The organism is Planococcus donghaensis MPA1U2, assembly GCF_000189395.1.
In the GTDB taxonomy this organism is placed as follows: domain Bacteria; phylum Bacillota; class Bacilli; order Bacillales_A; family Planococcaceae; genus Planococcus; species Planococcus donghaensis_B.
The window spans coordinates 1-48,110 of sequence record NZ_AEPB01000037.1 but is presented as its reverse complement, the minus strand read 5'-3'; the positions used below and the strand labels follow the sequence as shown (position 1 = coordinate 48,110).

At 38.6% G+C, this 48,110-nt stretch carries 43 protein-coding genes and 1 pseudogene; 13 read left to right on the top strand and 31 right to left on the bottom strand.

Features of this window, described 5'->3' with window-relative positions:
* From GPDM_RS11030 to GPDM_RS11020, 3 genes are all read right to left on the bottom strand, one after another.
* A partial coding sequence (locus GPDM_RS11030; RefSeq protein WP_008431407.1) for an ATP-dependent Clp protease ATP-binding subunit occupies positions 1-2,152 on the bottom strand: 2,152 nt, incomplete at its 3' end.
* Positions 2,153-2,323: 171 nt separating this feature from the next.
* Entirely contained in the window at positions 2,324-2,632 is a 309-nt protein-coding gene (locus GPDM_RS11025) for a metal-sulfur cluster assembly factor (protein ID WP_008431406.1), read from the bottom strand.
* 67 nt (positions 2,633-2,699) lie between these two features.
* Positions 2,700-3,467, bottom strand: coding sequence for a prolyl oligopeptidase family serine peptidase (locus GPDM_RS11020; RefSeq protein ID WP_008431401.1), 768 nt, complete (start codon positions 3,465-3,467; stop codon positions 2,700-2,702).
* A 161-nt stretch (positions 3,468-3,628) separates the two neighbouring features.
* On the opposite strand from GPDM_RS11020, the gene GPDM_RS11015 reads away from it, so the two are divergent.
* The 3 genes from GPDM_RS11015 to GPDM_RS11005 are packed head-to-tail and all read left to right on the top strand — an operon-like array spanning position 3,629 to position 6,660.
* Positions 3,629-4,435, top strand: coding sequence for a Cof-type HAD-IIB family hydrolase (locus tag GPDM_RS11015; protein WP_008431398.1), 807 nt, complete (start codon positions 3,629-3,631; stop codon positions 4,433-4,435).
* 21 nt (positions 4,436-4,456) lie between these two features.
* Positions 4,457-5,308: a DegV family protein gene (locus GPDM_RS11010; RefSeq protein ID WP_008431397.1), complete on the top strand. Its 852-nt coding sequence runs from the start codon at positions 4,457-4,459 to the stop codon at positions 5,306-5,308.
* 14 nt (positions 5,309-5,322) lie between these two features.
* On the top strand, positions 5,323-6,660 hold the full coding sequence (locus GPDM_RS11005) for a CoA-disulfide reductase (RefSeq protein ID WP_008431396.1): 1,338 nt from the start codon (positions 5,323-5,325) through the stop codon (positions 6,658-6,660).
* Positions 6,661-6,699: 39 nt separating this feature from the next.
* Here GPDM_RS11005 and GPDM_RS11000 read toward each other — a convergent pair whose 3' ends face one another.
* The 7 genes from GPDM_RS11000 to GPDM_RS10970 form a co-directional block, all read right to left on the bottom strand.
* Entirely contained in the window at positions 6,700-8,160 is a 1,461-nt protein-coding gene (locus GPDM_RS11000) for an alpha-amylase family glycosyl hydrolase (protein ID WP_008431395.1), read from the bottom strand.
* A gap of 175 nt (positions 8,161-8,335) precedes the next feature.
* Positions 8,336-8,707: a YisL family protein gene (locus GPDM_RS10995; RefSeq protein WP_008431394.1), complete on the bottom strand. Its 372-nt coding sequence runs from the start codon at positions 8,705-8,707 to the stop codon at positions 8,336-8,338.
* Between the two features lie 68 nt (positions 8,708-8,775).
* A complete protein-coding gene (locus tag GPDM_RS10990) occupies positions 8,776-9,675 on the bottom strand; it encodes a fumarylacetoacetate hydrolase family protein (RefSeq protein WP_008431393.1) in 900 nt (299 codons plus the stop codon).
* 43 nt (positions 9,676-9,718) lie between these two features.
* On the bottom strand, positions 9,719-10,897 hold the full coding sequence (locus tag GPDM_RS10985; protein WP_008431392.1) for a DUF418 domain-containing protein: 1,179 nt from the start codon (positions 10,895-10,897) through the stop codon (positions 9,719-9,721).
* 10 nt (positions 10,898-10,907) lie between these two features.
* Positions 10,908-14,516, bottom strand: a complete 3,609-nt coding sequence (gene addA / locus GPDM_RS10980; RefSeq protein ID WP_008431390.1) for a helicase-exonuclease AddAB subunit AddA — start codon at positions 14,514-14,516, stop codon at positions 10,908-10,910.
* Positions 14,494-17,970, bottom strand: coding sequence for a helicase-exonuclease AddAB subunit AddB (gene addB / locus GPDM_RS10975; RefSeq protein WP_008431385.1), 3,477 nt, complete (start codon positions 17,968-17,970; stop codon positions 14,494-14,496). The genes addA and addB overlap by 23 nt, the downstream gene beginning before the upstream one ends.
* Before the next feature lie 73 nt (positions 17,971-18,043).
* Positions 18,044-18,673 (bottom strand): TVP38/TMEM64 family protein, encoded by a 630-nt coding sequence (locus tag GPDM_RS10970; RefSeq protein WP_039863332.1) that lies wholly within the window; start codon positions 18,671-18,673, stop codon positions 18,044-18,046.
* A 139-nt stretch (positions 18,674-18,812) separates the two neighbouring features.
* Here GPDM_RS10970 and GPDM_RS10965 point away from each other — a divergent pair, with 139 nt between their 5' ends.
* Positions 18,813-19,508: an AzlC family ABC transporter permease gene (locus GPDM_RS10965; protein ID WP_008431383.1), complete on the top strand. Its 696-nt coding sequence runs from the start codon at positions 18,813-18,815 to the stop codon at positions 19,506-19,508.
* The gene (locus tag GPDM_RS10960) at positions 19,505-19,810 is read left to right on the top strand and encodes an AzlD domain-containing protein (RefSeq protein ID WP_008431378.1); all 306 of its coding nucleotides are present in this window, start codon (positions 19,505-19,507) and stop codon (positions 19,808-19,810) included. Before GPDM_RS10965 ends, GPDM_RS10960 begins: the two co-directional genes overlap by 4 nt.
* Before the next feature lie 21 nt (positions 19,811-19,831).
* Here the strand turns inward: GPDM_RS10960 and GPDM_RS10955 are convergent, their stop codons facing one another.
* The 11 genes from GPDM_RS10955 to hpf all read right to left on the bottom strand — a co-directional run bounded on the left by GPDM_RS10955 (position 19,832) and on the right by hpf (position 30,976).
* On the bottom strand, positions 19,832-20,089 hold the full coding sequence (locus tag GPDM_RS10955) for a CsbA family protein (protein WP_008431376.1): 258 nt from the start codon (positions 20,087-20,089) through the stop codon (positions 19,832-19,834).
* Between the two features lie 12 nt (positions 20,090-20,101).
* Positions 20,102-21,220: a PDZ domain-containing protein gene (locus tag GPDM_RS10950; RefSeq protein WP_237704155.1), complete on the bottom strand. Its 1,119-nt coding sequence runs from the start codon at positions 21,218-21,220 to the stop codon at positions 20,102-20,104.
* Positions 21,221-21,343: 123 nt separating this feature from the next.
* Positions 21,344-22,450: a trans-sulfuration enzyme family protein gene (locus tag GPDM_RS10945; RefSeq protein WP_008431373.1), complete on the bottom strand. Its 1,107-nt coding sequence runs from the start codon at positions 22,448-22,450 to the stop codon at positions 21,344-21,346.
* An 11-nt stretch (positions 22,451-22,461) separates the two neighbouring features.
* Positions 22,462-23,040, bottom strand: a complete 579-nt coding sequence (locus GPDM_RS10940) for a peroxiredoxin family protein (RefSeq protein ID WP_008431372.1) — start codon at positions 23,038-23,040, stop codon at positions 22,462-22,464.
* A gap of 142 nt (positions 23,041-23,182) precedes the next feature.
* Complete coding sequence (gene ftsX, locus GPDM_RS10935) at positions 23,183-24,067, bottom strand: permease-like cell division protein FtsX (protein WP_008431370.1); 885 nt, start codon at positions 24,065-24,067, stop codon at positions 23,183-23,185.
* Positions 24,057-24,743 carry a cell division ATP-binding protein FtsE gene (gene ftsE, locus GPDM_RS10930; protein ID WP_008431369.1) on the bottom strand — a complete coding sequence of 229 codons (687 nt, stop codon included), beginning with the start codon at positions 24,741-24,743 and terminating at the stop codon, positions 24,057-24,059. Before ftsE ends, ftsX begins: the two co-directional genes overlap by 11 nt.
* A gap of 265 nt (positions 24,744-25,008) precedes the next feature.
* Positions 25,009-25,347 carry a cytochrome c551 gene (gene cccB / locus GPDM_RS10925; RefSeq protein WP_008431367.1) on the bottom strand — a complete coding sequence of 113 codons (339 nt, stop codon included), beginning with the start codon at positions 25,345-25,347 and terminating at the stop codon, positions 25,009-25,011.
* Between the two features lie 51 nt (positions 25,348-25,398).
* Complete coding sequence (locus GPDM_RS10920) at positions 25,399-26,229, bottom strand: YitT family protein (RefSeq protein ID WP_407918607.1); 831 nt, start codon at positions 26,227-26,229, stop codon at positions 25,399-25,401.
* 201 nt (positions 26,230-26,430) lie between these two features.
* Positions 26,431-27,532, bottom strand: a protein-coding gene (prfB, locus tag GPDM_RS10915) for a peptide chain release factor 2 (RefSeq protein WP_100069894.1) whose coding sequence is annotated in 2 segments (ribosomal slippage) — positions 26,431-27,459 and positions 27,461-27,532 — 1,101 coding nt in all. Because the reading frame shifts where the segments join, the coding sequence is not laid out codon by codon here.
* 61 nt (positions 27,533-27,593) lie between these two features.
* The gene (secA, locus tag GPDM_RS10910) at positions 27,594-30,110 is read right to left on the bottom strand and encodes a preprotein translocase subunit SecA (RefSeq protein ID WP_008431360.1); all 2,517 of its coding nucleotides are present in this window, start codon (positions 30,108-30,110) and stop codon (positions 27,594-27,596) included.
* Positions 30,111-30,406: 296 nt separating this feature from the next.
* Complete coding sequence (gene hpf, locus GPDM_RS10905; RefSeq protein ID WP_008431359.1) at positions 30,407-30,976, bottom strand: ribosome hibernation-promoting factor, HPF/YfiA family; 570 nt, start codon at positions 30,974-30,976, stop codon at positions 30,407-30,409.
* Positions 30,977-31,102: 126 nt separating this feature from the next.
* Here hpf and GPDM_RS10900 point away from each other — a divergent pair, with 126 nt between their 5' ends.
* On the top strand, positions 31,103-31,810 hold the full coding sequence (locus GPDM_RS10900) for an SDR family NAD(P)-dependent oxidoreductase (protein WP_008431357.1): 708 nt from the start codon (positions 31,103-31,105) through the stop codon (positions 31,808-31,810).
* Positions 31,811-32,419: 609 nt separating this feature from the next.
* Here the strand turns inward: GPDM_RS10900 and GPDM_RS10890 are convergent.
* From GPDM_RS10890 to GPDM_RS10870, 5 genes are all read right to left on the bottom strand, one after another.
* A complete protein-coding gene (locus GPDM_RS10890; RefSeq protein ID WP_008431354.1) occupies positions 32,420-32,767 on the bottom strand; it encodes a PilZ domain-containing protein in 348 nt (115 codons plus the stop codon).
* A gap of 38 nt (positions 32,768-32,805) precedes the next feature.
* Positions 32,806-33,462, bottom strand: coding sequence for a ComF family protein (locus GPDM_RS16880; protein WP_237704154.1), 657 nt, complete (start codon positions 33,460-33,462; stop codon positions 32,806-32,808).
* A gap of 1 nt (position 33,463) precedes the next feature.
* The gene (locus tag GPDM_RS10880) at positions 33,464-34,786 is read right to left on the bottom strand and encodes an ATP-dependent helicase ComFA (RefSeq protein WP_008431352.1); all 1,323 of its coding nucleotides are present in this window, start codon (positions 34,784-34,786) and stop codon (positions 33,464-33,466) included.
* A 40-nt stretch (positions 34,787-34,826) separates the two neighbouring features.
* Positions 34,827-35,660: a DegV family protein gene (locus tag GPDM_RS10875; RefSeq protein ID WP_008431351.1), complete on the bottom strand. Its 834-nt coding sequence runs from the start codon at positions 35,658-35,660 to the stop codon at positions 34,827-34,829.
* A 102-nt stretch (positions 35,661-35,762) separates the two neighbouring features.
* The gene (locus GPDM_RS10870; RefSeq protein WP_008431350.1) at positions 35,763-36,338 is read right to left on the bottom strand and encodes a nuclear transport factor 2 family protein; all 576 of its coding nucleotides are present in this window, start codon (positions 36,336-36,338) and stop codon (positions 35,763-35,765) included.
* A 133-nt stretch (positions 36,339-36,471) separates the two neighbouring features.
* Between GPDM_RS10870 and GPDM_RS10865 the strand changes: the two genes are divergently transcribed.
* Positions 36,472-37,080 (top strand): 3'-5' exonuclease, encoded by a 609-nt coding sequence (locus GPDM_RS10865; protein ID WP_008431349.1) that lies wholly within the window; start codon positions 36,472-36,474, stop codon positions 37,078-37,080.
* A 189-nt stretch (positions 37,081-37,269) separates the two neighbouring features.
* Here the strand turns inward: GPDM_RS10865 and GPDM_RS10860 are convergent, their stop codons facing one another.
* Together GPDM_RS10860 and GPDM_RS10855 are read right to left on the bottom strand one after the other, a co-directional pair.
* On the bottom strand, positions 37,270-37,944 hold the full coding sequence (locus GPDM_RS10860; protein WP_008431348.1) for a response regulator transcription factor: 675 nt from the start codon (positions 37,942-37,944) through the stop codon (positions 37,270-37,272).
* Positions 37,945-37,971: 27 nt separating this feature from the next.
* Positions 37,972-39,117: a sensor histidine kinase gene (locus GPDM_RS10855; protein WP_008431347.1), complete on the bottom strand. Its 1,146-nt coding sequence runs from the start codon at positions 39,115-39,117 to the stop codon at positions 37,972-37,974.
* Positions 39,118-39,272: 155 nt separating this feature from the next.
* On the opposite strand from GPDM_RS10855, the gene GPDM_RS10850 reads away from it, so the two are divergent.
* Positions 39,273-39,908: a YigZ family protein gene (locus GPDM_RS10850; protein ID WP_008431346.1), complete on the top strand. Its 636-nt coding sequence runs from the start codon at positions 39,273-39,275 to the stop codon at positions 39,906-39,908.
* 170 nt (positions 39,909-40,078) lie between these two features.
* Complete coding sequence (locus tag GPDM_RS10845; RefSeq protein ID WP_008431345.1) at positions 40,079-41,116, top strand: LCP family protein; 1,038 nt, start codon at positions 40,079-40,081, stop codon at positions 41,114-41,116.
* Between the two features lie 106 nt (positions 41,117-41,222).
* Here the strand turns inward: GPDM_RS10845 and GPDM_RS10840 are convergent.
* A pseudogene (locus tag GPDM_RS10840) lies at positions 41,223-42,300 on the bottom strand (glycosyltransferase family 4 protein).
* Positions 42,301-42,661: 361 nt separating this feature from the next.
* Here GPDM_RS10840 and GPDM_RS10835 point away from each other — a divergent pair.
* The 3 genes from GPDM_RS10835 (at position 42,662) to brnQ (ending at position 44,657) form a co-directional block, all read left to right on the top strand.
* Positions 42,662-42,955, top strand: coding sequence for a hypothetical protein (locus tag GPDM_RS10835; RefSeq protein WP_008431344.1), 294 nt, complete (start codon positions 42,662-42,664; stop codon positions 42,953-42,955).
* Positions 42,956-43,029: 74 nt separating this feature from the next.
* Entirely contained in the window at positions 43,030-43,215 is a 186-nt protein-coding gene (locus GPDM_RS10830) for a CsbD family protein (protein ID WP_008431343.1), read from the top strand.
* A 116-nt stretch (positions 43,216-43,331) separates the two neighbouring features.
* Positions 43,332-44,657, top strand: a complete 1,326-nt coding sequence (brnQ, locus tag GPDM_RS10825; RefSeq protein WP_008431342.1) for a branched-chain amino acid transport system II carrier protein — start codon at positions 43,332-43,334, stop codon at positions 44,655-44,657.
* Positions 44,658-44,696: 39 nt separating this feature from the next.
* On the opposite strand, the gene GPDM_RS10820 is transcribed toward brnQ, so the two are convergent.
* On the bottom strand, positions 44,697-45,542 hold the full coding sequence (locus tag GPDM_RS10820) for a general stress protein (RefSeq protein ID WP_008431340.1): 846 nt from the start codon (positions 45,540-45,542) through the stop codon (positions 44,697-44,699).
* A gap of 108 nt (positions 45,543-45,650) precedes the next feature.
* Positions 45,651-46,244, bottom strand: coding sequence for a YflT domain-containing protein (locus tag GPDM_RS10815; RefSeq protein ID WP_008431338.1), 594 nt, complete (start codon positions 46,242-46,244; stop codon positions 45,651-45,653).
* A 474-nt stretch (positions 46,245-46,718) separates the two neighbouring features.
* On the opposite strand from GPDM_RS10815, the gene GPDM_RS10810 reads away from it, so the two are divergent.
* Positions 46,719-48,014 carry a helix-turn-helix domain-containing protein gene (locus GPDM_RS10810; protein WP_008431336.1) on the top strand — a complete coding sequence of 432 codons (1,296 nt, stop codon included), beginning with the start codon at positions 46,719-46,721 and terminating at the stop codon, positions 48,012-48,014.
* Positions 48,015-48,110 lie beyond the last annotated feature (96 nt).

Sequence of the window (48,110 nt, the reverse complement as noted above, 5' to 3'; positions counted from 1 at the left end):
CGACGACGTACGTCGTCTCTTTTTTATTGATCTTAATTTGATTATTGTCACCCATCGTTAATGCTAGTTCTGTGTTAGCTACAATATCACCTTTGATTAATTCGCGCGCAATATCAGTTTCGATTCTTCGCTGAATAAATCGTTTTAATGGACGTGCACCGAATACTGGATCGGTTCCAGCTTCAACAATATAGTTAATCACCGAATCATCGACAGACAATTTGATATGCTGTTGATTCATACGCGCTGCTAATTCCCCAATCATCTTTTTAGCAATACCATAAAAATGGTCGTTTGTTAATGCATGGAAGATGACAATATCGTCAATACGGTTTAACAGCTCTGGTTTAAAGTGTTTGCGCAATTCGCCCATGACAATGTCTTCTACATCATGTTCGCTGCTCGTTTCGTTAATATGAGCAGAGCCAATATTAGAAGTCATAATGACAACTGTATTTGAGAAGTTAATGAGGCGACCTTGACTATCCGTAATACGCCCATCATCTAAAATTTGCAATAAAATATTGGCAACGTCTGGATGTGCTTTTTCGATTTCATCGAGTAAGACAACAGAGTATGGGTTGCGACGTACTGCTTCTGTTAATTGTCCGCCTTCCTCGTAGCCAATATATCCGGGAGGTGCTCCGACTAGACGTGATACACTATGCTTTTCCATGTACTCGGACATATCGATTCGGATAAAATGATCTTCCGAGTCAAACAAATTGGCAGCAAGTGATTTCGCTAATTCTGTTTTCCCTACCCCCGTTGGCCCAAGGAAAATGAATGAACCAATCGGCTTTCTTTCATCTTTAATACCCGCTCGTGCTCTCCATACAGCTTCGGTGACAAGCTCTACCGCTTTATCTTGACCAATGACGCGTTCTTTTAAAGTTTCACCTAGACGCAATAGTTTTTCACGTTCACCTTCTACTAATTTAGTTACGGGAATCCCTGTCCAACGTGCGACAATTCCTGCAATTTCTTCTTCGGTTACTTCTTCACGCAGCAATCTTTCAGCACCTTCATTTTCCAAGCTTGCTTCTAACGCAATCAACTCTTTTTCGAGCGCTGGAATTTTGCCATGTTGCAACACAGCGGCTGCGTTCAAGTCGTACTTGTTTTCCGCATCTTCTAATTGTCTACGGAACTGATCTAGTTGCTCACGTTTTTGTTGAATTTTTTTCAATGATTCTTTTTCTTCTGTCCATTGATTTTTCATGTCCGCTGAAGACTCACGCAGTTCTTTTATTTCTTTTTGCAAAGTTTCTAATCGGATTTTACTCGCTTCGTCTTTTTCTTTCATCAACGCTTGTTCTTCAATCTCTAATTGTAATAAGCGACGCGTTACTTCATCAAGTTCTTGTGGCATCGAATCAATTTCAGTACGAATCATCGCACATGCTTCATCTATTAAGTCAATTGCTTTATCCGGCAAAAAGCGCTCTGTGATATAGCGATCTGACATAGCTGCGGCTGCTACAATCGCACGGTCATGAATACGAACAGCATGATGCAACTCAAAACGCTCTTTCAAGCCACGTAAAATCGAAACGGTATCTTCTACCGAAGGTTCTCGCACCATAACTTGTTGGAATCGACGTTCTAAAGCAGGATCTTTTTCAATATGCATGCGGTACTCATCTAATGTAGTTGCACCGATACAATACAGTTCTCCGCGAGCAAGCATTGGCTTCAGCATATTCCCTGCATCCATAGCTCCTTCTGTTTTACCTGCTCCAACAATGGTGTGGATTTCATCAATAAATAAGATGATTTGACCTTCGCTATCTTTTACTTGTTTTAACACAGCTTTTAGACGTTCTTCAAATTCCCCACGGTATTTTGCGCCTGCAATTAACGCACTCATGTCGAGTTCGTATATTGTCCGGTTTTTCAACCCTTCGGGAACGTCATTACGAACAATACGTTGCGCTAGACCTTCGACAATTGCTGTTTTACCAACACCTGGTTCTCCGATTAAAACCGGATTGTTTTTTGTTTTTCGTGATAAAATTCGAATGACGTTTCGAATTTCTTGATCACGACCAATGACAGGATCCATTTTCCCTGATTGTGCTTGTTCGACCATATTGCGACCAAACTGCTCTAATGGGGATTTTTGTTCTGTGTTTCCCTGTGGTTGAACCATAATAACCTCTCCTTTTTAAAAAGTTTGACTATCTTTGACTAATTAAATTATAGTCATTTTTTTTAGATTAAGCAATTATTATGGCTCTCTATTTTATCCTATTTGTAATGAGCTAATTAGACAAAAAAATCTCACTGGAATAAATTCCAGTGAGATTTTTAGTAATATTGCTTATCGAACGCCAAGTGCCATTTTTGCGTAGCGTGACATATGTTCTTTGCCCCATACTGGTTGCCATACGATTTTTACATCGACTTCTTCCACTTCTGGTAGCTCATATAATGCTGTTTTTACCATTTGCACGATTTGAGGTCCCATTGGGCACCCCATTGATGTTAATGTCATCGTAACTACTGCAAAACCGTCTTCTGACAACATTACATCATAAATAAGCCCTAAATTGACAATGTCAATTCCTAATTCGGGATCGATTACAGTTTCTAATGCACCCATCATGCTATCTTTCATATCTTGATCCATTCAAAATCCCTCCCTTTACTATTACAACCATCTTAACAAATTTCATCTGAAAATGGAATTGACACGATTATTCAGCTAAATGCTTAACAAACCACTCGGTTGCCTCAAGCATACCAGCTCGACTTACTGCGTGTCCTGCTTCTCGTTCGCGACGAAAGACAATTTTTTCCGGCACCTCTTCGTATTGCTTTTTAAGTGACTTAAACAAGCGATATGTCGGCTCAAATGGTACCGTAACATCTTGTTCGCCATGCCAAAAATAAATTGGGCGTTTTTGATAATTCTCCTGATGTTCGACACTATCGAACATCGCTAAAGTTGCTAGCATTTTTTCTCTTTCTTCTTCACTAATCGGCAATTGGAATCCTCTCGATTCGTATTGCGTCATTTGCGCTTGAGCCAATTCCACGTAATTTCCAGCACCCATCATCACTGCAGCTGCTTGAATCCACGGATAAACCGTCATAGCTCCCATTGTGGTGATACCGCCCATTGATGTACCACCAACACCTATTTCACCGACAACCATGTTTTGCTTATGTAACTCTTCATGTAAAAAGGCCAATTCTTCGATTGAAGTTAGGACGATTTCCCAGAATCGTAAACTAATTTGCACATGATCTAATCCTTCACTTCGTTCTCCATGAAGATGAGCATCTGGCAATATCACTCGAAGTCCTTTTTCGGCTAATTGATAGGCATAATGCAAATTATGCTCTTTTGCACTCATATGCCCATGAAAAAACACCACTGTTGGTAATGCAGATTGTTCATCATTGTCTGGAGTTATATGAAGTAACGGAATATGACCCCAAATTTGTCTTTGTACTTTCAATTTGACTCACTTCCTTCTCTATCTAATCGTACCAATCTTCCAGTTATCCAGCAAACCTCACTTCTTGACCTTTAAATAACCGCCAAAATTACCAATTTTTTTGACGTACCCCTTGCACTATCGCTACACTAGTAAGAGATAGAAAGGAGACGACTATTTATATGAAGAAACATTTAATCGTTCTAGATTTAGATGGAACGTTATTAACAGATGAAAAAGTCATTTCACCTAAAACAAAACTCACTTTAAATAAAGCAATGGAAGCGGGACACGAGGTTATGATTGCTACTGGCCGGCCATATCGCTCAAGTGAAACTTACTACAATGAATTGGGATTAACAACGCCAATCGTTAACTTTAACGGTGCGTTTGTCCATCACCCTACTGACCAACACTGGGGTATGCATCACACACCAATTGATTTGGGGGTTGTCCATGAAGTAGTTGAATCTATGTACAATTATAACTTTCACAATATTGTTGCCGAAGTGTTGGATGATGTGTATGTCCACCAACATGACGAACAACTTATGGACATCTTCAGGTTTGGAGACCCAACCATTACAACAGGTGATTTGCGAAACTACTTAAAAACAGACCCCACCTCTATTTTAATCCACGCGCCGTATGAACGCGTACAGGAGATTCACGACCACTTGTCTTCGGTTCATGCTGAAGTTATTGATCACCGTCGCTGGGGAGCTCCTTGGCATGTTATCGAAATTGTAAAAAGTGGTATGAGTAAAGCTGTTGGGTTAGACCGTGTTTCAAAATCTCTTGGCATTAGCAGAGAAAACATAATCGCTTTTGGCGATGAAGACAATGATTTAGAAATGATTGACTTTGCGGGTGTTGGTGTCGCTATGGGGAACGCCATTTCGCCTTTAAAAAATATTGCTAACGAAATCACTTTAAATAATAATGAAGATGGCATTGCTGAATTATTAATCGACCGGTTGAAGCTGTAATTATTAAGAGGAGGAGTGGTTATGAGGTTATTCGCTGATAGCGCATCTGATTTACCAAAAGGTTTTTTTGAAAACGAAGACGTAGTTTTATTCCCATTGCGCGTACATATCGGAGAGCAGGATTATGAAGATATACGCGGCATTCATTCCATTAAAGTATTTGATGCAATTCGTGCTGGCAATCACCCTAAAACGTCGCAAGTGTCTCCTGAAGAAATGCTAAAAGCTTTTGAACAGCTAGCCATCGCAGATGAAGAAGGTTTTTATCTTGCATTTTCTTCTGAGCTATCGGGTACTTATAGCACGGCGGTAATGGTAGCAGACCAAGTACGTGAAGATTACCCCGATTTAAAACTGACCATACTCGATTCTAAAGCTGCTTCACTTGGATACGGTTTGTTAGTAAAAGAAGCTGTGAAATTGCGTGCTGATGGTCAATCTCTTGAAACGATTCTAAAGAGAATTCGTTTTATGGTAGACCATTTAGAAAGTCTCTTTACTGTAGAAGATTTGGATTATATGGCTAAAGGCGGCCGCATTTCCAAAGGCAGCGCATTTGTTGGTGGATTATTAAATATCAAACCACTACTTCATGTAGAAAACGGGAAATTGGTACCAATTGAAAAATTGCGCGGACGTAAAAAAGTTATTAAGCGCATGATTGAATTGATGCAAGAACGCGGTAGCCAATTAAACCAACAAACCATTGCCATCAGTCATGGCGATGACGAAGAGTTTGCTTTAATTTTAAAGCAGGAAATCGAACAACATTTTAACCCTAAAGAAGTTGAAGTTCATATGATTGGTTCTGTTATTGCTGCACATACTGGACCGGGCACATTGGCTTTATTTTTCCTTAATAAGATCGAATAGGAGCTGATTAAACGGTGAAAAAAATAGTCATTGTAGGTGCTGTTGGCGGAGGCGCTACAGCTGCAGGTCAACTTCGATTTTACAATCCGGATGTCCAAATAGTTGTTTTTGACAGAGATTTAACGATGTCTTATGCAGCATGTGGAACACCTTATGTTATCGGAGATGTAATCGAAGACGAACAGTCAATCGTTTTAACAAATCCAGAGAAATTTAAGAAAAAACGCGATATCGATGTAAAGCTCGGACATGAAGTAAAAGAAATTGATAGAGCCGCTAAGAAAGTTCTTGTGCAAAACTTGGAAACCGGTAATCAATTTGAAGAGTCTTACGATGCGTTAATTTTGGCACCAGGTGGTTCTGCAATACTGCCAAAAATTGAAGGACTTGATTCTTCTCAAGTTTTTACATTGCGCAATTTTCAAGACATGCAACGGATTGATCGCTTTATCAAAAACGAAAAACCTACAAGTTGTGTAGTATCGGGTGGTGGGTTTATCGGTCTTGAAATGGCTGAAAACCTAAAAAATCTCGGATTGGATGTATCGCTCGTTCATCGATCGCCTGCCATTATGTCTATTTTGGATACCGATATTTCGTTGATGATCGAAAAAGAGTTGGCTGTTCAAGGAGTAAAATTACTTACTGGCACAGAAATAGTAAAAACTGAAGAGAAAACAATTAAGTTATCAAATGGCATTGAATTACAAGCTGACTTTATCATTATGAGTGTCGGTTTAAGACCTAATACCGGATTGGCTGTAAAAGCTGGGTTGAAAATTGGGGAAACCGGTGGCATACAAACCAACGAATTCATGCAAACAGATGATCCTTCGATTTATGCAATTGGCGATGCTTCTGAAAACTTTGATATGGTGACGGGAGATCCAAAAAGAGTACCCCTCGCCTCTCCGGCCCATCGACAAGCATTTATCGCGGCACGTCATATCTTAGGAGATAAAATAGCGAAAAAAGGATTACTTGGAACTTCTGTCTTAAAGATTTTTTCTTTAACTGCTGCTATGACTGGGTTGAATGAAAAAGCCATCAAAGATAAAAATTTAGAATCTGCTACAGTGACGCATAACGGCATCTCAAATGCTGGCTATTATCCTGACCATTCTAAAATCACATTAAAAGTTCATTATGATCCAAAAACGAGAAAGATTTTGGGCGCTCAATGTATCGGTGGAAAAGGCGTCGATAAACGAATCGATGTCATCGTTACAGCTATATACGGTGGCTTAACGATTGATGATTTGCAGGCGTTAGAGCTTTGCTATGCACCTCCTTATTCATCACCAAAAGACCCAATAAATATGGTCGGCTATAAAGCCGTTAATGATCAATAAAAAACAGGAAGAAAAAGCAAATTGCTTTTTCTTCCTGTTTTATGTTCGGTCAGTTGTTTTTTGTTTTGCAGCATCTGCCTTACGTTGTTTTCCTTTTCGCCATACAAACCATAAGAATAACATAAACACGATATACATAATAACTAGTGTTGCGATATAAGCCGTATTTAGTTTAGTTTCTTCTGTGACATGGAAAACTTCCGCAATTTCACGGTCTTGTGTCAGACGATAATCTCCTCCGTCTTCTTGACGGACAATATCACTTTCAAACAAGCCCCGTAGCTCTTGATTTTCTCCAATTACATCAGCTGACAAATTAAGAGTTTTGGTTGATGAGGAATTGTTAATAGCGATAACCCATGCTTCGTCGTCATTTGAACGCTTATAAACGAGCCAGCCATCTTCATCATGCAAAACTTCTACTTTTCCCGTGCGTAAAGCTTCTGATGAATTGCGCAATGAGGTCAAATTCGTAATGTGATCAACTAATTCTTTGTCTACTGCCATATCCAAAATTTGATGAGATTCAGATGGCGTTACGCCGTTCATTGCTGATTCTGACCCGTATTGAACTACTGGAATTCCTGGCATTGTTAGTAATTGTGTTAATAACAATTTCCAACGCGTAGGTGGAAATCCCTTTTCATCAACAATGTCTGACGTAAACCGAGAACCTAATAATGAATCTACTTGGATTAGCTGATTTTCACTTTGCTTCATAATGGTCTTTATCCCAGTCAAATCTTGGTCGAAATTCTTATAAGCTGATCGTAAAGCTTCTTCAACACCCGGAATAACGACTGCGTCAAATCCAGCTGTTTCTTCCATTTCACGATCACTTAAAATATAACTCGGACGAATGTCTTTCATTGCCTTAGAAAAATCACGTAAAAATTGTGGGTTTACTTGATCTGCATCTTGCAGTCGGAAACCATCCACTTGATAAGTTTCATTAAATTCTGTAAAGGTAGTGATGAATGCTTTTTGAACTTCTGAATTAGAAGTGTCTAGTGCTAAACTGCCATCCTCATTTTCTGTAAACCACTGAGGATTTTCCACTGCCCATACATGGTTAGCACTTACTTGTTGAGTTGGGATATCCACAATCACTTTCATGTTGTGTTCATGAATTTCTTCTACCAATGTTTGAAATTCTTCTTTTGTCCCAAAGTGGCGCTCAAACTCTGTATAGTCCAACACTTTTTTTCCATCATACGTTTCTGTTGAAAATACAGGTCCTATCGAAAGAGCCGTAAAGCCCATGTCTTTCACAAATAAAAGTTCACTGGCCATTCCATCAAAATCGCCCCCATTAAAAGCTGTAGGGTCTAGTGCATTTACTTCATAATCGTTATCGATTTTTTTGTTAAAGTAACGATCAACTAGTACATCATAAATAAGTTCTTCTTTTAATTCATATTCTTTTTCAGCATATGCAGGTTGGACAAATGCCAACAGCAATATTGCTGTGATCATACCCGAAATCCATTTTGCTTTCAATTTGATATCCTCCTTCAATGAGGTCGTCATTGCGTTCTACCCGGTTCATTTTATCAAACTCCCGCTTTTACTGCTATGTAAAGTTAAGGTTTTCCCAGCATCTCTTTTGAGTTTCGTCTAAACTGTGAAAATTGACAAAGAAAAAGACAGGTGCGCGGTGCACCTGTCTACTTGCTTAAAAGAAATCCATCCCAACCGGTAACATGAATCCGATAAACATTGTTGCAAATAAGAAGACTGCAAACAATGCCCAGAACATCGTAACCGATTTTTGTTTTTTCGAACGAACTAATACCATTTCCATCATCCCGATTGTCAAAATGCCCAATAGGAATTTGATGCCGTAAAGCATAGGGTCAGCAGAAGACCATTCGATAAATAACGTTAAGCCAGTAATGATGATTAAGACGTAAAACAATCTTAATACCATATGCATAATCTTACGCGCTTTGCTATCGCGTTGCATAAATGCTGCAACTAAGAACAAAATGATAGCAACAACCCATGTCGTAATGTGTAGATGTGTAGTGTCTGTTAAAATACTCAAAATCTCACCTCTTCTAATAATGTCCTCTCTAGTTTAGCATAACTAGGACACAGGCAAGAGCAATTATCCTATGACAAATGTGTGACGAGCGTGCCGATTGACTCAATCGATACTTTTACCGTATCGCCTGCTTTTAAAAACTTCGGTGGAGTGAAACCTTTGCCCACTCCAGCAGGTGTACCTGTAAGCAAAATATCGCCCGGCTCTAACGCTACATATTTTGATACTTCTGCAATCAGTTCATCCACGCGGCGAATCATTTTTTCAGTATTGCCATTTTGACGAATCTCATCATTTACTTTAGTTACAATCGACAAATTTTGTGATTGCGGAATTTCATCTTTTGTAACGATATATGGTCCAATTGGACACGAACCTGGCAAGCTTTTCCCAAGAAAATACTGTTGATGTTTTGCTTGTATATCGCGTGCTGTTAGATCATTTGCGATCGTATAACCAAACACGTAGTCATAAGCCATTTGTTTTGGTATTTTATGACCTGCTTTTCCGATAACAACAGCTAACTCACCTTCGTAGTCATACGAATCTGTTACGTCGCTATGAACCGAAACGGTTTCACCGTCTGCTGAGATGCTAGTAGACGCTTTAGTGAAAACCACTAAATCTGCAGGTGCTTCTCCGCCCATTTCTTTGGCGTGATCTGCATAATTTTTGCCAATCGCAATAATATTTTTCGGTGTTTTTGAAATCGGAGCTAACCATTCAATTTCTGCGTATGAGTGTTTGAATTCTTCAGAGCGGTCAGATTGGACAGCGGCTTCCGTCAATTTACGAATTTGTTCGACAAACTCCATTCCTTGTGGAATTCCTTCTATCAATTGTGCAGGAAATGCAGGCAAGACTTCTAATTGCTGTTGAATCGCAACTAAATCCCATACAGCATCTTCCTTTTTAACTTTTGGTCCAAATCCTTCTTTTCCTTCGTAGCGAAATGATAACAGCTTCATTCGTCAAACACTCCTTTTCTGTGGTTGAATTCATTATACACATTCAGCGTTTTGAATTGTTAGTTTTTTCGAAATTATTTCCGTAAGTCCATTTTCTCCAAAGAATTTCGAGCGGGCCTCGTGAAAATTTTTCAAACCAAAGTTCTGCAAAAATTAGTTGGACAACGAAGATACCGAAGGCAATCAATGTTCCCGTTAGCAAGTCAACTTTTCCATACAGCCCCAACCCGTAAGAATAAAATATCAGTGTGGCTAAGACCGATTGTGTTATATAAGTCGTTAATGACATGCTACCTACTTTGGCTATAGGTGAGAATAGCTTTTGCAAGCTTTGTTTTTGAGCCATTAAAGCTATCAACGTAGCATAACCGATAGATACAAGGGGTCCCCCAAATAGATCTTGTAAATAGACAAAAGCATAATTTGAGTCAAATATATATGGGCTGCTTTTCAAAGCTAAGCCTATTAATAGTGGCACAATCGCTAAAAATAACCATAGCTTCCGCTTTTCCTGCGTCCGTTCAATCAACCGCCATTTTGCTGCAGCTGCTCCAAACATAAGAAAAGGCAAAATGGTAAACACTAAAAACACAAAGCCTATTCCATTATTTCTGTAGCTCCAGTCAGCCAATCGTTGGCTAAAAATCTCTGCAAAACTACCTGATTGGTAGGATTGAATCGAATTTTCAATTTCCATATATCCTACGTAAGTATTCGGATCTGCAGTAGCCGCGATAAACAGAATTACAAGCATTAGTAGGTGAGGCACTGCATAAATAACTGCACCAAAGCTCATAAGCCAACTAGAAGGTAATCGTATCAAGCCAATTAATAAAAAGCCCATAATAGCATAGGTAATTAAAATATCGCCATACCAGATTAGAAACGCATGAACAACGCCAAAGAGCAAAAGTACGGTAAGCCGTTTGAGCGCAAGCGGCGTAAAGGGTTGTCCTATAGCCTCTGCACGCATATATTGCATAGCTAAGCCATAACCAAATAACATAGCGAATAATGGATAAAAACTAGCTTGGATGAAAATATCAATCACCAAATAGATTCCTTCATTCACACTCCCGTTAAACCATTTGTAAGGGTCTATATAGGATAAGGGTGAGTGAAAAGCCAGCATATTAATAAGTAGAATACCTAAAAGCGCAAATCCTCTCATCAAGTCAATCGCTTTTATTCGTTCATTGGTGGAAACCGGCTGTAAATTCAAAATAATCCTCCTAAATATTCACTTCTTGGTTAGCTGAAAACAAGTAGAGTAAGCGTTCTTGAACCGGTATTTTCAATATTGATTCAATTGCTTCTTGATAGACAGTTAACTGAACGCCATATCGTTCTGATATTTCATTTTGTATATTGGTAATCTGTGTTACACGATCCGTTTTGTAATCTAGCAACACCCAGCCGTCTTGTTCTTCAAACAAACAATCGACAATCCCTTGGATAATTTGATGGTCCCCGTCTGCATCTTTTTTTGCATAAGTAAAAGGCACTTCTCTTTTAATGTTTGTGGCAGCTCTAAGACGTGCAGCTGTTTTACTTGCATAAAAACGTTCAAGTTCTTCCACTTTAACCGCTTTGCCCTCATCTGGTGACAAAATCTCCATCCCAACTAATGTTTCGATAAACTCTATTATTTCGTTGCGATTCAAGGTACGATCCAACGGAATATGCTGCATCACTGCATGGACCGCCGTTCCAATATCAGCTCCGGATAAACGTTTGTCCATCATGAAATTCGGACGGTGTAGCAACATTTTCCGTTCGGGCGTAACTTTCTGAATAAAGGACTCTGGCTCATCAAGACGTTGCAACATTTGCAATCGCTTCATTTCAGTTACAGACTGCTTTGATCGTTTATCAACCGCTAGCTGGTGTGGGTATTGAAAGTTAAAGCGCTCATTAACCTGCTGTTGATAATCTCCCGAAAATTCTTCGTCTTTCAGCAATTCTTCGATGTTTCCAACTGCTGGCAGCAATGATTGCGATTCAATAATTTCAATATGAAACCGAGACGAATGATTAAGGAAATTCCCTGTCATGTTCAATTGTGCTTCTGCATCGGGGTGTCTTGCTACAGCTGGTCCGATCCAATCCAAATATCCTTTAGCACGAGACCGCATAAAGTCTGGCAGGCGCACCTCGTTTGTCGACACCTTCCATTTTTCAAAGAGTTTATCAATGTCTTTAACAGAAGCTGTCATGTATAGGCTTTCTTTTGCTCGCGTCATTGCTACATATAAAACCCGCATCTCTTCTGCTTTCATTTGCAATTGCTTCATTTCCCGAACAGCTAAAAATGGCAAGGAGGTGTATTCGATTCGCGTATCCGGATTTACGGCTTTAACTGCCAATCCGTAATCTTGGTCAAACAAATAAGATTTTTTAAAATCCATTTCATTAAAAGCTCGCCCTGTACCTGCAAAAAAGACTACTGGAAACTCAAGTCCTTTTGACTTGTGAACGGTCATTAGACGAACGACGTTTTCTTTTTCACTAAGTGATTTAGCTGTGCCTAAGTCATCGCCGCGTTCTCGCATCCGATCGATAAAGCGAAGAAAACGGAACAATCCACGAAAAGATGTTTTTTCATATTCGAGTGCACGGTCATGCAACGCTCGTAAATTCGCTTTTCGTTGTTTGCCATTGGTCATAGCCCCAACCATCTCATAATAATTGGTATCCAAATAAACTTGCCAAATCAGTTCTGCAAGTGAACCTCGACGCGCCAAATTCCGCCAGCCTTCTAATTGCAGCATAAAACGGCGCAATTTCTCAGCCGCAGCGGGATCGATTCCTGTACCTGCACGCATAAAGGTTTTTACCGCTTCATAAAAAGATGCTTGAGGTGCTGCTAAACGTATTTCGGCCAATTCATTTTCCTTCAAGCCGATAAACGGCGCACGTAAAACAGAAACGAGCGGGATGTCTTGGTAAGGGTTATCAATGACGCGTAATGTATTCAGCATAATCATCACTTCAAGCGCTTCAAAATAGCCGCCTGTCAATTCTGCATATAATGGAACTCCAGCCATTTTAAATTCATCTACAAAGTCACCTGACCATGTCATTGAACGCATTAAGACAACGATATCTCGGTATTCTAGCGGTCGCTGTTTTTGTGTCCACGGATCATTAACCATTTTTTCACTATTCATCAATTCGTTAATTTTTTTGGCGATAAATCGTGCTTCCCATTGCGATTTTGCTAAATCTTCATCTTCTAATTCTTCTTCAGTCTCAGGTTCATGTATTAAAGTCAATTCAATGGGAGATAGCTGTTCAGAATAAGGCGCTTTCGCTTTTAACGCAGCCGCTTCATCATAGTCAATTTCACCAACGCGTTCCCCCATAATTTGCGAGAAGATATAATTGGTGCCATCTAGAATTTCTTTGCGACTTCTGAAATTCGCATTTAAATCAATACGTAACCCAGTGTTTTCAGCATCGTGTCTAAACCGTGAATATTTCCCTAGAAATAACATAGGTTCAGCAAGGCGGAAACGATAAATCGATTGTTTCACATCACCCACCATAAATAGATTGCCGTTTTGTTCATCGCCTGATTTTACTAAGTTAAGGATGGTCTCTTGCAAAAGGTTGGTATCTTGATATTCATCCACTAACACTTCTTTAAAGTGATCTTGATATTCTTTTGCAATAGCGGAAGGTTCGCCTTCTTCCATTAAAATCTCCAATGCATAATGTTCTAAGTCAGAAAAATCGACTAATGCTCGATCAATTTTCAAGGCTTTGTATTGATCAGCGAAAAGCTGTGTCAACTCGACTAAAGTTTTCATCAATGGAGCCATCTCGCGCATTTCCTCTAATAAGCGCTTTGGAGATCGAGTAAAATAAGCGTCAAATAGACCGCTGACAATTTTCTTCACATCATTCCGCCGCGCTTTTGCTTCTTCAGCTAAAGCAGGATCGCAAGAATCTTTGCGGATACTTGCTGCTTTTTCCCATTTAAATGATTTTGAAAAAGCATATAAGCTCTCCCATGAATTTTCTAATGCACCAATTGCTGTTTGAATCACTTCAGCATCTGTTCTGAACGTACTTTCTAATACAGCAGGTCCATCCGGCTCATATGCTATTTGAAGGCCTTGATCCGCCAATTGCAACGCTTCTTCTAAAGCATGACGTATCGTTAGTTTTAAATCTCCGATAAATGGCAATTCGTCGATTGTCGCATCCGCAGGTACATTATACAGATTAGGTACTTGTTGCAACCATTCTTGTGGATTCGGGTGCACGCGCGAATAATCATAAAGCTTGCTTAATAATACTTCCATCGCTTGATCACTGCGATCTGATGTGAAGCTATCCGCTAGTCTGTAAACAGCGTCCGCTCCTTCACCTTCATATGCAGATTCAAGTACTGCTTCTAGAACATCATCTCGCAAAAGAGCAGCTTCTGTTTCTCCTGCAATTCGAAAACCCGGATCAATTTCAAGTAAATACGCATATTGTTTTACGACCTGCAAACAAAATGAATGTAGCGTAGAAATTTGAGCTTTGTTGATCAAGCGCAATTGTTTTCGTAAATGACTCGAGTCCGGATTTTCTGCAACCGCTTTTTCCAATGCCTTTGACATCCGGTGCCTCATTTCAGCAGCTGAAGCATTGGTAAACGTGACAACTAAAAGTTCATCGACAGATATCGGATCGTCTTCGGCTAATACTTTTTCAATCATGCGATTGATTAGTACAGCCGTTTTGCCCGATCCAGCCGCTGCTGATACCAACATATCTTGTCCTTTTGCCCATATAGCCATCCATTGTTCATCGGTCCAAGTAGCATCAATTGGTTTTTTCGGAATCATCTGCAGCGGTCTCCTTTCTAATCAATTCCACTGCTTTATCAGGAGATAAAGCAGTCAATTTTCGGTAGCTTTGGTCGGGGTCTGCCGGATCAAATTGGCAAACCGAACGATAAGAACAAAATTGACATGGTGTATCTTCTTTCATTTTATATGGTGTAATACTCGTGTCGCCTTCTAATATGCCATTGCCTGCATTTTGATGCTTGTTACGTACAAAACGGCGGACGGCTTGCATATCATCTTTCATCACCGTTTTGGATTGAGATGCAGACACCGCTCCACTTTTGTTAAGTCTTACTGGAATTACATTAGAATAACCATCAATTTGGTTATCCATTGCTTCAATTACCTCGGGATCTTCGACGACTAAACCATTCATCTTAAAGGATTTGGCCATTTCTTCATCTAACTCTTCAGCTGTCAGTAATTTCGTCAGCTTTAACATGGGATTGTGCATATGAAAATACAGCACACCAGCTGGTTCTGCTTCTTCTCCAAGCCAACGTTCAGAATGTGTTAACGCCACATCTAAATACGTGAATGTTTGCAAAGAAAGACCGTGATAAACATTGCTAAGATCAAGACCTTGTTTAGAAGATTTGTAATCGACAATACGCAAATAAGGTTTGCCATGAATGTCTGTTGAATCAATGCGGTCAATACGGCCACGCACATTCATCTTGCGTCCTCGATCTAAAGAAATTTCTAGAGGCGGAATCGTCTCTTTTGGTCCAAATCCAACTTCTAATGCAATCGGTACAAACCCTGAAACTTTAGCATGCTTACTAAGCATATAAGCTGTTTGGCGAATAATGCCTTCTAGTTTATGTTGTATATAGCGATAACGATGGGAACTTATCAAGATATGATTAACAAAATAAGGAGAAAGCTGTTCGATCGCTTCTTTCGCCAGGTTTTGACATTGTTTTTGTGTCAGTGATGACCACGAAATGCCTAACCGTAATACTTCATCGGATATCCACTTTATCGCCGCATGGAAAAGGTCACCCATTGCGGGAGCTGCTAATTTATATTGACTTCTTTCTTCAAGACGTAACCCATAAGCCACATAATGTGCAAATGGACAGCCATAATACGTTTCTACCCTAGATACACTTGAAGAAATAGGTGTTCCATACAATGGTTCTGCAATAGCCTCACGAAGAGGGTCTGCTTTATTTGGTTTGATTGGCGATAAAATACGATTAATAATAGAAGACCAAAATGGATCCTCCTCATAATAGTGATAAACCGCACGCCACTCTGCTGATAATTCACCGCTCCGGAGTTGTGAAGTTAAATACGCTAAACTCGCTCGTGGATGCGAGATGTATTCCATAGGTGATACATCTACAAGTTCTTCCGGGTCAATAACTGCAGGAACTGTATCAATTGACAACATATCCTTTAATTTTTGAATGTAAAGAGAAGGCAATAAGGCTTTTCCTTCTTCATCCGCGATGGGAAATGAAACGGTCAATAAATCAGACGCTGATGTAAAGGCACGATATACCATATAAGTTTCATCCATTAAACGCATTTTCGAAGTAGGAGCAAGCTCAAAGCCAATTTGAGCAAACCACTCCCGGTCTGTATCTGTTAACAACCCATCTTGTTCGATACGCTTTGGTAAAACACCGTCATTGGCTCCGACAACAAAGACCGACTTAATATCCATTAAACGAGCCAAGTCGATTTTCGATACCATTACTTGATCTAATGAAGGCGGTATACGCGAAAACTCTAAAGTTTCAAAACCTTCATCTAATATTTTCACAGCTGTTGGTAAATCCACTTCTTTCTCGCCGAACATAAGTACAAATTGATCTAAAACACCGACCCATTGATTCCAAGCCTGTTCGTGCTCTGTAGCGGCAAGTAGGCGATGCTCACTTTCTTCTCGTTCTCGTAAATCTTGAATTTTTGCATAGACGTCCATTTTCTCTATAAAAAGAAACAAAGACTCCGCTATATCTCGTCCTGTTTTACTCAGTTTTAACTGTTCTTTTAACTGGGCTAAAGGCTCCCTTATTAAATCGCGTACTGCATGGAGCTCTACTTGTGCCGCTAGCTCTTCATCTGTTTGGATCGATGTGTGAAATTCCAAGCCACGGTATTTTTTATAAAACCAGCGCTTTTCATCAAACCACCGCTCTCCGTAAATACCATTAGCAATAACGAAGTTCTCTAGTAAATCACTTCTTTCTCGCCACTTTGTAGCAGGACCTTGTGGAAAGAACAAATCCGTTTTAACAGCTCGAAAAATCGATTCATAAGAATAATTCGAAACAACGGATTCAAGAACCGATCGACTAAACTCTATCAAAGGGTGATGAAGCATCGATTTTTTTTGACTGATAAAATAAGGAATTTCATACTGCGAAAAAATTGTATGGATCAATTCATCATAAATTTCAGGTTGTCTGTAAAGAATGGCGATTTCATTATAACGAAAGCCATTTCTCACTTGGTCTCTTATCGCCCGTGCTACGGCATGCATTTCGGCTCGTCTGTTTGATGCTTCAACTAAAGAAACATTTCCTTGTCCCTGAATTTTCTGGATTGGAAAATCATCAAAATGACGTTCAATATGTTCAAGTTCAGGATTCATAAAACGGCGTGGCAAAGCCAAGTAGACCGAATTATCAATGTCGATTCCCTCTTTTGCTGCTTGTTCAGTTAACCTGTGTGCGGTGTTAGCAGACTGATAGAATAGCGATTGTTCATCGTTTGGATCGGTTTTTTCATCCATAGGCAAAGCAATTGTGACTGATTTAGCATGTTTCATTAATTCAAAGAGAATTTCATATTCCCTCGCGGTAAACGTGACAAATCCATCAATGTAAATTGTTGACGATTTGATCAAATCAGAATGTGGAATTTTTTCACTTAATAAAGCTAAATGGCCTTCAGAATCTACAAATACTTTTCCTAAACGATTTTCAATTTCTGTAAGGATTAACTCAAGATCCTGTGCTTTGTCGAGTAAAGTTTTTGGTGCTCCCGCTTCAACTAAAGAAAAACGGATGGCATTTAATTCTCCACAATCTACACAATAACGAGCAAATTCTTTTACCAATTGCTCGATTTGATCAGTAAATCCTCTTTTGCCTGCAGCTCTTCGAAACAATTGGAATTCCTCTCGATTATCTTCGAGCAAGCTTCGAATTAACATTCGGTAACCGAATGTATCTACTTCTCTCCTGCTGATGCCACCAACTTCTTGAAGTACACGCCAAGCCAATCGTTTAAATGTCACTGCTTGTGCGCGAATCATGCCATTCATATTGTATGCTGCAGCTAGTCGATATTCTGTAGAAAAAGACATTTGGTCGGGCACAATAAGAAAAATTGGATCCCCGTCTGCCTGTCGTTTTAACTCATCTACGATTTCCTCTTGAACAAAACGAGTTTTCCCGGCTCCCGCTCTACCATAAACAATGCGTAATGACACATGACCCCTCCTCTAACAAGAACATTTGTTCTTATTATACTTTTTTCTCCGTTCGATTGCACTTCTCATGCTATTATGATTTCTGTTTTTTTCGTTCTTCACTAGCTAGGCGGAAATCTTCCTCTACTTTTTTATGCAAACGATTTTCAAAGATTTTGCCGATTACGTACAGTAAAATAATGACCAAAATAACAATGGCTGTTCGGATCGGTTGCGTGAAAAGTGCACGTAAGTCGTAACCGACAAAAGAAATGGTAAACACCATTACAAGTTTCCCCGCCATAACCGTTAGCAAATAATAATATTTCCGAATATTTGATAAGCCTGCGACTAAGTTTACAAGCGCGGATGGAGTAAAAGGTAAACACAGCAATAAAAACAATGGACCAAAGCCATTACGCTCTACCCAATGAATTAACTTTTGAACTTTGTCATGGCGAGTCATAAAATTCATAAACCGTGCTCTGCCATATTTGCGTACCAATAAAAATACAGCGTATGCACCAACTACTGAACCGCCCCAAGAAAGCAAAAATCCTAACCATAATCCATACGCTGTTGCGTTGGCAAAAACAAAAACAAATAAGGGCAAGAACGGTAAAAAAGCTTCAATAAAGGGCAAAAGGAATCCGATTAACGGACCAAAAGCCTTGTAGGATTTTGTTAACTCCACAATATTTTCCATTGAAAAAAAATCCATCATAAGCTCAGTCCTTTTAATTGTTTAATTTTTCTAAATCTCATTCCAAACTAAAAAGTTTTTGTGATATGCTATTATAATTACTTTACACTCTTTCAAAGAGTTTGGAAAAGGAAATACTTATACATAAGGAGCGAAACGAATGAACGGACGTGAGTTTTCTGCCGGATTAAAGGCAGGAACTAGCATTGCAATCGGCTATTTCCCTATAGCATTAACTTTTGGCTTGCTAGCAAAAACTACTGGGCTTTCTTTACTTGAAGCTACTGCCATGAGTATTTTTGTGTTTGCAGGTGCCTCACAGTATATTGCATTGTCACTAATTACTGCTGGCGTGGCACCCATTGTCATTGTTTTAAATACGTTTGTTGTCAATATTCGGCATTTTCTTATGACTGCTTCACTCAATGAAAAAATGGCACCGGATAACAGATGGAAAAAAGCTTTATATGCTTTTGGAATAACCGATGAAACTTTCTCTGTATTGGCCACACAAAAAGTCCATAAAATCACCACTGCTTTTGCTGTTGGTGTAATTACGATTGCTTATGGAAGTTGGGTTGTGTTTACTTCTGTCGGCCATTTAATTGGGGCAAATCTTCCTCAGTTTCTTCAAGCTGCTATGTCGATTGCACTTTACGCTATGTTCATCGGGTTATTGGTTCCATCAATGCGTGGCAACCGCAAAGTTGTTAGTTTGGCTCTAATTGCCGGAGCGATTAATTCTCTTTTTTATTTCACAGAATGGTTGTCCACAGGCTGGGCCATTATGACATCCACTTTAGCATCGGCCATTTTTATTGAATGGATTTCTAGGAAAGGTGTGAAAAAATCTTGAGTTCTTGGTATTGGTGGATGATTCTTGGTATGGCTATTGTAACTTATATCCCGCGTGCTATTCCGCTGACGTTTTTAGAAGGTCGGGAGTTGCCTAAAGCGGTACAAAATGTGTTACGAAATATCCCTTACGCTGTGTTAGGTGCGCTGATTTTTCCAGCTGTCTTTTTTATTCAAGAAAATATTTGGTTTGGCATTCTAGGTGCAGCTGCTGCATTTGGTATTGCAATTGCAGGAGCGAATGTGATGATTGTCGTTCTAGGTTCGATAGCTGTACTCGCAATCTTTAGTGGATTTTTATAAAAACAGACACAAAAAAAGCCGTTACTCATTTTCATGAGCTTCGGCTTTTTTTCTGCGATTAAACATTTTTGTCGAATACCAAAATCCCGCTGTAAGAGAAGCAGCATTTGCGACAAACAATAACCAAGTATGGGTATAACCTGCATACACAGCGGCTGCCATTAAGGCAACTGTCAAAATTAATGCGACGATATGATTAAATGTGACTCTTGTAAACAAGATGACGAGCAATCCTGGTACTAAAAGAGACAGGAAAAATTTTGTTACCATTGATTCCATTAATTTAGCTCCTTAATTGACCACTAGTAGTCCGAGACGATGGTGATCATGACGGAAAATAACATGTTGGCGTAAACGCACTTCCAAGTTATGATCCAGTACTTCTAAACGACAATGAGCAGCATTTACTTGAATCGCTTCATAAAGTTCAGATTCATTAGTAATGGCAATGCCATTTACTTTGCGAATTACTTCGCCACGCAATAAGCCCATTTTATCAGCAGGAGAACCTGGTAAAACGTCGATAATCATAACACCTTGTGGTTGAGGAGTTACGGCATAATTACCACTACGCTCTTTTAATGCGAAATGAACGGCAATCGCTATACGGCCAATTACCCCGCCAACTAATGCAACAGCTGCTAATGGCTGCCATAATAATGCACCTAATCCCACAACGATAATGCTAATTCCTAAAGTAGTAACAGCTTTACCAACTAACGGATAAAGATACACTGGCAAAGTTCGCTGCGAACGACCGATAAATCCAAATACCATCGGGAAAAGAATAAACGAAAAGTTCGATTCACCAATTGGCAACTGCGGCCAGTAAGGCGCATACGAATCAAGTAACGAACCTGGCACCACCAATAAAATAGGTAATAACCATAGGCGTTTTGAAATATAAGCTGCCGCCTTTAGCCCACGTCCTGATTTATGTAATCGAGGAGAGCCAGCCTGTGCTGCTGCTTTATCAATCATTTTACCTTCTACAAAAACCAATGCTCCCGCAATTAGTACAACAGGGACCAACCATTGATAAGTCATTTCTGTTCCTTCGAATGTAACCAATCCGAAATTCAAGGTCCAGTCATTGGCATAAAACAACCAGCTAAGCCCTACAGCCGCTGTAGCCAAGTAAATAAATGACCCCGCTTGATAAAAAGTTGTTGCCATTAACAAAACAGAAACGATGCTCAAAGCAATTAACCAGTCTAAGGGTACAACTAACCCAATTCCTGCAAACAATACAGAAAGTACAAGCGCATACAACCAAGCATCTTTTATAAGTCGTTTAAACTCAGTCAATCCGTAAACAATACGAATTCTAAAAATCTTCCGTTCTTTTTTCACCCGATAATACCCTAACAACACTGCAGCAAGCAATGCGATGTATAAAACCGGATTCACAAAAAACTTTCCTATCGCTAACATTAAATCCATTATCACTTTACTTACACCATCCTATCACCGGCAATTGACGTTACTTCTCATTGTAACAAAGAAAACCGGCTTTCTGCACTTCTTTTTCAGTTAAACGAATGCGGCACCTAATTGTTTTAAAATATCCTCTGTTCCTTCAATCCCAGCAGACAGTCGAACTACTTGGCGCGTTACACCGACTTTTTCTTTTTCATCGGCTGAAAGTGCTCTGTGAGACGTTCCGTATGGATAAGATACTGTTGTTTCTACACCTGCTAATGTCGGCACAATTTTGATCCAACCAAGTGATGAAAAGAATTTTGATACGTCAACGGTTTCAGGCAATTCAAACGATACAATAGCTCCAACGCCTGGATACCAAACACGTGCTTTATCTTCTAAAAATGCCGCAATTGCTTGGGCATTTTCTGTTTGTTTTTTCATCCGCAATGCCAAAGTTTTAACTCCGCGAATGGTTAACCATGCTTCAAATGGACTCAAATTCAATCCCATATTCACTACACGCTTTTCAGCAATAGCGATCAACTCAGCATTACCAACTAAAACCCCTGCTGTGACATCGCTGTGTCCCCCAAGATACTTTGTTGCACTATGAGCAACTAAATCAGCACCAAGCGTATAAGGCGTCATTGTGTAAGGCGTAGCAAATGTATTATCAATCATAATTCGAACACCATATTGGTTTTTCAATTCCAATAGAGCTTCCATATTTTCAAGACGCAAAAACGGATTAGTAATTGACTCACTAAACACTAATTTCACTTCAGGGATATCGACTAAAATTCGTTCAACTTCAGTAATATCCGAAAAATCAGCAAAATGAACTTCAATTCCCATTAATGTCAGTTCTTCTTTTAGTAAATGAAAAGTCCCTCCATAAACATCTTGAGCAGCTAAAACATGGTCACCTGCTTTAACAACAGATAAAATTCCAGCTAAAATTGCTGATGTTCCAGAAGATGAAGAAACTCCTTTTGGCGCTTTTTCCAAATCAGCTACAGTTTGTCCTAAAGCATCTGTATTCGGATTTGCTGTCCGCGAATACAAATAAGTACCATTTCCTTCATAATAACCTTCGAGCTCTTCGAGAGACGAAAAAGAAAATGCAGAAGTTTGGTAAAGTGGCATTACTTTCGATTGAATCGTCCGTTCTTTCATTGTTGCAGTATGTACTGATTTCGTTTCGATTGTTGTCATCTTTTCATCCCCTATTCCATTTCTTTAACTAATTGCTCCATCATAGGCTCATCCATCGGTCCTACAATTTTGTTTTGAATACGCCCTTTTGTATCGATTATATACGAAGTTGGAATAGACACGGTTTGATAAGTAGAACCTACAGCACCTTTTTCATCCATTGGAATTGAAAACTCTAATCCAAACTCCTCAACAAAATCCTCTATTTTTTTAAGTCCTTTGTCTTCAGTCGTTAAGTTAACTGCTAAGATGACCACGTTCGCCTCTTCAGCTTGTTCTTCAAAATATTTTTGCATATGAGGCATTTCTGCTCGGCAAGGCGGACACCAAGTTGCCCAGAAATTCAAGATCACTTTTTGCCCCTGATAATCCGATAATCTCACGACTTCCCCATCTAAGGTTGTTAGTTGAAAATCAGGCGCTTTTTCACCTTTTGCTAACCCCTCTTCAGTAGGCAAGAAGTCTACATCGCTGCCAAGAGCCATATTATTAAGAGCTTCAGATTCTGCGGTGTCATTTTTAACGGCGCCTATTATGACGATTGCTATCATAACAGCAAGTATTACTAAGCCGATAATTTTTTTAGGCATCTGTTATCCACTCCATTCAACTTTTATCATACGATAAATCGGACCGCTTATTCCACTAAGTTTATTTAAAAATGTGACAGTTTAGCTGAAACTAAAAAACAGTCGGCTTGAAAATGCCGACTGTTCCTCATTTTAAACTAAATTAAACACGTAAAAACTTTCTGATTGACATAAAGCTTCCCCACACGCCGATAAACACACCCATTAATAAAATCAATGCACTTACTTGATATATAAACGGAGTGTAATCTAACAACTGAATCAGTTCCCCACTCAAGCGTGGCTGCGCAAAATCAGTAATTTCTTTGTATAAGAGTGCCACAAGACCGATTGGAATAAGCGATCCCATTATACCAAGCCACATGCCTTCTAAAATAAATGGAATACGAACAAACCAGTTTGTCGCACCTACTAATTTCATGATTTCGATTTCACGACGTCTAGCGACAATCGTAATGCGAATTGTATTCGAAATCAAGAACATTGCTGTAAACAATAAAGCCAAAATCAAAATAAGACCCACATTTCTTCCTGCATTTAAGAAGTTAAACAGTTTCTCAATTTTGCCTTCACCGTATTTCACATTTTCAATATTTTCTAAAGCTGAAATTTCTTTTGCGACATTTTTTGTTTGCTGCGGATCGGTTGCTTTTACATAAAACACATCAAACAAAGGATTACTTTGTTCGAATAAACTTAGTTCGTCACCAAAATCCAGAACTAAGTCTGTTAATTCTTCTTCTTTTGTCGAGAAATTTGTCGACTCAACGCCTGACATTTCGCTAATTTGCGATTCTAGACTAGTTACTGTCTCTTCACTTGCATCTAATGAAACGAATACTTTAATCTCAACATCATTTTCGAGATCATCGGCAACTTTGTTTAAGTTCATCATAATGAGAACAAAAACCCCAACCAATAATAACGTAACTGTAACAGCACTTACAGATGCAAATGTCATCCAGCTATTACGGCCAATACTTTTGAAACTTTCCTTAATATGACGCATCAATGTTCTAGGCTTCATAACCGTAATCACCTCCAACTACATCACGAACAATTAATCCGCCTTCGATTGCGATAACGCGATGTCTAAGCGTATTAACGATTTGTTGGTTGTGTGTTGCCATAATAATGGTTGTGCCGGCCTTGTTGATCCGTTCAAACAAATCCATAATATCCCAAGCTGTTTCCGGATCAAGGTTCCCTGTTGGCTCATCCGCAATCATCACTTTGGGCATATTCACAATAGACCGAGCGATTGATACGCGTTGTTGCTCCCCACCAGATAGTTCTGTCGGAAACATTTTTGCTTTATGTTTTAGTCCGACTAAATCCAATACTTCCATTACACGGCGTTTAATATCTGCTGGCTTTTCCTCAATTACTTCCAATGCAAATGCTACATTTTCATAAACATTTAGCTTTGTTAATAACTTAAAATCCTGAAAGACTACGCCAATTTGACGACGTAACATAGGTACTTTCCGATTTTTTATGGTTGCGATATCAATTTCGTCTACGAACATTTGACCTGATGATGGTCGTTCTTCACGATACATCATTTTGATAAATGTCGATTTACCTGCACCACTTGGCCCTACTATATATACAAATTCTCCTTGCTCGATCTCTACATTAAGACCGTTCAAGGCGACAATTCCGTTCGGATACTTTTTGTAAACATTCTTCATTTGTATCATCTTTTATTACCCACCTAATATGAATTGGCTTACGCCAAATTATTTCCTTCGATTTTTGCAGCACACCTATTATAACATCTTAATTACGAATTTTTATTACATTTCTGTATCATTTAAAATTCAATTTGAATATACCGAACTATATAAAAACAAAAAAATAAAGACAATATTGTTCACATAAATTACATATTTAAACAAATAATTATTAAAATAGTGTTTTTATGAGCTAAAAATGACAAAAAAATAAACCTGCTAGTTTGCAGGTTTATTTCATGTTTGCTAAGTATTCTGCTACGGCGTCTGCTTCGTCACCTTCAATAATTCCAGCAGGCATTGCCCCTTGACCATTTTCAATAACTGTACGAATTTCATCTTGTGATAAACGAGATCCTACATCATTTAATGATGGAAAGTTGCCAGCACCTTCTAAGTTTTCACCATGGCAAGAAATACAGTTTTGTTGAACTACTTGTTCAGCATCGATTGCCGTGCTTTCTCCACCACTTTCATCTGGTGCTTGTTCAGGTTCTGTCGTGTCTTCACCACCACATGCGCCAAGCACAAGTGTTGCGCCAAATAAAATTGTCAGCAATTGCTTTTTCATTTAGTGACCTCCTCTAATATGTTATCTCATTCATATTAGAGTATACCAAATTTAAGGTCTTTTAAAACCTTCACCCAATACTTCAGAGGCATCCGACACAATAACAAATGCCGCAGGATCAATAAACTTCACCAATTGCTTGAGTCGTGAAAATTCTGTTTGAGGAATAACGACCATTAATAGAGGCTTTTCTGTTCCAGAGTAGCCACCTGTTGCAGCCAATTCTGTGACGCCGCGATCGACTTCCTCGTAGATGGCATCTCGAATTTCTTTTTGTTTCGTCGTGATAATATAAACCAGTTTTGATTGACCAAAACCGACTTGAACAAGGTCAATCGTTTTTGTTGTAACGTATAAACCAATTAATGCATAAAGTCCCTTTTCAATATCAAAAACCAATGCTGCGCTTAAAACGATAAAGCCATCAATCAATGCAACGCTTGTCCCTAATGTTAAGCCTGTAAACTTAGTGATAATTTGTGCGGCTAAATCTGTTCCGCCTGTTGATGCTTTCCCACGAAATACGATGCCGAGTCCAAGTCCCACCATGATCCCGCCGAATAACGCGCCAAGCAGGGGATCCCGTGTCCAAGGCTCCCACGATTCCGTCAAAAATACGACAAAAGGAAGAAAGACAGTTCCTACAGCTGTTTTGATTCCAAAGTTTTTTCCAAGTAAAATTAAGCCCGCAATAAATAATGGAATATTAAATGCCCATTGAACAAATGCTGGTCTCCAGTCAAGCACACTTTTTAAGATTGTACTAATCCCGCTTACGCCTCCGGAAGCAACTTCGTTTGGCAAGAGCAGGACGTTAAAAGAGATGGCCACTATCGCTGATCCAATAATAACACTGGCATAATCAATGAAAAATGTCAGCATTGGGTGTGGATCTCTACGAATACGTCGATTTTTTTTCGTCATCTATTTTCTTCCTCTTTTCTTCTGTTGGAGTAAGCCCTGTCAGAGTATACCAAACGCTTTAGACTTTGTGAACTTCATCAGGATAAAGCACAAACATAAAAACGGTCCAAAAGCATATGCGCTTTCGGACCGTTTTGCGTAACGTAACAGCTCGTTTTCTTATTCCATTTTAGAGCGTAATAAAGAATTAATGAAACCATCAATGTCGCCATCCATAACTGCGCCTAGATTACCTGTTTCAAAGTTAGTGCGGTGATCCTTAACCATTGAATAAGGATGGAAAACATAAGAACGAATTTGGCTTCCCCAGCCAATTTCTTTTTGTTCTCCGCGAATTTCAAGAAGACGCGCTTCTTCTTCTTCAATTTTCAATGCATATAATTTTGCTTTTAACATTTGCATCGCTTTTTCACGGTTTTTTATCTGTGAACGTTCTTGTTGGCATGTTACGACTGCCCCAGTTGGTGCATGCGTAATTCGAACAGCAGAATCTGTTGTATTGATATGCTGTCCACCTGCTCCACTTGCACGATACGTATCAATTTTCAAATCCTCAGTACGAATATCGATTTCAATTTCGCCGGTAAATTCCGGCATAACTTCACATGAAACAAACGAAGTATGTCGACGACCAGAAGAATCAAAAGGAGAAATCCGAACTAAACGATGAACACCTTTTTCGGCTTTTAAATAGCCATAGGCATTATGACCACGAATTCCAAGTGTTACCGATTTAACACCAGCTTCATCTCCTGCTAAGTAATCCAAAGTTTCAACTTTAAATCCACGTTTTTCTGCCCAACGCGTGTACATACGTAGTAACATCGAACACCAGTCTTGAGACTCTGTACCACCTGCGCCTGGATGCAATTCTAAAATTGCATTGTTTTTATCGTATGGTTCACTTAATAACATGGTTAGTTCGTAATCTGCTAAGTCTGAAATGAATTGCTTCATGTCTTTATCGACATCTTCATGCAAATCTTCGTCGTCTTCTTCTCTTAACAACTCTAAAGACATTTCCATGTTTTCTTGTGTTTCCATAAAACTATAGTAAGCATTTACAACTTCTTTTAATCCATTTAATTCTGAAATAACCGTTTGAGCGGTTTCTTGGTTGTTCCAAAAATCAGGATCAAGCATCATTTCATCTAATTCTTGTATGCGGGACTCTTTGTTTTCTAAGTCAAAGAGACCCCCTAAAGTCCGCCAGTTTATTGGCTGATTTGTCGAGCTCGTTACGGATGTCTGCTAATTCCATCATATGTTCCTCCTCAAAATAACACCGAAGAGCAAATGCTCTTCGGTCTTTTCACACTTTCTTATGAAGCTGTCCCGTGGCAATTTTTATACTTCTTGCCGCTACCGCATGGACATAGGTCGTTTCTTCCAACTTCCATTTCCTTGCGGACAGGTGCTTTTTTCTGCTTAGGCGCCGGTCCGTCTTCTTTCGGGTTAACGGCCTGACCTTTTGCAACTTCCTCACGTTCAAGGTTATTTCGAATTTCAGCTTTCATCGAATATTTTGCAACATCTTCTTCAATAGCTTCAACCATTGCTTCGAACATGGCAAAACCTTCGCTTTGGTATTCACGAAGCGGATCATTTTGTCCATAAGCTCGCAAGTGAATTCCTTGACGCAATTGATCCATCGCATCAATATGATCAATCCATTTCGTATCAATCGAACGAAGTAATACTACCTTCTCGAATTCACGCATCCGGATTGGTGTCATTTCTTGTTCTTTTTCATCATAACGCACCGTTACAGTTTCTTTAATAAACGCAATCAACTCTTCTTGAGATTTCCCTTGAAGGTCAGCTTCCGTTACTGTGTCTTCTGGCAGAAGATTTGCTGCGATCAATTCAGCAAGAGTTTTCAAGTGCCAATTTTCTTGTTTTTCATCTGCCGTATGCGTATAGACCATACGTTCAATTGAGTTGTTAATCATGTTTTCAACTAATGCACGCATATTATCTGTTTCTAACACTTCCATACGCTCTTTGTAGATAATTTCACGTTGCTGACGAAGAACGTCATCATATTGTAGCAAACGTTTCCGAGCATCAAAGTTATTACCTTCTACTCGTTTTTGCGCGGATTCAACAGAACGAGTAACCATTTTTGATTGCAACGGTTGTGAATCGTCCATGCCCAATTTGCCCATCATAGTGCGCATAGCGTCTGAACCAAAGCGACGCATTAAATCATCTTCAAGAGATAGATAAAATTGCGTAACACCCGGGTCTCCTTGACGTCCTGAACGTCCACGTAACTGATTATCAATACGTCTCGACTCGTGACGCTCTGTACCGATAACTGCTAGACCCCCGGCTTCAATCACACCTTCACCTAGTTTAATATCGGTACCCCGTCCAGCCATGTTGGTTGCAATGGTTACAGCACCTTTTTGACCAGCATTTAAAATAATTTCTGCTTCATGCGCATGGTTTTTCGCATTTAATACAGAATGTTTAATGCCTTTTTTTGTCAAATATTCAGAAATGACTTCTGAAGTTTCAATCGCAACGGTACCGACTAAAACTGGTTGACCTTTCGCATGACGAGCCGCAATATCATCACCAACTGCTTTGTATTTCCCAGCAGTTGTCGAATAAATTAAATCGACATGGTCTTCACGAATAATCGGTTTATTTGTCGGAATCACAATAACATACATATTGTAAATATTACGGAATTCTTCTTCCTCAGTTTTTGCCGTACCAGTCATACCCGATAGTTTATCGTACATACGGAAAAAGTTTTGGAACGTAATCGTTGCCATCGTCATCGATTCGTTTTGGATTTCTAAGCCTTCTTTAGCTTCGATTGCTTGGTGAAGACCATCAGAATAACGACGACCTTTCATTAAGCGTCCAGTAAACTGATCGACAATAACAACTTCTCCGTCTTGTACAATGTAATCTACGTCTTTACTCATTGTAACGTATGCTTTTAACGATTGATTGATCGTGTGATTTAAACGAACATGGCTAATATCAAAAAGGTTATCAATGCCAAATGCTTTTTCTACTTTTTCGATACCATCTTCTGTTAAGACAACACCTTTAGTCGTTTCATCGTACGTGTAATCTGTATCTTTTGTCAGCAAACGCGCGAATGCATTCGACTGTTGATACAACTGAGCAGCTTTTGCAGCTTGTCCAGAAATAATAAGCGGTGTACGCGCTTCATCGATTAAAATAGAATCGACTTCATCAATAACGGCATAATTTAATGGACGCTGTACCATATCTTCTTTGTAAAGCACCATATTATCCCGTAAATAATCAAAGCCCAATTCATTATTTGTACTATATGTTACGTCAGCTTGATAAGCTGCACGCTTTTCTTCTTTCGTCAAACTATTTAAGTTTAATCCAACTGTTAATCCGAGCCATTCATACAGTTGACCCATCTCTAAAGCATCACGGCTAGCCAAGTATTCGTTGACCGTTACAACATGAACGCCTTTTTTACTGATAGCATTTAAATAAACAGCTAAAGTAGAGGTTAATGTTTTACCTTCACCTGTTTTCATTTCTGAAATATTCCCTTCGTGAAGTGAAACTGCACCCATAATTTGTACTCGGAATGGATACATGCCAAGCACGCGCTTAGCTGCTTCACGAATCGTAGCAAAAGCTTCTGGCAATAAATCATTTAATGATTCGCCTTTAGCATGTCTTTCTACAAATTCCTCTGTTTTCGCTTTTAATGCCTCATCTGTTAACGCTGCAAAATCCGCTGCTAAAGCTTCAACTCGATCGGCCGTTTTTTCTAATCGTTTTAAGTCCCGTTTATTCGGGTCAAATACTTTATTTAATACTCCCAACATATCTATACCGCTCCTTGCGCAAGTGTCCACCGGTAATTCAATACCGGGTGATCGCTTTAGCTTTTATAGTGTTCTACCAAGCCTTACTATTTATAAACATACTTTATCCAAATCAAACAGTTCTAAAAAATTCTCACTATTCATTTTAACACTGCGTAGAAATCGGTGCAAATAATGGAGCAATTTCTAACTTTGAACAGCGGCGGTTTATCGCTTTATAAAAGCGTTTAATAGACAAAAAGAAAGCCTCTCGATTAGAGAGGCTTTCTTAAACTAGACTAAATACTATTCTTATTTTATTGTGCAGAAGTTTCGATTAATCCGTAACTTCCATCTTTACGTTTGTAGACAATGTTTGTTTCGTTCGATTCTGCATCTGTGAAGACGAAGAATGAATGGCCAAGCATGTTCATCTGTAGAACCGCTTCTTCTTCATCCATTGGTTTTAAATCGAATTGTTTTGTGCGAACGATTGTAAAATCTTCTTCGTCTGAATCTGAATCACTTTGGTGACGCGTGTCATTTTCAGCAACTGCAAACGAAACTCCCATTCCATCTCGATCGCGGAATTTGCGATTTACTTTTGTTTTGTATTTACGAATTTGACGTTCTAATTTGCTAACGATTAAATCTATAGCTGCGTACAGATCATCATGACGTTCCTCTGCACGTAATGTTAGATTTTTCATAGGTATTGTAACTTCTACTTTTGTTTGGCTATGGTTATATGTTTTTAAATTGACCATCGCGGTAGCATTTGCTCCGTCTGTGAAGTATCTTTCAATTTTTTCTATTTTCTTTTCGATATGGTCTCGTATTGCGGGAGTTACCTCGATATTTTCGCCTCTAATGTTGAATTGCAACATATTAACTCCTCCTTCTATTGTGCTATCTATACAATTCTATACTTTCCCTCAACTCTCCTTCTTAAAACAAAAAAAGTTTTAAAAACATTTTTGAAGGTAAACTAAAAGAATAAGGAGATGAAGCAAATGTTCACTAATAAAACCATTATCGTAACAGGAGCATCACACGGAATCGGCAAAAGTATCGCTACACATTTCGCAACTGAAGGGGCTCGTGTGATTGGTCTAGACATTCAAACAGTCGAAATTGAAGGGGTAGAATATCGCAAATGTGATGTTGGCAACTTTGAAGAGGTCATTTCGGTATTTAAACAAATTCATGAAGATCACGGGGCTATCCATGCGCTAATCAATAATGCAGGTATCTCAAAATTCAAATCTATTTGGGAAGTAGACGAGACAGAATGGGACCTTGTATTAAATACTAATTTAAAGAGCGTCTTTATATGTAGTAGAGAAGCAGCTCGTTATATGACGGAAGATATCCGTTCAATTGTCAACATGACTTCCACGCGGGCATTTATGTCAGAACCTCATACTGAAACCTATTCGGCATCAAAAGGGGGAATTTATGCGCTGACTCATTCGTTAGCAGCGACGTTCAGTGAACAAGGAATTCGCGTCAATTCAATAGCGCCAGGATGGATTCACACCGGCGAACCTGAAGACCTACGAGATATTGACCATCAACAGCATTGGAGTGGCCGCGTGGGTGAGCCTGCAGATGTTGCCCGTGCCTGCTTATTTTTAACCAACCCTCAAAATTCATTTATTACTGGAGAGTGCTTAAACATCGATGGTGGCATGACCAGAAAAATGATTTACGAGCACTAAAGAAAAGCAAAAGCAGCCGTTAAGCTCCGACTGGCGTAAAACTCAGTTAAAAACAACAAAAAACCCGGCCAAAGCCGGGTTTAAGCTTGTAGACAAAACAGTTATTATGTTAGTTAACGAATGAATATTCATCTTTTCCTATATACTGGATCCTTCGCTCCATGCGGACGCTTTCCGCGGACGAAGCGCTGAGCCTCCTCGTCGCAAGCTCCTGCGGGGTCTCATCACTCCGTTTTTCCGCAGGAAAGTCAATGACCGAAGGGACTTCGGGCAGTGGCTTTGCGACGAAGCTAGCGCAGCGATGCAGGAGCATATCTTTGCCCTTCGCCGCATTGCGCTTCGGATCCTTGTGTGATTATTCATTAATTCTCTTGAAAAGTGGAATTACTGGTTACTCTTTCTAATTAGAGCTATATGCTAACAACCGTTCTGGCCACGAAGACTCCTATGGGACAGCGAAAGCTGAAGACCCCGCAGGAACGCAAGTGACGAGGAGGCTGAAGCTGAGCCCATGGAAAGCGCAGTGGCTGGAACGGTTGTGGTTATACACAACTATATATTTTCAATAGACTTTGTCTACAGTCTGAAACCCGGCCAAAGCCGGGTTTTTTAATGCAATTCTACTTCCTTCAATTCTCTTATTTCCGTGGAAATGAGTAATTCCTTTACCGGATTGCGCTCAAAATCCACGCCGTATAGCCAGCCTTCCTCATACTGCTGTCTCCAAACAATTTTGGCATCTGCAGTAATTGTCTCGTGATTTAAGACAAATTTCAAACCGACAATTTCTTCTGCTACCTTTAATTCTTTTTCAGAAAAAATTTTGGCTCCTTTCGGAGAAATATCGAGTAATAAGCAATAAATCGTTAAGTTCCCCGTTGAATCTATTAATTTTAACTTAATTTCTGGTGGTGCTCCAAATGTATACCGAAAGCTTTCGGATCGTTTATAAAACATGATGATCACTCCTCGTCTCTTCTATTGTAAGTTAATCATTAAGCACGTATAAGCGTTACAACTTTAATTTCTTTAGCACCTTTTTCTTTTAACACTTTAGCAGCTAAACGAAGTGTGGAGCCAGTTGTATACAAATCATCAAATAATAACACTTTTTCCGGCACAGGTTTTCCATTCCACCAAAAGACATCTTGTAACGCAGTTCTTTCAGCTTTTGACTTCCCACCCAACCCTACCTCGTTTTTTCCAAGAAGATGTATATAAGGAATTCCAGCAGCATCAAGTAATCGATCGACTTGAGCAAACGTTCGTTTTTTCAGCTTTTCTTCATTCATGGGTATAGGGACAATTACTGATTTTTCATTTCTTAATGTTTCTTGTAATACTTTTACAAATACTTCTGAAAGAATGACATCCTGTAAAAATTTATAGCGATGCAAGTATTCTTTCATGGCGGGGTTATAACGATATAAACTTCTGCCAGAGTTAATTAGCCCTGCGTACTCAGTGTTTTCCCATTTACAACAATCGAGACATTTCTCGTCGCCTACTGCGCTGCAAATTGGACATCCTATCTTTATCCGCTCAAACTCGGTTTGACAACGCAAACAAACAACGTCTCCTTGTTCATTAAAAAAAATACTTCTCCATGTGACTTGTAGTGTCATAACTCGATCGCACAAATAACAATTCATTCTATAATCCCCCATTGTAGGAAATAATCATTTTTTTGGCTTTGTCCATTTGACGTGTGATGCCATTATGAAAAAAGATGATTTCGCCATCTGGGTACTCACTTGACCTACCTACTCGTCCGGAGATTTGAATTAGAGCAGCTGCGTCAAAAATGGATTGGTCTGCACCAATTACCGCAACTTGCACGTTGGGAACTGTTATTCCACGTTCTAAGATTGTTGAAGTCAAAACTCCTGGAATATCTCCTCGTCGCAGTTTCATAACTTTTTCTTTTCGCTTTTCATCTTGTGAATGCACCGCTTCAATGGCTGGGTATTTATGTTTGAATAAAACAATTGCTTGTTCGATTAATTCAATCGTTGGGAAAAATAGCAGAAACGGTTCGTGCTTTTCTATTTTTTGATCTACCCAATCAACTAATTTTTTAGGAATCTGGTCTTTCGCAAATACTTTTTCATACCCCCACAAAGATTGGAATGTGGGAATTGGTAATGGGTGCCCATGAAACCGCTTAAATATTTGTGATACTTGAGAGACTTGCTTTAAGAGTAATTTTGAAGGTGTTGCTGAAACGTAAACAGTTGGCGCATCTTTTTTCTTCGCTTTGTCAACAGCTCTTTTTAATGCAAGGTCATAAGAGTAAGGAAACGCATCTGCCTCGTCGACGATCATGACATCAAAAGCATTTTCAAAACGATACAATTGATGAGTGGTCGCAATTACTAGCTGTGCAAATCCATTCTCTTCGGGCGCATTTCCATACAAACTGTGGATTACTGTATTTGGAAACGCCGCCCGTAGCCTTGGAGTTAACTCTAATACTACGTCTGTTCGAGGAGCAGCCAGACAAACACGCAGCCCTTTATTTAATGCTTCAAAGATAGGAGAAAATAATAATTCTGTTTTACCAGCTCCACATACTGCATAAATAAGATGATCCTTTTTTTGTGAAATGCTTTTTTGGACTTCTTGTGAGGCTCTTTGTTGTAGGGGAGTTAAGTTGCCAGTCCAATTAAATGAGTGGCTTTGAAGAGGTAGTGGTGTAGGAAGCGACCATGTAATTAATTCTGTACAAGAACTGATGCGCCCCATTTTGATACAATGTCTACAGTAATAACAGATTTTCTGACACGCATCACAGTAAAAAGGAATTATTTTTTCAGGAGATTTTTCAAGACATCTTGTACATTGTTTACCATCTACTATTCCGAGACGAACCGTAATCGATCCATTTAATATTGCCTGATTTACTTGTTCGTTCGAAAATGGGATGAACTGTCTGAGCCATATTCTGCCCGTTAAAAACTCTTCTAATTGCGTCATCTGTAACCACCTTTCGATTGAGAAAAAGCCTCAGCAGGTTTTATTTTTCTACCCAACCAAGACCCATTGCTCCTTCTCCTAAATGCGTACCAATAACTGGTCCGAAACTAGAAATTTCAAAATCCACTAGTGGGCAAGTCATTTCCAATTCTTTTTGCCACTGTTTTGCTTCTTCGAGCCGATTTGCGTGAATAATTGTGGATTTTAGCTTTTTGTCTCCTTTACTTGCATCCTTTAATAAATCCACAATGCGATTCATTGCTTTTTTGCGCGTCCGAATTTTTTCAAATGGCACAATGACTTTGTTTTCAAAGTGCAAGATTGGTTTGATTTGCAACATGCCCCCGACTAAAGCTTGAGCACTGGACAAGCGTCCTCCACGTTGCAAGTGTTTTAAATCTTCAACCATGAAATAAGCGCGCAATGTTTTTTTCATTTCGTGCAGTTGGGCTAAAATCGCTTGAGCATCTGCTCCATCACTGGCCATCTCGGCAGCTTTTACTGCATAAAATCCTTGCAATGCACAAGTAAGCTCCGAATCAAATGAATAAATTTTTACGCCATCTACCATTTCAGCTGCCTGGATGGAGCCTGCATAGGTTCCACTAATACCGCTTGATAAATGAATCGAAACAACTTCATCGTGATGAGCTGAAAGTTGGTCGTATAATTCCACGAACTCTCCTATAGGTGGCTGTGAAGTTTTCGGGAATTCCTCTTTAGCTTTTTGATAAAAATCTTCTGCAGTCAATTCCGCCTCTTTAAAAGACGTAGTTCCAAAAGTGACTTCTAACGAAACCATATGAATGTCGAGCCTTTCCAAGGTTTCGGTCGGTAAATAAGACGTGCTATCTGTTACAATTGCTGTTTTCATAAATAAATCAGCCTCCTCTGCTAGTTTATCAAAATTCGACATAAAAAAGACAAAAATAAAAAGACTAAACAAAAAAATTCCCGCAATGTGCGAGAATTTTAATTATTGGTTGCCTACTAGATGAACCCCGCTTACTTTCCATTCGCCGTTTTCTTTTTTGAAAATGACTACTTGACGAGCTGTTTGCTCGACAGCATCATTAGAATTTGCAGCTTTCATCTTTACATTAAGTGAAGCAAAAACTTCTGCACGATTTTCTTCGTATTTCACAATCGTCTCATCGCTTGTTTCATATACGCTATCATACGCTTCAAAAGCTTGAACTAAAGCAGCTTTATCTTCTTCACGATCAAATCCATCAGGGTCTTGTGCAATGGTGCTCATGTATCGATCAATGTCTTCAGAGTTGAATGCCGCTATATACTCTTTATAAGCAGCCAATAATTGTCTAGCCGGTTCTTTAGGTACATCCGCTGCTATAATATTGCCTTGTTCATCTACTGTAAATCCAATATCCTCTGTTTTTTCTTCTTTTTCTTCAATCCCATGGTTAACCGCATTGTTTTCGCTAGTGGCATTGCCATCTTCGACCGTATTTTCATTAACTGAAGGTTCTTCAGAATTTGAACAGGCAGCTAGTGTCAAAATAAGACCTGCCATTATAATCATTTTTTTCATCATGCATTCCTCCTGCGCTTCATTTTGCCATAGGGGGAGAGTGAATACAATGAAGAAACTGTGTCATCTGTCAAAACAGAATTTTTTTCAGATTTGCGATACACTAGTATGTAGAAATAAAGGAGGCGCTCACATGGAAAAAAGAGATGCACGACAAATTTTAGAACAAAAAATGAAAGAAACGCGTCCCCAGTGGAGCCGTAAACAACCTGCTCGACCAAAGAAATACAAATCGAGTATGCAGAAAGTAGAGAATTACGTTGTTTTGGATTTTGAAACCACAGGGTTGCGTCCAGGAAACGATAAAATAATCCAAATTGGTGCTGTAAAATACGTGAATCACGAACGTGAAGAAACGATGTACTTGATGGTCAACCCGCAACGCTCAATTTCAAATACCATCACACGGATTACAGGAATCACAAATAAAGATGTAGAAAATGCTCCTGTTATTGAAGACATCGCCCATGACCTAATTACGTTTATCGGGGATCTGCCAATTATTGCGCATAATGCACCTTTTGATATGGGCTTTCTTTATGCACTTGAAGACATCACACCAATTCCCGAATATACCGTAATCGACACAGTAAAATTGGCGAGAAAAGCAATTACTCAAACACCTAATCACAAATTAACAACCTTAACCGCCTTCTTAAAGCTAGAACACGACGCCCACGATGCATTAGGCGATTGCTTAGCAACAGCAGCCATCTACCAATACTGCTACGACCGGTTATAAGAAAATCGGAAGCAGCCGTGTAGCTCCGACGGGCATAAGAAACTTCGGCGAAGCAGCATCTTTTCAGCCGCATAGCTGGAGGGGCTTATGACCCGAGGAGCTGGGCACCGGAGTCTAGACAATGAAAAGCGGAAGCAGCCAGCAAAAAAAATGAGGAATCTGCTATAATGCAGATTCCTCATTTTTTCATTATCTTACTTCAACCCAACCATTTTTAATAGCAGTTACAACTGCTTGTGTACGGTCATTTACTTGCATTTTCTGCAAGATACTTGATACGTGGTTTTTAACTGTTTTTTCAGAGATAAACAAAGTTTCGCCAATTACACGATTGCTTTGGCCGTCTGTTAATAACTGAAGAACTTCGCTTTCACGTTTTGTTAACAGATGATACGGACGGCGAATTTCCGTTTGATGGAAAGAGCCTTTATTTTCACGTTCACTTAAACGACGGAATTCCATTACTAAGTTGCGTGTAACTTTAGGGTGTAAATAAGACCCACCTTTTGCTACCACTTTAATCGCTTGAATAATCGCATCTGCATCCATTTCTTTTAACATATAACCTAAAGCACCGGTTTTAAGCGCGTGAGTCACATATGATTCATCATCGTGAATAGACAGCATAATGACTTTTGCATCAGGAAATTGAGCAATCAACTCGGCTGTTGCTTCCACACCATTTTTTTGCGGCATATTAATATCCATTAATACCACATCTGGTCTATTTTCTTCATATAACTTAATAACTTCTCCACCGTCGCCACCTTCAGCAACGACTTCAAACGAACTTTCAAAATCTAAAATTCTTTTTACACCTTCACGGAATAGTTGGTGATCATCAATGATAATTATTTTTGTCATTATGTCGTCCTCCTCGAATACCCTATCTTACATACCCTTTTTAAAAGGTATATGAAACATTAACATTGTTCCGTTACCAGGTGAGGAATTGATAATCAAGTTGCCTTCGACTAATTCAATCCGTTCTCTCATTCCTGTTAACCCAAACGATTGATTTTTCACAATCCCTTGATCGAAACCTATACCATTATCTGTAACCATAATTTGCACTTGGTTCTTCAACCATTTCATTTCTACTGTGATATCACTTGATTTGCCGTGGCGGATTGCGTTTGATATTCCTTCTTGTACAAGACGAAAAATAGTTGTTTCATAATTATTCGGCAACCGTTCTTCTTTTCCGCTTGAAAGAAACTTCAATCCAACCCCTTTATTGTATTCTTCAATTGTATCCATGTACTTTTTTAAAGTAGGAACTAGTCCGAGATCATCAAGTGTCATTGGACGTAAATCATAAATGATTCTTCTCACTTCGGTAAGTGCCTGCCTAACCATTTCTTTTAACGATGTAATTTCTTGAAAAGCAGGTTCAGGACCTTTTTCACGATACGTTCTTTCTATCAAATCTGAACGAAGCAGAACGTTCGCCATCATTTGAGCAGGTCCATCATGAATTTCTCGTGATAAACGCTTTCTTTCTTCCTCTTGCACCTCAATAATTCGGAGGCTATAATCTTGAATTGTCTTATTCTTATCGATCGCTTCGTCAACATCTTCGTAATCTGAAACCAAATAACTGCTAGCGACATTTATTTGATTGACTAGGCTTTCAGCTCGTTCAATCGTCTGAAGTAAAACTTGAAGCCGTCGCTGCAACTTGTCCCGTCGTTGACGACATTTCTTCTCTTCGTTGCGATTGACAGATAATTCTACTTGAAGGTCATTTGCCTGTTCGTATACTTGACGAACTTCGCTTTCAGTAAAAGAACTAAAAAATTGAGATACTTCCGCTAAACGCCTTCTTGCTGCACGCGTTTTTTCTTCTAAAAGATCTCCAGCTTCAATAATCGTTGAAATTTCCACACGGACATCTTCTAATTCATTTTTCATCTCTTCATAACTTTGGCGACTTTCTTCACTAATGACGAAAATATCTTGTTTTGCCTGTTCCATCCCATCTAACATTGCATTAAAAATAGAATCAGGTATGTTTCCACCGATTTTCTTTGCCATTTCAAACCCGCCTTAGCTATACTGACTGTGTCTAGGTATAAGTCTTGCTTCTTTATACCTTGTCGGTTGTAATTAGTATATCACTATATACGCAAGTCAATGTTAAATATACATTACAAATTATCTGATTTCATTTTACAACAGGAGGAGTTAAATTGCGAGAAAATTACACAACTGTAGGCGATTTTGGCAGTGCAGAAATACTTATCCAAAAATCTAGGTTCATTGGACATGCTGCACGGGCAGAAACTGAACAACAAGCTATTGAGTTTATCGATTCGATTAAACTCCTTCATAAAACAGCTACTCACAATTGTTCAGCTTACCTGATTGGAGAGCATGACTCAATTCAAAAAGCGAATGATGACGGTGAACCAAGTGGAACGGCTGGATTTCCTATGCTCGAAGTTTTAAAAAAACAAGGCTTGAAAGATACTGTTGTGGTGGTCACTCGTTATTACGGAGGGATAAAGTTAGGCAGTGGTGGACTAATACGAGCATACGGAAAAGCGGTTTCGGCCGCACTTACAAACGCTGGAATTGTTGATAGAAGATTACATTATTTAATGAAAACTTCTATTGATTATACATGGCTTGGAAAATTAGAGAATGAAATACGCCAATCGCCATTTCCACTAGATCACCTAGAATATACTGAAGGTGTAGACATGTATATTCATGTTCCTGTTGAAAAAGAGACGGAATTTATTGAATGGATAAATGGCCTGACAAACGGCCAAGCTCATATAAGTATTGTGGACAGTCAGTTTCTTGAATTTAATCTACTTTAAATTCTTTTCATTTACGCATGCTAGAAATCACTGTATAATATCAAAAGCACAGAAAAATGAAACATTCGCTATCCAAATTTTTTACAAGTACAAGCAGTATTTATCATAAAGATTGGATTGATCCGAACTAATTACTCGGTTGGCCCATAATCCATAGAGGAGCAATACACATGAACCGAAAATATTATCGGAAAACCAAAAATGACACGAAGCGAACCATTCTCGTAATAATTGCCACTTTAGCCGTTTCCCTGCTTATTTGTGTTTCAGCATATGGAATATACTTAATTAAAAAAGCAGAAAGCGCTGTAGATACTGCCTATGAACCCGCTGGTAACCTAAATGAAAATATTGAACCACTTACTGATAATATTTCCATTCTATTTATAGGTGTGGATGATAGCGCAGAGCGGAATCAAAGTAATAACAATATTCGTTCCGATGCATTAGTTCTCGCTACTTTAAACAACGAAGATAAATCAATTAAACTCGTGAGCATTCCGCGAGACACCTATACTTTTATTCCTGATAGCGGAAAAGAAGATAAAATTACTCACGCTTATGCTTATAACGGGCCAAGTTCTACTATTGAGAGTGTGGAAAACTTATTAGAAGTTCCAGTAGATTATTATCTTCGCATGAATTTCGATGCATTTATCGAAGTGATTGATGCTCTCGGAGGAATTAAGGTTGAAGTACCGTATGATATTATCGAACAAGACGAAAATGATTCACAAAATGCCATTGAATTAAAAGAAGGAATTCAATTCCTTAACGGTAGTGAAGCTCTTGCACTTGCAAGAACTCGTCATTACGATAACGATATCGAACGTGGGAAACGCCAACAAATGATATTAGAATCGATTATGAATAGAGCAGTATCAGCTGGTTCTATTACTAAATACGGAGACGTATTTGAAGCAGTCGGTGATAACATGAAAACAGATTTGACTTTCAAAAACATAAGTTCATTGTTTGAATACGCTAAAAATGGTAAGCCCGATGTCGAAACAATCACTCTTGATGGGTATGATGACATGTCTACTGGAATTTACTATTACAAACTTAAAGAAGAATCATTACTAGAAATACAAGATATTTTGCAAAGTCACCTTGGATTAAAAGCTGATACATCTAATTTGACTCAAATGGAATCAGACTTAGAGCTTGCTGACTTCCCAATAGAAGAAAGCGAAACACCACAGTAAAAGCTGTGGTGTTTTTTTCTAACGAAAATACTTCCTACTAAAACTAAATGCTATTTTCCATCAAAAAAAGAGTGAGTTTGAAGCATATGCTTCAAACTCACTCTTTTCACTTCCCAATTAGTCGAACTAAATTTAATAACGGACGATAATTTTTCCCTGCCAAGCCAACTACCTCTACGAAAAGTTCAATCGCTAATAACATTACGCTAAGTAGCAATATACCTCCCCATAACGTTGATTGAGAGAACAAAAGAGCTGCTAAGCCAAACAAAGCCGCAATTCCGTAGATGATTAACACTGTCTGACTATGCGAAAAACCAATGTTCAATAAGCAATGGTGTAAATGGGATTTATCAGCTTCCGAAATCGATTTTTTCTCGCGAACACGACGAACAATCGCAAAAAATGTATCTGAAATCGGTACACCTAGCATAATAATAGGGATGATTAACGCTACAACTGTAACGTTTTTAAAGCCCATTAAAGCCAATACTGAAATCATGAACCCTAAAAATAATGCACCCGTATCACCCATAAAAATTTTGGCGGGATGGAAATTGTAAACTAAAAATCCTGATGTACTGGCGGCTAATAGTGCGGCCATTGACATAACATACACATCGCCCATTATAAAAGCCATAGCTGCTAACGTTAGTAAAGCAACAGTTGACACACCAGCTGCTAATCCATCAAGACCATCAATTAAGTTAATAGCGTTGGTAATCCCAACAATCCATAAAATTGTCAACGGAATACTGAAATAGCCAAAATCCAAGACGCCTCCGAAAGGTAAGTTAATGAAAGAAATTTCAAGGCCACCACCAACGACAACAATTCCAGCAGCAACTAGCTGCCCAATTAATTTCGCTTTGGCACTGATTTCGTACATATCATCAAGTACACCCGTAATAATAATCAATAAAGCACCTAAAATAATCGCTGTCTCAATCGGTATAAACGAAGCTTCAATAGCATTAGAAATTGGATCTTGAGGTTTTAATATAAAATATGCGATTAAAAATGACCCCAAAAATGGCCAATCCGCCTAAACGCGGCATAATTCTCGCATGAACTTTTCGATAATTTGGTCGGTCGACTGCACCTACGCGAAAGGCAATGCGTTTAACAACCGGTGTTAGCACAATCGAAGCGATAAATGCCAAGACCATCATGAGGTATAGCATGTCTTCCCTCCTTATAATAACTTTTCCACATACTTATTCTTTGATATTATAGCATGACTATTCAAGAAATAAAGAAAAACCTGCTTATACGCTATGGTTTCCTTTTGCATTCTTTACATACAGGACGTTCATCTATTTTATAAAGTTTCTACCCTTTCCTCTTTTTCCTAAACAAATTTACTGCTACTTCTCTCAAAAGAGTTGCACTCTTTACTATCTTATTCCCAATAATGCAAACGACGCAATATTACCTATATATATTTTATTTTCGTAAGTAATTTTAATTACTTTACGATAAATATGTGATATATTAAGTAGACAATAACAATATTTTCATTATTCGATTAGGGGTGCAAGCCGAATGGATGACACGCTTCAAAATTATTCACTGAAAAAGGTGTGGACACCTTGGGATGAAGCTGCTGTATTGAAAATGGATTATCAAACCCGCGCAGATCTTGCGAAGACCATTAACTGTGAAGGATTACTTGTTGACTTGTCTATGGATCAGCATGCTGAAGTAAGGTCGGGTGTTGCTACAAACATTCATACTCCTCTTTGCACTTTAACAAGACTAAGTAATGAAGATTTATGCATTACGGTGAAAGGTGCCGCTAAGCAAACTTTAATAAGCCTTCAATTAGCATCAAAATAATTTTTTTGATGTTTAGTTTCTACATCAGATGGTTATTGTAGTAACAGCTACAAAAATTGAAGGAGGAATCATTAATGAGTGATAATAACGGTTTTTCAGACAAACTAAAAGGTGCTGTGAACAAAGGCAAAGGCGAGATTAAAGATCAAGCTGGAAATGCTACGAATGACACAGACAAACAAGCTGAGGGTAAAATGGATAAAGCAAAAGGGAACGTCCAAGATAAAATTGGAGATTTCAAAAATAATAATGAAAAATAATAAAAGTCCAGCTTAGCAGCTGGGCTTTTATTTATGTTTTTTAAAGTTTTCAAATATTTAATCACTCTGTTATAATAAGTACCCGTGTATACATGTTATTTTCGGAGGAGCTTATGATGAATAAGAATGCGCTTACAAAAATAGATATTTTAACTTTAGGACTCATGCTTTTCGCCCTATTTCTAGGTGCTGGGAACATCATCTTCCCCCCTTATTTAGGACAACTTGCTGGTGATCAACTAATCTTAGCCATCTTCGGCTTTTTATTAACGGGCGTCGGTCTCCCTTTGCTCGGCATTTTAGCTATTGCTAAAGCTGGTGGAGATTTACAGTCAATTGCAGGGCGTGTCCATCCCGTTTTCGGAATCATTTTCACATTGATTGTTTATTTAGCAATTGGACCTTTCTTCGGAATACCACGTACAGCAACAGTGGCCTACGAAATTGGAGCGGCTCCTTTTTTGCCAGCAACCTTTACTGAATCATATTGGCCTTTAATTATTTTCACACTTATTTTCTTTACAGTCACTGTTTTATTTGCGATGAATCCGACAAAACTTGTGGATCGCATCGGTAAAATTTTAACTCCTCTGTTAATAGTTGTTATTGGAATGTTAGCTATTAAAAGTTTTATAACACCCATGGGTTCTATAAACTTCCCTGTCGGAAATTATGACACTGAAGCTTTTTTCGAAAGCTTTTTGCAAGGTTATCTTACTATGGATGCTATTGCTGCTTTAGTATTCGGGATTGTCATCATTCAATCCATCCGAAGTAAAGGCATTACAGACACTCGAGTTATTTTAAAGACAACAGCATATGCTGGATTTATAGCTGCTATTGGTTTATCTACCGTTTACTTATCTTTAAGTTATATTGGCGCAACGAGTGTCGAAGCGATTGGTCTACAAGACAATGGTGGTATCATCATCGCTATGGCGTCTCGAATACTTTATGGTGAAATTGGAGGAATTATTTTATCGATTGCAATTACTTTTGCCTGTTTAACTACTTCTATTGGACTGGTATCTGCTACTTCACAGTTTTCGCATAAAATTTTCCCTAAGATCTCCTATATGAGCTATGTTTTGTTTTTTGCTATCTTCTCTGCGTTCATAGCGAATATTGGATTAACTCAACTAATTGCAATTTCACTCCCCGTATTGCTAGCTATATATCCCGTCGCTATTGTTTTAGTGGTTTTATCTTTTTTTGATCGGAGTTTTTACCGAAAACCTTTTGTTTATATACTCGCATTATCCACGACAGCAATTATTAGCATATTCGATGCTTTACGTTCATCAGGTATTGCTTTTGAGCAAGTTGATTCTATCTTTAGTCTTCTACCGCTTTTTGAGCAAGGCATTGGCTGGGTATTACCTGCTGCAATTGCCACATCAATCGGCATCATAATCGCTCGAACTACAAAAAAGAAAAACTAAAAGAGCGTCCCCGATATATTCGGGGACGCTCTTCATTGTTTAGAATAATCTTGGTGTTGGTGGAGTCGTATTATCAGAGTCTCTTTTATGTTTTACATCACGGTATTCATCGGGATTAGTTCTTTGCTCATTACCGGTTTCTTCCACATCTCTACCAAATGGAGCAGGTCCTAAGTTTGGATCGACTCCGGGCGAAGGTTCATCCTCTCTAAGATTCACACCTTTTTCACGCAATAATTCATCTTTATTATCACCATTTTGAAGACCCGGTTCATGCTCCATATCTTTGCGTTGTCCTGCACGCTCTTCCTTATTTAATCCACCGGTAGGATGAATTTCATCGCCTTTTAATCGAGAATCTTGGAAACGATCATGTTCAGCAGCACGCGCATGTTGATCTTCTCTAGACACTTCGCGAGCATAAATTTCATCTGAGGCATGTTGTTTTTCTTGATGGCGAGAAACAGCATGTGAATCCGCAGTTCCTGCAGTTTCCGCTTCTAAATCCATTGGTGCATTCGAATCATCTAAAGAAGAAAAATGCTCATCTTCAGGTGTCGCTGCGTCTCCATCTGTATATAAAAGAACCGCTCCTTTTTCAATTGCACGTTCGTAATCATCCGTTCTTTCTTTGCTTAAATTAAAACGATCTAATTCCTTTCTGACTATGTCTTTCCCAGATATAAATGATTTAAAACGATTTGAAAAGGAATTTGCTTGATCAGCAGAAACACCAGATTTACCAGCAGACTCTATAATTTCTTTGTCATTTGCCAGTACATGAATATCCCTTTTTTGATATCCTTTAGCCTTTAATACTTGTAACATCTCTTCCATTTCTGATTTGCTATAAACGATTTCGAACTCTTGGTTTCCTGATTTCATTGTATTGTACCTCCTGTGTACTAGATTACTTTTACTTACCCTCTCCATCTTGCCACTAAAACCTATCTATTGAACCCGCTCTATTCCTAAAACTTAAACGATAACATTTTATTTGTATTTCTTATCATTTTGACTATGCTTTTCAGCTTCACTAGAGCCACCTCTAGTTTTTTGAATTTCTGGTTTTTCTTCTGTTGTAAAAGAATTGTGATGTTCATCTTTTATTAGCGTTGCATCTTGCATGAACGTTTCTCCCCGTTCAAAACGATCTTCTTGTTCATCAAAATTATTATCTACCGAATTGATAAATTGATGTCTCTGCTTTTCATTAGGATCTTCTGGCTTTACTCCATCTTCATTGCTCGAGATGTCATCAAGAATTGTTTTATGATCTTCATCTTCGTATATAAGGATTCCGCCTTTTGCAAGGTCACTTGTGTAACGTGCTGTTTCTTCTTCCGAAAGATTCAGTGATTTTACTCCTGCACGAACTCCACTGTCACCAGAAATAAACCCTTTAAATTTATCAGTAAATGTATCAACCTCTGTACCTTCGACAGAAATGTTCTCAAAATGCTTTGTGTCTTTAGCCATAATGTGAAGATCTTTTTCTTTGTATCCAGAAGCCTTTAAGTCATTAATTTTTTCCAGTAAATCATTTTCTGAAAATACCACTGCTAGAACATTATTGTGTGAGCTCATATAAAAAACCTCCATAAATTTAGTAGACCATTATATTCTCTCTTTACCCATTACTAAACATTTCTTAACGTGATTCAATATGAGTTTCTTTATAAGGAACAAATAACTATGCAAAGACAAAGAAAACAGGAATATTATACGAATTTCATTAAATTCCAACAATAACCAATTCGAAATACCTAATAAAATGTCTAATTTGGAATTTTTTTATTTTACAATTGTTGGAGTAAGCATATTTTCCCTTTTTTTCAAATTCGCCTATTTCTAAAATAAAAAAGCAGTCTATTTTGAAAATTGATGATATCATAGATGAAAGATGTAAAAAAAAGCGAAATATAGGATGTGGAGGCGGCTATTATCGTACTTGGCGATCTATTTTCTTCTTACTTTTCGGATGGTCCGAGGAAGACGGAAAACAATTCTCCTACATGGCTGACAGAAGTACTGCCCTTACAGAAGGAAAGGAGAGCAGTAATGGACACGGGAATGCGTTTAAAATACCATCGTTTGAAACAAAAAATTAGTTTAGAAGAATTCTCCTCTGGCATACTGTCTCCCAGAGAGCTGAAAAAAATTGAAAGTGGCGTTAAAGATCCAGAATTAAAAGAACTCGAAGCTATGTGCAAAAAATTGGCTATACCTTTAGCACCTAAAGACAATCCAATCGGAAAAGTTCTCGTAAAGAACTTTAAAAACTCTTTGTTGCACCCTCAAAACAAAGCAGAAATCATGGAGCAGTACAATGATATTCAAGGACATCCTTTATTGCACGCTGATGAAGATGTCGAGTTGGAATATTGTATTCAACAAATTAGGTATTATATTATCACTGGAGATTTGGATAGTGCTGAAGAAAAGATCAAAGAAATGGAACGCTTTAGAGAGTTTATGAGTCAGGAACAGTTTTACTTGTTTCACAAGTACAACGGTAACTACAATTACATTCTCAATGATTACGAAAAAGCTTTGAAAACTTATTTGGTTGCGGAAAAAATCGCGCCGAACACTATCTCTGCTTCAGAGCTTGGTGATCTTTATTATTCAATCGGAATTTCTAGCACGAAATGCCGAGAAACAGAAAAAGCTTTCAAGTATACAGAAATGGCATTAAAAATTTATCAACAAGAGTTTATTCCAAAGCGTATTGTGGAATGCCATTTGAATATCGCAATTACGCATCAGCATTTTGGCAATTTCAAAATGTCGATGGATCATTATAAAAATGCTTTGACCATTGGCAATAAGTTAGAAATTGATATTCTGAGATTTACTACAGAATTTAATTTAGGCTATTCGTATTTCTTGTTCCAAAATTATAACCAATCTATTATTCATATTGAAAATTCACTAAAATACATTCATCCAGAATATACTGCTGATCTTTTACTTAGTTATTGTATTTTAATTAAATGTCAATATGAAGTAGGTAACTATGATGCTGCAAGAGAATGGCTTCACAAAGGCATGGGAATTGTTGAAAATAAAAAGCTGAATATCAACTCACCCACTAACCATATATTTAAAGAAGCATATATTGAATTTATCTGTTTAGTGCATCTTCTAGAAGAGAATTTCGAGGACTTCGAAGATTACGTGCTAAATCAATTGATTCCTAGCCTTGAAGCTTCAGATAATTATTTTGAAAAAGGATATTATTTCGGGCATTTGGGTAAGTTGTATTATGAACAAGAACGTTACAAAGAATCAGCTGAAACTTTGAACAAAGCAAAAGAATCTTATAAGAAGATTAATACACTATTTGGGGAGTGAATGTTATGAAAAAAGGTATCACTATTTTATTTTTCTCAGTTTTAGCAATCAGCAGTTTATCTCTTGGTAATAATTTAAATCCTGAAAATGAAGTTG

Bases quoted from the DNA above. Each gene is read 5' to 3' on its own strand.
- GPDM_RS10965 (WP_008431383.1), top strand. From the start codon at position 18,813: ATGAACGGACGTGAGTTTTCTGCCGGATTAAAGGCAGGAACTAGCATT.
- GPDM_RS10845 (WP_008431345.1), top strand. From the start codon at position 40,079: ATGAACCGAAAATATTATCGGAAAACCAAAAATGACACGAAGCGAACC.
- GPDM_RS10810 (WP_008431336.1), top strand. From the start codon at position 46,719: ATGGACACGGGAATGCGTTTAAAATACCATCGTTTGAAACAAAAAATT.
- addA (WP_008431390.1), bottom strand. From the start codon at position 14,516: ATGATTCCGAAAAAACCAATTGATGCTACTTGGACCGATGAACAATGG.
- secA (WP_008431360.1), bottom strand. From the start codon at position 30,110: ATGTTGGGAGTATTAAATAAAGTATTTGACCCGAATAAACGGGACTTA.
- GPDM_RS10820 (WP_008431340.1), bottom strand. From the start codon at position 45,542: ATGAAATCAGGAAACCAAGAGTTCGAAATCGTTTATAGCAAATCAGAA.
- GPDM_RS11015 (WP_008431398.1), top strand. From the start codon at position 3,629: ATGAAGAAACATTTAATCGTTCTAGATTTAGATGGAACGTTATTAACA.
- brnQ (WP_008431342.1), top strand. From the start codon at position 43,332: ATGAATAAGAATGCGCTTACAAAAATAGATATTTTAACTTTAGGACTC.
- ftsX (WP_008431370.1), bottom strand. From the start codon at position 24,067: ATGAAGCCTAGAACATTGATGCGTCATATTAAGGAAAGTTTCAAAAGT.
- GPDM_RS11010 (WP_008431397.1), top strand. From the start codon at position 4,457: ATGAGGTTATTCGCTGATAGCGCATCTGATTTACCAAAAGGTTTTTTT.
- GPDM_RS10835 (WP_008431344.1), top strand. From the start codon at position 42,662: ATGGATGACACGCTTCAAAATTATTCACTGAAAAAGGTGTGGACACCT.
- GPDM_RS10970 (WP_039863332.1), bottom strand. From the start codon at position 18,673: ATGATGGATTTTTTTTCAATGGAAAATATTGTGGAGTTAACAAAATCC.
- GPDM_RS10940 (WP_008431372.1), bottom strand. From the start codon at position 23,040: ATGCCTAAAAAAATTATCGGCTTAGTAATACTTGCTGTTATGATAGCA.
- cccB (WP_008431367.1), bottom strand. From the start codon at position 25,347: ATGAAAAAGCAATTGCTGACAATTTTATTTGGCGCAACACTTGTGCTT.
- GPDM_RS10875 (WP_008431351.1), bottom strand. From the start codon at position 35,660: ATGAAAACAGCAATTGTAACAGATAGCACGTCTTATTTACCGACCGAA.
- GPDM_RS10855 (WP_008431347.1), bottom strand. From the start codon at position 39,117: ATGGCAAAGAAAATCGGTGGAAACATACCTGATTCTATTTTTAATGCA.
- GPDM_RS10815 (WP_008431338.1), bottom strand. From the start codon at position 46,244: ATGAGCTCACACAATAATGTTCTAGCAGTGGTATTTTCAGAAAATGAT.
- GPDM_RS10945 (WP_008431373.1), bottom strand. From the start codon at position 22,450: ATGACAACAATCGAAACGAAATCAGTACATACTGCAACAATGAAAGAA.
- GPDM_RS10870 (WP_008431350.1), bottom strand. From the start codon at position 36,338: ATGAAAAAAATGATTATAATGGCAGGTCTTATTTTGACACTAGCTGCC.
- GPDM_RS10860 (WP_008431348.1), bottom strand. From the start codon at position 37,944: ATGACAAAAATAATTATCATTGATGATCACCAACTATTCCGTGAAGGT.
- GPDM_RS10900 (WP_008431357.1), top strand. From the start codon at position 31,103: ATGTTCACTAATAAAACCATTATCGTAACAGGAGCATCACACGGAATC.
- ftsE (WP_008431369.1), bottom strand. From the start codon at position 24,743: ATGATACAAATGAAGAATGTTTACAAAAAGTATCCGAACGGAATTGTC.
- GPDM_RS10955 (WP_008431376.1), bottom strand. From the start codon at position 20,089: ATGGAATCAATGGTAACAAAATTTTTCCTGTCTCTTTTAGTACCAGGA.
- GPDM_RS10890 (WP_008431354.1), bottom strand. From the start codon at position 32,767: ATGTTTTATAAACGATCCGAAAGCTTTCGGTATACATTTGGAGCACCA.
- GPDM_RS11025 (WP_008431406.1), bottom strand. From the start codon at position 2,632: ATGGATCAAGATATGAAAGATAGCATGATGGGTGCATTAGAAACTGTA.
- GPDM_RS10880 (WP_008431352.1), bottom strand. From the start codon at position 34,786: ATGACGCAATTAGAAGAGTTTTTAACGGGCAGAATATGGCTCAGACAG.
- GPDM_RS10830 (WP_008431343.1), top strand. From the start codon at position 43,030: ATGAGTGATAATAACGGTTTTTCAGACAAACTAAAAGGTGCTGTGAAC.
- GPDM_RS10920 (WP_407918607.1), bottom strand. From the start codon at position 26,229: ATGCTGACATTTTTCATTGATTATGCCAGTGTTATTATTGGATCAGCG.
- GPDM_RS10990 (WP_008431393.1), bottom strand. From the start codon at position 9,675: ATGAAGCTGTTATCATTTCGCTACGAAGGAAAAGAAGGATTTGGACCA.
- GPDM_RS16880 (WP_237704154.1), bottom strand. From the start codon at position 33,462: ATGAATTGTTATTTGTGCGATCGAGTTATGACACTACAAGTCACATGG.
- hpf (WP_008431359.1), bottom strand. From the start codon at position 30,976: ATGTTGCAATTCAACATTAGAGGCGAAAATATCGAGGTAACTCCCGCA.
- GPDM_RS10865 (WP_008431349.1), top strand. From the start codon at position 36,472: ATGGAAAAAAGAGATGCACGACAAATTTTAGAACAAAAAATGAAAGAA.